Annotated in this window: 51 protein-coding genes and 1 pseudogene (1 of these 52 running past the window's edge); 25 read left to right on the top strand and 27 right to left on the bottom strand. The window is 71.3% G+C overall.

The annotated features are described in order from the left end of the window. Positions 1–1042, bottom strand: partial view of a M1 family metallopeptidase gene (locus ACIPK3_RS25840; RefSeq protein ID WP_402573279.1) — the 5' portion only. The gene continues 386 nt to the left of window position 1, outside the view; 1042 of the gene's 1428 nt are visible here — the first part of the coding sequence; the start codon lies at positions 1040–1042; the stop codon falls past the left edge of the window. A 174-nt stretch (positions 1043–1216) separates the two neighbouring features. On the opposite strand from ACIPK3_RS25840, the gene ACIPK3_RS25835 reads away from it, so the two are divergent. Then, positions 1217–1567 carry a DUF488 domain-containing protein gene (locus ACIPK3_RS25835; protein ID WP_402573277.1) on the top strand — a complete coding sequence of 117 codons (351 nt, stop codon included), beginning with the start codon at positions 1217–1219 and terminating at the stop codon, positions 1565–1567. Between the two features lies 1 nt (position 1568). Here the strand turns inward: ACIPK3_RS25835 and ACIPK3_RS25830 are convergent, their stop codons facing one another. Together ACIPK3_RS25830 and ACIPK3_RS25825 are read right to left on the bottom strand one after the other, a co-directional pair. Next, positions 1569–3242: an FAD-binding dehydrogenase gene (locus tag ACIPK3_RS25830; protein WP_402573275.1), complete on the bottom strand. Its 1674-nt coding sequence runs from the start codon at positions 3240–3242 to the stop codon at positions 1569–1571. 30 nt (positions 3243–3272) lie between these two features. After that, on the bottom strand, positions 3273–3887 hold the full coding sequence (locus ACIPK3_RS25825) for a TetR/AcrR family transcriptional regulator (RefSeq protein ID WP_402573273.1): 615 nt from the start codon (positions 3885–3887) through the stop codon (positions 3273–3275). A gap of 124 nt (positions 3888–4011) precedes the next feature. On the opposite strand from ACIPK3_RS25825, the gene ACIPK3_RS25820 reads away from it, so the two are divergent. Next, positions 4012–4641, top strand: coding sequence for an alpha-ketoglutarate-dependent dioxygenase AlkB (locus tag ACIPK3_RS25820; protein WP_402573272.1), 630 nt, complete (start codon positions 4012–4014; stop codon positions 4639–4641). A 29-nt stretch (positions 4642–4670) separates the two neighbouring features. Here the strand turns inward: ACIPK3_RS25820 and ACIPK3_RS25815 are convergent, their stop codons facing one another. Beyond that, complete coding sequence (locus ACIPK3_RS25815; RefSeq protein ID WP_402573270.1) at positions 4671–5543, bottom strand: universal stress protein; 873 nt, start codon at positions 5541–5543, stop codon at positions 4671–4673. 112 nt (positions 5544–5655) lie between these two features. Here ACIPK3_RS25815 and ACIPK3_RS25810 point away from each other — a divergent pair, with 112 nt between their 5' ends. Genes ACIPK3_RS25810 through ACIPK3_RS25800 form a run of 3 tightly spaced genes read left to right on the top strand, consistent with a single transcriptional unit; the run spans position 5656 to position 9142 of the window. Next, complete coding sequence (locus ACIPK3_RS25810) at positions 5656–7332, top strand: FAD-dependent oxidoreductase (protein WP_402573268.1); 1677 nt, start codon at positions 5656–5658, stop codon at positions 7330–7332. Next, the gene (locus tag ACIPK3_RS25805; protein WP_402573266.1) at positions 7329–8795 is read left to right on the top strand and encodes an ATP-binding protein; all 1467 of its coding nucleotides are present in this window, start codon (positions 7329–7331) and stop codon (positions 8793–8795) included. Before ACIPK3_RS25810 ends, ACIPK3_RS25805 begins: the two co-directional genes overlap by 4 nt. Next, positions 8792–9142, top strand: coding sequence for a UBP-type zinc finger domain-containing protein (locus ACIPK3_RS25800; RefSeq protein WP_402573264.1), 351 nt, complete (start codon positions 8792–8794; stop codon positions 9140–9142). Before ACIPK3_RS25805 ends, ACIPK3_RS25800 begins: the two co-directional genes overlap by 4 nt. A gap of 103 nt (positions 9143–9245) precedes the next feature. Here ACIPK3_RS25800 and ACIPK3_RS25795 read toward each other — a convergent pair whose 3' ends face one another. Continuing rightward, positions 9246–11048 (bottom strand): M4 family metallopeptidase, encoded by a 1803-nt coding sequence (locus tag ACIPK3_RS25795; protein WP_402573263.1) that lies wholly within the window; start codon positions 11046–11048, stop codon positions 9246–9248. A gap of 316 nt (positions 11049–11364) precedes the next feature. Between ACIPK3_RS25795 and ACIPK3_RS25790 the strand changes: the two genes are divergently transcribed. The 7 genes from ACIPK3_RS25790 (at position 11365) to ACIPK3_RS25760 (ending at position 18861) form a co-directional block, all read left to right on the top strand. Further along, a complete protein-coding gene (locus ACIPK3_RS25790; RefSeq protein ID WP_402573261.1) occupies positions 11365–12549 on the top strand; it encodes a serine hydrolase domain-containing protein in 1185 nt (394 codons plus the stop codon). A gap of 92 nt (positions 12550–12641) precedes the next feature. Continuing rightward, positions 12642–14000, top strand: a complete 1359-nt coding sequence (locus ACIPK3_RS25785; protein WP_402573259.1) for a CAP domain-containing protein — start codon at positions 12642–12644, stop codon at positions 13998–14000. A 65-nt stretch (positions 14001–14065) separates the two neighbouring features. Continuing rightward, on the top strand, positions 14066–14743 hold the full coding sequence (locus tag ACIPK3_RS25780) for an AIM24 family protein (protein ID WP_402573257.1): 678 nt from the start codon (positions 14066–14068) through the stop codon (positions 14741–14743). Between the two features lie 102 nt (positions 14744–14845). Further along, a complete protein-coding gene (locus ACIPK3_RS25775; RefSeq protein ID WP_402573256.1) occupies positions 14846–15805 on the top strand; it encodes a pyridoxal-phosphate dependent enzyme in 960 nt (319 codons plus the stop codon). 119 nt (positions 15806–15924) lie between these two features. Beyond that, positions 15925–17580 (top strand): serine/threonine protein kinase, encoded by a 1656-nt coding sequence (locus ACIPK3_RS25770; protein WP_402573254.1) that lies wholly within the window; start codon positions 15925–15927, stop codon positions 17578–17580. Positions 17581–17694: 114 nt separating this feature from the next. Beyond that, a complete protein-coding gene (locus ACIPK3_RS25765) occupies positions 17695–18120 on the top strand; it encodes an SsgA family sporulation/cell division regulator (RefSeq protein WP_402573322.1) in 426 nt (141 codons plus the stop codon). 66 nt (positions 18121–18186) lie between these two features. After that, entirely contained in the window at positions 18187–18861 is a 675-nt protein-coding gene (locus ACIPK3_RS25760) for a DUF2238 domain-containing protein (protein WP_402573252.1), read from the top strand. Here ACIPK3_RS25760 and ACIPK3_RS25755 read toward each other — a convergent pair. From ACIPK3_RS25755 to ACIPK3_RS25740, 4 genes are all read right to left on the bottom strand, one after another. Next, positions 18835–19320, bottom strand: a complete 486-nt coding sequence (locus ACIPK3_RS25755) for a DUF6328 family protein (protein WP_402573251.1) — start codon at positions 19318–19320, stop codon at positions 18835–18837. The genes ACIPK3_RS25760 and ACIPK3_RS25755 overlap by 27 nt on opposite strands. Positions 19321–19403: 83 nt before the next feature. Next, complete coding sequence (locus ACIPK3_RS25750; protein ID WP_402573249.1) at positions 19404–20387, bottom strand: aldo/keto reductase; 984 nt, start codon at positions 20385–20387, stop codon at positions 19404–19406. 55 nt (positions 20388–20442) lie between these two features. Next, positions 20443–21033: a TetR family transcriptional regulator gene (locus ACIPK3_RS25745; protein WP_402573247.1), complete on the bottom strand. Its 591-nt coding sequence runs from the start codon at positions 21031–21033 to the stop codon at positions 20443–20445. Continuing rightward, positions 21030–22499, bottom strand: coding sequence for an MFS transporter (locus ACIPK3_RS25740; RefSeq protein ID WP_402573245.1), 1470 nt, complete (start codon positions 22497–22499; stop codon positions 21030–21032). Before ACIPK3_RS25740 ends, ACIPK3_RS25745 begins: the two co-directional genes overlap by 4 nt. Positions 22500–22882: 383 nt before the next feature. On the opposite strand from ACIPK3_RS25740, the gene ACIPK3_RS25735 reads away from it, so the two are divergent. Both ACIPK3_RS25735 and ACIPK3_RS25730 read left to right on the top strand, forming a co-directional pair. Next, positions 22883–23296, top strand: coding sequence for a tyrosinase cofactor (locus ACIPK3_RS25735; protein ID WP_402573243.1), 414 nt, complete (start codon positions 22883–22885; stop codon positions 23294–23296). A 36-nt stretch (positions 23297–23332) separates the two neighbouring features. Continuing rightward, complete coding sequence (locus ACIPK3_RS25730; protein WP_402573242.1) at positions 23333–24154, top strand: tyrosinase family protein; 822 nt, start codon at positions 23333–23335, stop codon at positions 24152–24154. 19 nt (positions 24155–24173) lie between these two features. Here the strand turns inward: ACIPK3_RS25730 and ACIPK3_RS25725 are convergent, their stop codons facing one another. Then, a complete protein-coding gene (locus ACIPK3_RS25725; RefSeq protein WP_402573240.1) occupies positions 24174–24866 on the bottom strand; it encodes a ribonuclease H in 693 nt (230 codons plus the stop codon). A gap of 33 nt (positions 24867–24899) precedes the next feature. After that, a complete protein-coding gene (locus ACIPK3_RS25720) occupies positions 24900–25697 on the bottom strand; it encodes a VOC family protein (RefSeq protein ID WP_402573238.1) in 798 nt (265 codons plus the stop codon). 236 nt (positions 25698–25933) lie between these two features. Between ACIPK3_RS25720 and ACIPK3_RS25715 the strand changes: the two genes are divergently transcribed. The 4 genes from ACIPK3_RS25715 (at position 25934) to ACIPK3_RS25700 (ending at position 30620) form a co-directional block, all read left to right on the top strand. Continuing rightward, entirely contained in the window at positions 25934–26941 is a 1008-nt protein-coding gene (locus ACIPK3_RS25715) for a zinc-binding alcohol dehydrogenase family protein (RefSeq protein WP_402573320.1), read from the top strand. A gap of 240 nt (positions 26942–27181) precedes the next feature. Beyond that, on the top strand, positions 27182–28621 hold the full coding sequence (locus ACIPK3_RS25710) for a family 2B encapsulin nanocompartment shell protein (protein ID WP_402573237.1): 1440 nt from the start codon (positions 27182–27184) through the stop codon (positions 28619–28621). A 4-nt stretch (positions 28622–28625) separates the two neighbouring features. Further along, complete coding sequence (locus ACIPK3_RS25705; protein ID WP_402573235.1) at positions 28626–29687, top strand: family 2 encapsulin nanocompartment cargo protein terpene cyclase; 1062 nt, start codon at positions 28626–28628, stop codon at positions 29685–29687. Positions 29688–29741: 54 nt separating this feature from the next. Then, the gene (locus tag ACIPK3_RS25700; protein ID WP_402573234.1) at positions 29742–30620 is read left to right on the top strand and encodes a geranyl diphosphate 2-C-methyltransferase; all 879 of its coding nucleotides are present in this window, start codon (positions 29742–29744) and stop codon (positions 30618–30620) included. 66 nt (positions 30621–30686) lie between these two features. Here the strand turns inward: ACIPK3_RS25700 and ACIPK3_RS25695 are convergent, their stop codons facing one another. After that, complete coding sequence (locus ACIPK3_RS25695) at positions 30687–31169, bottom strand: VOC family protein (RefSeq protein WP_402573232.1); 483 nt, start codon at positions 31167–31169, stop codon at positions 30687–30689. A 106-nt stretch (positions 31170–31275) separates the two neighbouring features. Beyond that, positions 31276–31650, bottom strand: coding sequence for a helix-turn-helix domain-containing protein (locus tag ACIPK3_RS25690; protein ID WP_402573231.1), 375 nt, complete (start codon positions 31648–31650; stop codon positions 31276–31278). Positions 31651–31804: 154 nt separating this feature from the next. On the opposite strand from ACIPK3_RS25690, the gene ACIPK3_RS25685 reads away from it, so the two are divergent. Next, on the top strand, positions 31805–32692 hold the full coding sequence (locus tag ACIPK3_RS25685) for an RNA polymerase sigma factor SigF (RefSeq protein WP_402573229.1): 888 nt from the start codon (positions 31805–31807) through the stop codon (positions 32690–32692). Between the two features lie 164 nt (positions 32693–32856). Here ACIPK3_RS25685 and ACIPK3_RS25680 read toward each other — a convergent pair whose 3' ends face one another. Both ACIPK3_RS25680 and ACIPK3_RS25675 read right to left on the bottom strand, forming a co-directional pair. After that, a complete protein-coding gene (locus ACIPK3_RS25680; RefSeq protein ID WP_402573227.1) occupies positions 32857–33309 on the bottom strand; it encodes an ATP-binding protein in 453 nt (150 codons plus the stop codon). 114 nt (positions 33310–33423) lie between these two features. Then, positions 33424–34737 (bottom strand): DUF6777 domain-containing protein, encoded by a 1314-nt coding sequence (locus ACIPK3_RS25675; protein WP_402573225.1) that lies wholly within the window; start codon positions 34735–34737, stop codon positions 33424–33426. Between the two features lie 120 nt (positions 34738–34857). Here ACIPK3_RS25675 and ACIPK3_RS25670 point away from each other — a divergent pair, with 120 nt between their 5' ends. Then, on the top strand, positions 34858–36132 hold the full coding sequence (locus ACIPK3_RS25670; RefSeq protein WP_402573223.1) for a streptophobe family protein: 1275 nt from the start codon (positions 34858–34860) through the stop codon (positions 36130–36132). Here ACIPK3_RS25670 and ACIPK3_RS25665 read toward each other — a convergent pair. From ACIPK3_RS25665 to ACIPK3_RS25650, 4 genes are all read right to left on the bottom strand, one after another. After that, entirely contained in the window at positions 36129–37097 is a 969-nt protein-coding gene (locus ACIPK3_RS25665; protein ID WP_402573221.1) for a serine/threonine-protein kinase, read from the bottom strand. The genes ACIPK3_RS25670 and ACIPK3_RS25665 overlap by 4 nt on opposite strands. After that, a complete protein-coding gene (locus tag ACIPK3_RS25660) occupies positions 37094–37639 on the bottom strand; it encodes a hypothetical protein (protein ID WP_402573220.1) in 546 nt (181 codons plus the stop codon). Before ACIPK3_RS25660 ends, ACIPK3_RS25665 begins: the two co-directional genes overlap by 4 nt. A 12-nt stretch (positions 37640–37651) precedes the next feature. Then, positions 37652–39991, bottom strand: a complete 2340-nt coding sequence (locus tag ACIPK3_RS25655; protein ID WP_402573218.1) for an FHA domain-containing protein — start codon at positions 39989–39991, stop codon at positions 37652–37654. A 68-nt stretch (positions 39992–40059) separates the two neighbouring features. After that, positions 40060–40506 (bottom strand): MarR family winged helix-turn-helix transcriptional regulator, encoded by a 447-nt coding sequence (locus tag ACIPK3_RS25650; RefSeq protein WP_402573216.1) that lies wholly within the window; start codon positions 40504–40506, stop codon positions 40060–40062. Positions 40507–40617: 111 nt separating this feature from the next. Between ACIPK3_RS25650 and ACIPK3_RS25645 the strand changes: the two genes are divergently transcribed. Then, positions 40618–41547 carry an alpha/beta hydrolase gene (locus ACIPK3_RS25645; protein WP_402573214.1) on the top strand — a complete coding sequence of 310 codons (930 nt, stop codon included), beginning with the start codon at positions 40618–40620 and terminating at the stop codon, positions 41545–41547. Between the two features lie 562 nt (positions 41548–42109). Further along, positions 42110–43681, top strand: coding sequence for a serine/threonine-protein kinase (locus ACIPK3_RS25640; RefSeq protein ID WP_402573212.1), 1572 nt, complete (start codon positions 42110–42112; stop codon positions 43679–43681). On the opposite strand, the gene ACIPK3_RS25635 is transcribed toward ACIPK3_RS25640, so the two are convergent. Further along, complete coding sequence (locus ACIPK3_RS25635; protein WP_402573210.1) at positions 43668–43883, bottom strand: hypothetical protein; 216 nt, start codon at positions 43881–43883, stop codon at positions 43668–43670. The two genes, ACIPK3_RS25640 and ACIPK3_RS25635, sit on opposite strands and share 14 nt — an antisense overlap. A 166-nt stretch (positions 43884–44049) precedes the next feature. Between ACIPK3_RS25635 and ACIPK3_RS25630 the strand changes: the two genes are divergently transcribed. Beyond that, positions 44050–45969: an N-acetylmuramoyl-L-alanine amidase gene (locus ACIPK3_RS25630; RefSeq protein WP_402573208.1), complete on the top strand. Its 1920-nt coding sequence runs from the start codon at positions 44050–44052 to the stop codon at positions 45967–45969. Between the two features lie 462 nt (positions 45970–46431). Here ACIPK3_RS25630 and ACIPK3_RS25625 read toward each other — a convergent pair whose 3' ends face one another. Then, entirely contained in the window at positions 46432–47307 is an 876-nt protein-coding gene (locus ACIPK3_RS25625; RefSeq protein WP_402573206.1) for a PhzF family phenazine biosynthesis protein, read from the bottom strand. 646 nt (positions 47308–47953) lie between these two features. Here ACIPK3_RS25625 and ACIPK3_RS25620 point away from each other — a divergent pair. Together ACIPK3_RS25620 and ACIPK3_RS25615 are read left to right on the top strand one after the other, a co-directional pair. After that, entirely contained in the window at positions 47954–48781 is an 828-nt protein-coding gene (locus ACIPK3_RS25620; protein WP_402573204.1) for a hypothetical protein, read from the top strand. Between the two features lie 146 nt (positions 48782–48927). Next, positions 48928–50085 (top strand): phosphatidylserine/phosphatidylglycerophosphate/cardiolipin synthase family protein, encoded by a 1158-nt coding sequence (locus ACIPK3_RS25615; protein ID WP_402573319.1) that lies wholly within the window; start codon positions 48928–48930, stop codon positions 50083–50085. Between the two features lie 5 nt (positions 50086–50090). On the opposite strand, the gene ACIPK3_RS25610 is transcribed toward ACIPK3_RS25615, so the two are convergent. The 6 genes and pseudogenes from ACIPK3_RS25610 to ACIPK3_RS25585 form a co-directional block, all read right to left on the bottom strand. Further along, positions 50091–50750, bottom strand: a complete 660-nt coding sequence (locus tag ACIPK3_RS25610; RefSeq protein ID WP_402573202.1) for a hypothetical protein — start codon at positions 50748–50750, stop codon at positions 50091–50093. A gap of 114 nt (positions 50751–50864) precedes the next feature. Next, positions 50865–52424, bottom strand: a complete 1560-nt coding sequence (locus ACIPK3_RS25605; protein WP_402573200.1) for a carboxylesterase/lipase family protein — start codon at positions 52422–52424, stop codon at positions 50865–50867. A gap of 15 nt (positions 52425–52439) precedes the next feature. Next, positions 52440–53072: a GPP34 family phosphoprotein gene (locus ACIPK3_RS25600; protein ID WP_402573199.1), complete on the bottom strand. Its 633-nt coding sequence runs from the start codon at positions 53070–53072 to the stop codon at positions 52440–52442. A gap of 111 nt (positions 53073–53183) precedes the next feature. Further along, on the bottom strand, positions 53184–53843 hold the full coding sequence (locus tag ACIPK3_RS25595) for a response regulator (protein ID WP_402573197.1): 660 nt from the start codon (positions 53841–53843) through the stop codon (positions 53184–53186). Further along, positions 53840–55021 (bottom strand): sensor histidine kinase, encoded by a 1182-nt coding sequence (locus ACIPK3_RS25590; protein ID WP_402573195.1) that lies wholly within the window; start codon positions 55019–55021, stop codon positions 53840–53842. Before ACIPK3_RS25590 ends, ACIPK3_RS25595 begins: the two co-directional genes overlap by 4 nt. 270 nt (positions 55022–55291) lie before the next feature. After that, positions 55292–55582 (bottom strand): annotated as a pseudogene (locus tag ACIPK3_RS25585) (hypothetical protein); the annotation flags it as partial.

Raw genomic sequence — 55582 nt, 5'->3', positions numbered from 1 at the left:
AGATGTCCTTCCAGGAGGTCAGCGAGACGGAGTCGCCGAACCACTGGTGGGCGCTCTCGTGGACGAGGGTGCTGAGGTCGGGCGCCGAGTCGTAGAGGGGCCGGGTCTGGGTCTCCAGGGCGAACCCGACGTCCGGTGCCCGGTCGACGACCGATCCGGCGGCGCGGAACGGGTAGGGGCCGAAGAGTCGGCTCTCCCATTCCAGTACGGACGGCAGCTTCTTGAGGACGGGCGCGGCGGCGCTCGCCTCGCGCGGGTCGACGGCGTTGTACACCTGGATGCCGTCGCGGGTGGTGTACCGCTCGACCTTGAACTTTCCGACGGTCGCCGTGGCGAGATAGGCGGCCATGGGTTCGCTCTGCCGCCAGCGGAACGTGGTCCGCCCGTGTGCGGTGCGCTCGCCGAGGAAGACACCGTTGGCGATCGCGGTGCGCCCCTTGGGCACCGTGAGGGTGAAGTCGTAGGAGGACTTGTCCCTGGGGTGGTTGTTGGCCGGGAACCAGGTCATCGCGCCCTGCGGCTCGCCGGCGACGAAGGCGCCGTCGTCGGTGGGGATCCAGCCGTCGTGGGAGCCGTCCGGATCGGTGACCGGCTTGGGTGTGCCGTTGTACGTGACGGTGACACGGAAGTTCTGACCCTTGCGCAGGGCGTGGCGCGGGGTGACGACGAGTTCCTGTCCGTCGCGGCTGAAGCGCGCCGCGGCGCCGTCCACGGTGAGCCTGGTGACCTTGAGGCCGTTGAGGTCCAGGTCGAAGCGGGCCAGCCGCTGGGTGGCCCGGGCGCTGAGGACCGCGGTGCCGTCGAGATGGCGGGACGTGGTGTCGTAACGCAGTGTCAGTCCGTAGTGGCGGACGTGGTAGCCGCCGTTGCCCGCCGACGGGAAGTAGGGGTCTCCCACGCCTGACTGGCCGATGGTGCCGGCCGTGGCCGGTCCTGCGGCGGCGAGCAGGGCCGCGACCGCGACGGGAACGGTGGCGAGGACCGCCTCGCGGCGGAGGACTGCGGCGCGTCGTCCGGTGGCCGGCCGGCGGGTTGACGTCACGTGCGCTCCTTGGGATGGCGAATGATCAAACGCCCCACAGATTAGGCGGCCAGGTCGACCAAAATCCCCCTCGTTCAGGTCAAGTTATGCCGCTCCGCTGATCAGGAGGGGTCGACCGCCGATCCGGACGCCGTACGCTGGCCTGCTCCACCCACCATCCGACGGAGGTCGTGCATGAACGTCCGCGTGCGCCGCGTCTACGACGCGCCCGAGCCCGAGGACGGCACCCGCGTCCTGGTCGACCGGCTGTGGCCGCGCGGCCTGTCCAAGGACGCGGCCCGGGTGGACGAGTGGCCCAAGGCCCTCACCCCGTCGTACGACCTGCGGCGCTGGTACCACTCGGGTGAGGGCTCGTACGACGAGTTCCGGCGCCGCTACGAGGCGGAGCTCGCCGCTCCGGAGGCCGCCGTGCTGCTCGACGGCCTCCGGGAGACCGCGGGCGCGGGCCCGGTGACGCTGCTGACCGCCTCCAAGTCCCCGGAGCGGAGCCACGCCTCGGTGCTGGCGGAGCTGCTGGCGCGGTGACTCAGCCGGTCTGCGCCGCGGCGGCCCGCCCCGCCGCACGCCCCGAGAAGAGGCAGCCACCGAGGAAGCTGCCCTCCAGCGCGTTGTAGCCGTGGACGCCGCCGCCACCGAAGCCGGCGACCTCCCCCGCCGCGTACAGCCCGCCGATGGGCTCTCCGTCGGCGCCGAGTGCCCGTGAGTCCAGGTCGGTCTGGATGCCGCCGAGGGTCTTGCGGGTCAGCACGTGCAGCCGGACGCCGATCAGCGGCCCGGCCGCCGGGTCCAGGAGGCGGTGCGGGGCGGCGACCCGGCCGAGGCGGTCGCCGATGTAGCGGCGGGCGTTGTGGATGCCCTGCACCTGGGAGTCCTTGCTGTACGGGTTGGTGATCTGGAGGTCGCGTGCCTCGATCTGGCGGCGCACCTCGGCCGCGTCGAGCAGCGGCTTCTCGGTGAGGCCGTTCATCTTCCCGACGAGCCTCTCCAGACTGTCGGCGGTCACGAAGTCCTCGCCGTGGCGCAGGAACGCCCTGACCGGTGCGGGCGCGCCCTTGCCGAGCAGCCGGTCGCGCAGCACGGCCTTCCGGTCGTGGGCGGTGATGTCCGGGTTCTGCTCGGAGCCCGACAGCGCGAACTCCTTCTCGATGATCTTCCGGGTGAGCACGAACCAGGAGTGGTCGTACTCGGCGATGTCCTCGGTGGTGCGCAGATGGCGCAGCGTGCCGAGGGTGTCGTAGCCGGGCAGGCAGGGGTCGGGCAGACGGCGGCCGAGTGCGTCGAGCCAGATGGAGGACGGGCCGGGCAGGATGCGGATGCCGTGGCCGGGCCAGACGGGATCCCAGTTGTGCAGGCCCTCGGTGTAGTGCCACATCCGGTCCCGGTTGACGAGGCGTACGCCCGCCGCGGCGCTGATGTCGAGCATCCGTCCGTCGACGTAGGAGGGGACGCCGGTGACCATCCGCGCGGGGGGTGTGCCGAGCCGTTCGGGCCAGTAGCGGCGGACGATGTCGTGGTCGGCGCCGATGCCTCCGCTGGTGACGATCACGGCCTGGGCGGTGAGTTCGAACTCGCCGGCGCGGTCACGGTTGGAGGTCACCCCGCGCGGGGAGTCGTCGGGGGCGAGGAGCGTGCCGCGCACTCCGCGTGCCGTGCCGTCCTCGACGACCAGTTCGTCGACCCGGTGACGGTGGTGGAAGGTGAGCAGCCCGTCGCGCTCGGCCTGCTGGGCGTGCCGCGCGAACGGCGCGACGACCCCGGTGCCGGTGCCCCAGGCGATGTGGAAGCGGGGTACGGAGTTGCCGTGGCCGTCCGCCCGGAGGTCGCCGCGCTCGGCCCAGCCGACCGTGGGCAGCAGCGAGATGCCGTGGCTCGCCAGCCAGGACCGCTTCTCCCCCGTCGCGAACTCGACGTAGGCGCGGGCCCAGCGCACCGCCCAGGAGTCCTCGTCCTCGACGCGGTCGAACCCGGCGCTGCCCCGCCAGTCGGTCCAGGCGAGGTCGAAGGAGTCCCTGATGCGCAGACGGCGCTGTTCCGGGGAGTCGACGAGGAACAGCCCGCCGAAGGACCAGAACGCCTGTCCGCCGAGGTTGGCGGCGTTCTCCTGGTCGACCAGGGCGACTCGCCTGCCCCGGCTGGTGAGTTCGTGCGCCGCGACCAGGCCCGCGAGGCCGGCTCCGACGACGATGACATCCGCGTCCATGGCGACTGTTTCCCTTCGCTGTACGACTCGTTACACGACTCGTTCGGGGGCGCCGCCGCCGTCGGTCAGCAGCGCGGTGAGCAGTTGTGCCAGCCAGGTGCGGGCGGCCGTCACGTCCCGGTCCAGCAGCAGTTGGACGGTGACTCCGTCGTAGGCGGCGACCACGGCGTGGGCGGCCGTGCCCACGTCCCGGACTCCCGCCCGCGCGAGCCGCTCCGCGATGGCGTCCCTGAGGCGGGCGCGGTGGTCCAGCAGGGTCCGGGCCACCTCCGGGTCGCGGGCGGCGTGCACCAGGAAGTCGGTCTTCACCAGGAGCCAGTCCACGTCGAGCAGCAGCACCTCGGTGACGCGGTCCACGGAGGCGGGGACGTCGAGGCCGGAGCCGTCGGCGTCGAGGGCCTCGGCGACCTGTTCCGCGATCAGGTCGGCGCGCTCCTGGTACAGGGCGAAGAACAGCTCGTCGAGCGTGGCGAAGTTCGAGTAGAAGGCACCCCTGCTGAACCCTGCGGCCTCGCAGACCTCCTCGATGGAGACCCGCCCGAAGCCCTTCGCGGCGAACACGGTGAACGCGGCGTCCAGCAGGCGGGCCCTGGTGTTCGCCCGGCGCCTGGTCACGCGCCTGACCGTGTTGTCCGCCGCCGTCATGTACCGCCTCCGTTCGATACGCGAATGTATCGGATACAAGAACGTATCGAAAGGCCGGTGAGAAGAAACCCGCGACCGGATTCTCAATCAAACAGATTTTCGATTAACGGAGTATGCTGAGGCCATGTCCACGCACCTCCAGGGCTCCCTCTTCGACCAGACCGACGAACTGCGGCTCCGCTCCCTCGACGGGACACGCCGTACCGCGCTGGACTCCGGGGCCTGGATCGACGTACTGCCCGGCTGGCTGAGCGGGGCCGACGCCCTGTTCGAACGGCTCGTGGCGGAGGTGCCCTGGCGCGCGGAGCGCCGGAAGATGTACGACAACGTGGTGGACGTGCCACGGCTGCTCGCCTTCTACGGCGGGGACGACGCGCTGCCGCACCCCGTGCTCGCAGAGGCCCGCGCCGAGCTCTCCCGCCACTACGCCGGCGAGTTGGGCGAATCCTTCACGACCGCCGGTCTGTGCTACTACCGCGACGGCCGGGACAGCGTCGCCTGGCACGGCGACCGGATCGGCCGGGGTGCCCGCGAGGACACCCTCGTCGCGATCCTCTCCGTCGGCGCCCCCCGCGACCTGCTGCTCCGCCCGGCCCGCGGCCACGGCCGCACGCTTCGCCGCCCACTCGGCCACGGCGACCTGATCGTCATGGGCGGCTCCTGCCAGCGGACCTGGGAACACTGCGTACCGAAGACCACCCGCGCGACGGGACCCCGGATCAGCGTGCAGTTCCGCCCGCACGGGGTCCGCTGACCCGGCCCGGCGGACAGCGGCACCGCGGATCAGTCGTGCGGAACCACCGCCACCGGGCACGACGCGTGGTGCAGCACCCCGTGTGCCACCGAACCGATCCGGGCGCCGACCGCTGTGCGGCGGGAACGGCGGCCGACCACCATGAGCTGGGCCGTCCCCGTGGCCGACAGGAGGACCTGGCCGGCGCTGCCCAGTTCGACGTGCTCGGCGACGGGAACCTCGGGGAAGCGTTCCCGCCACGGTTCGAGGGCCGCGGACAGTGCCTGCCTCTCGTAGGGCTCCAGACCGCCCGCGTCGTCCAGGAGCTTGAGCGAACCGGGGCTGTAGGCGAAGACGGGCGGCAGTGTCCAGGCCCGTACCGCGCGGACGGTGGCACCCCGGGCCGCCGCCGTCTCGAACGCGAACCGCAGGGCTGCCGCACTGTCCTCCGGGTCGCCCTGCTGGCCGACGACCACCTCGCGGCCGGCCGCCTCGGCCGTTGAGGCTTCCCCGGCGCGCACCAGGACGACGGGCCGGGCGGCCTCGGCGATGACCTGCCGGCCGACGGAGCCGAGCAGGAAACCGACCACGGCCCCGTGCCCGCGCGACCCGAGCACCAGCAGTTCCGCGTCGGCCGCCGCGGCGGTGAGCGACTCGACGGCGTGCCCCTCTACCAGGTCGACGCTCACCGCGAGTTCCGGATGCCGCTCGCCGACCGACCGCACCGCCTCGGCGACGCCGTCCGTCACCCAACGGCGCTGTGTGTCCCGGTCCGGGGCGCCTTCCGCGTCGTAGGCGTGGAACCGCCAGGCGTGCACCACGCGCAGCGGCAGCCCCCGGCGTACGGCCTCCCGCCCCGCCCACGCGAGCGCGGCGAGGCTCTCCTCCGTACCGTCGACCCCAGCCGTGATCGGGCGTGTCATGTTCAGGCCTCCTGGTGATCAGCGTTGCCGAGGGACAGTCTTCCCCACGCGAACCGCGGCGATCGAACATACGATGGGCTCGAAACGGTTGACCTCACGGGGTGGGAGACGAATGGCACAGGCTGTCGAAGGAACTCGGACCGTCATCCTGACCGTGGACGACGATCCGGGCGTCTCCCGAGCCGTCGCCCGGGACCTGAGACGGCGCTACGGCCAGTCGTACCGGATCGTGCGCGCGGAGTCGGGCGACTCGGCGCTCGACGCGCTGCGCGAGCTCAAACTGCGTGGTGACCTGGTGGCCGTGATCCTCGCCGACTACCGCATGCCGCAGATGAACGGCATCGAGTTCCTCGAACAGGCCCTGGACGTGTACCCGGGGGCGCGCAGGGTGCTGCTGACCGCGTACGCCGACACGAACGCGGCGATCGACGCGATCAACGTCGTGGACCTGGACCACTACCTCCTCAAGCCGTGGGACCCGCCGGAGGAGAAGCTCTACCCGGTGCTGGACGACCTGCTCGAGGCCTGGCGGCACAGCGACTTCCGGCCGGTGCCCAGCATCAAGGTGGTCGGGCACCGCTGGTCGGCGCGTTCGTCGGAGGTACGCGAGTTCCTGGCCCGCAACCAGGTGCCGTACCGGTGGTACTCGGTGGAGGAGCCGGAGGGGCAGCGGCTGCTGGCCGCCGCCGGGGCGGACGAGCACCGGCTGCCGCTGGTGATCACGCCGGACGGCAGCCCGCTGGTGGAACCCGAAGCCCCCGAACTGGCCGCGCGGGTGGGCCTGGCGACCACGCCGACGGCCGACTTCTACGACCTCGTGGTGATCGGCGGCGGTCCCGCCGGACTCGGCGCGGCGGTGTACGGAGCCTCCGAGGGGCTGCGGACGGTCCTGGTGGAGCGGTCGGCGACCGGCGGTCAGGCCGGGCAGAGCTCCCGGATCGAGAACTACCTCGGCTTCCCGGACGGCGTCTCGGGCGGCCAGCTCACCGAGCGGGCCCGGCGGCAGGCAGCGAAGTTCGGCGCCGAGATCCTCACCGCACGCGAGGTGACGGCACTTGAGGTCAACGGAGCCGCGCGGGTGGTGCGGTTCGCGGACGGGTCGGCGATCGCGGCGCACAGCGTGATCCTGGCGACGGGCGTGCAGTACCGGCAGTTGGCGGCGGCGGGCTGCGCCGACCTGACCGGCTGCGGGGTGTTCTACGGCTCGGCGCTGACCGAGGCCGCCTCCTGCCAGGGCCAGGACGTGTACGTCGTCGGCGGCGCCAACTCGGCGGGCCAGGCGGCGATGTACCTGTCCCGGGGAGCCAAGTCGGTGACCCTGCTGGTGCGCGGGCCGGACCTGTCGGTGTCCATGTCGCACTATCTGGTCCAGCAGATCGGCGAGGCGCCGAACATCTCGGTCCGCTGTCACACCGTCGTCGAGACAGCGCACGGGTCCGACCACCTGGAGAACCTGACACTGCGCCACATGGTGACCGGGGAGACCGAACGGGTCGACGCCCAGTGGATGTTCGTGTTCATCGGCGCGGCCCCGCTCACCGACTGGCTCGACGACACGGTGCTGCGCGACGAGCGCGGGTTCATCCTCGCCGGACCCGATCTGACGTCCGACGGGCGGCCGCCGCAGAGCTGGGAGCTCGACCGGCCGCCGTACCACCTGGAGACCAGCATCCCCGGCGTGTTCGTGGCGGGCGACGCGCGCGCCGAGTCCGCCAAGCGTGTCGCGTCCGCCGTCGGAGAGGGAGCCATGGCCGTGATGCTCGTCCACCGTTATCTGGAGCAGTCATGAGCGGGCAGGTGATGCCGTGCAGCCCGCAGGAGATCAGCTCACTGTTCCTGTTCGAGAAGCTGGCGCCGGAACAGCTCGGGCGGTTGTGCAGCCAGGGACGGGTGGAGCTGTTCGAGCCCGGCCCTGTCTACGCCGAGGGTGAGCCGGCCACCTGCTTCTTCGCGATGATCGAGGGCACGGTCGTGCTCTCCCGGCGGGTGGGCACCGACGACGTGGAGGTCACCAGGACCTCGCAGGCCGGGGTGTACGCGGGCGCCATGCAGGCCTATCTCGGCGACCGGGTGCGGCAGGTCTACAACAACTCGATGCGGGTGACACGGCCGACGCGGTTCTTCGTACTGCCGTCGGACACCTTCGCGGAGATCATGAGCGAGTGGTTCCCGATGGCCGTGCACCTGCTGGAGGGCCTGTTCTTCGGCTCGAAGAGCATGCAGGCGGCCATCGGGCAGCGGGAGCGCCTGCTGGCGCTCGGCTCGCTGTCGGCCGGGCTCACCCACGAGCTCAACAACCCCGCGGCGGCGGCCGTGCGGGCCACGTCGACGCTGCGCGAGCGGGTCGCAAAGATGCGGCACAAGCTCGGCGTGATCGCCGAGGGGCCCTTCTCCCGCGATGTGCTGGCGCGTCTGGTCGAGATCCAGGAGCGGACCGCGGAGCGGGTCGCCAAGGCGCCCTCGCTCAGCCCGCTGGAGGCCTCCGACCGGGAGGACGCGCTCGGCGACTGGCTGGAGGACCACGGCGTCGACCACGGCTGGCAGATCGCGCCCACCTTCGTGCAGGCCGGGCTCGACGTCGACTGGCTGGAGCAGGTCGCCGCGGCGGTGGGCGAGGAGATCCTGCCCGGGGCCGTCGGCTGGCTCAACTACACGGTCGAGACCGAGCTGTTGATGACCGAGATCGAGGACTCCACCACCCGCATCTCGAACCTGGTCGACGCGGCCAAGCAGTACTCGCAGCTGGACCGGGCGCCCTACCGGGTGGCGGACGTGCACGAACTCCTCGACAGCACCCTGCTGATGCTCTCCGGCAAGATCGGACGGCGTGTCAAGGTCGTCAAGGAGTACGACCGTACGCTCCCGCCGGTCCCGGCGTACCCGGCCGAGCTCAACCAGGTGTGGACCAACCTCATCGACAACGCGGTGTGCGCCATGACCGCCGACGACGGCGCGGGAACGCTGACCGTGCGGACCGCGCTCGACCACGAGCGGGTCCTGGTGGAGTTCCGTGACACCGGTCCGGGGATCGCCCCGGAGATCAAGGACCGCATCTTCGATCCGTTCTTCACCACCAAGCCGGTGGGGCAGGGCACCGGGCTGGGCCTGGACATCTCCTGGCGGATCGTGGTCAACAAGCACCACGGCACCATCGAGGTCGAGTCGGCGCCCGGCGACACCCGCTTCAGGGTCCTGCTGCCCCTGACCCCCGAGACACCCGAGTCCCCCGAGAGTTCCGAGGAGGCGGCATGAGCAGCGACGCCGGTATCGACACCAGCGTTCCGCCGAGCGGCACGGGCTGCGGTGATTGCGACGCGGCCGGCGGCTGGTGGTTCCATCTGCGGCGCTGCGCCCAGTGCGGGCACATCGGCTGCTGCGACGACTCGCCCGCCAAGCACGCCACGGCACACTACGAGAGCACCGGGCACCCGGTGATCCGCAGCTTCGAACCGGGCGAGGAGTGGTTCTGGAACTTCGCCAGCGGCGAGCTGTACGCCTCGGGCCCCGAACTCGCCCCGCCGGCCTCCCATCCGGCCGACCAGCCCACACCGGGACCGGCAGGCCGGGTACCGGCGAACTGGGCCGAGACGCTGCGCTGAACGCGGCCGGCACGACGCCGGCGCCCTGCGGCGTCCGACGACGAACCGAGGGCGCCCCGCACACGGCGGGGCGCCCTCGGCCGGTCGTCCGGCGGTGTCCGCGTCAGTGGCGGGCGGCCGGGGTGTTGGCCGCGGTGACGTTGACCGCGGCCCAGGCCCGGTCCACCGCCTTGTACTCGGCGCTGGTGGCGCCGTACAGGTCCTTGGCCGCCTTCAGTGTCGCGACGCGCGCGCCGTGGAAGTCGGTCGTGGAGACCATGTAGCGGGTCAGGGCACGGTAGAAGATCGCCGAGGCCTTGGCCCGGCCGATGCCCGCGACCGCCGCGTTGTCGTAGGTGGGCGAGTCGTAGGCGACGCCGCCGATCGTCTTCTTGCCGCTGCCCTCCGCGAGGAGGTAGTAGGCGTGCGAGGAGACACCGGAGCCGGCGTGCACCTCGGCGTCGTACACCGCGGGCGCCCAGTAGTCGATCGTGCCTTCGAGCTTGTCCAGCGACGGGTGGTCGAGACGGCGCAGGAACTTCTGGGACAGCCCGAGCTTCTCGCCGATGAGGTAGTCCGGCGCGTCCTTCGGGTTGTTGGCGTAGAACTCGACGTTGGAGCCGAAGATGTCGGCGAGCGACTCGTTCAGCGCGCCGGGCTCCCCGAACTGGTTGTCGTGCTCGTCGACGAAGGTGGGCTCCAGCTTGGCGGTCGCGTCCACCACGCCGTGCGTCAGCTCGTGGCCGGTGACGTCGAGGACGACCAGCGGCTTCTTGATGTCGCGGCCGTCGCCGTCGCCGTACAGCATGCAGTCGCAGGTCGGGTCCCAGAAGGCGTTGCCGACGTTCTTGCCCCAGTGGACCATGCCCTTGGCGGGCTTGCTGTTGTCCGCGATGCCCTTGCGCCCGAAGGTGCTCTTGTAGAAGTCCAGGGTGCGGGTGATGCCGTACTGGGCGTCGACCGCCGCGCTGTTGCGGCTGGAGGTCGCGCCGTTGCCGAAGGCCCAGTTGGTGCTGGTGACCTTCGCGCCGGTGTTGAAGTTCTCGGACTCCGTGCCCTTGGCGTCCCGGGTCTCGGTGCCGTAGCGGCTCGGGTCCTTCAGCAGGAAGCTGGTGCGGCCGGTCTGCTGCACGGTCAGGGCGACCGGACCGACGTACAGCGACTTGCCGATGCCGGAGACGGTCCGCGGGTAGCGGGTCGCGGCAGCGGCCGCCGGGGAGGAAGCAGCCGGGGCGGCGGCCTGGGCGCCGGTGCCGGTGGCCGGGTTGACCGTCTCGCCCCGCTTGCGCAGGGTGTCGCGCAGCTTGGGTGACACGAACTCGTCGCTCAGGAGCGCGTTGCTGCGCACCTTGCCGGTGACGGCGTCGACGACGACCGTCCGGGCGCCGCTGCCCTCGGCGGTGTCGCCGCCGGTCACGGTCACCTGGTAGGCGAGGGCCGAGCCGCCCTGCCGGGCGTCCACCACGAGTTCGGCGCCGCCGGCGTCGCCGCCGGCGGCCGCCGCGGCCTTGCGCACCGCCTGGTCGGCGGTCAGCTCGGCGCGTGCGGTGACGGGCTTGACGGTGTGGCCGGCCGCGCGGGTGACGCCGGAGTACGCCAGCTGCCGGGTGAGGTGCACGACGAGGTCGCCGCCGAGCACCGGCATGCCGTTGTGGGTACGGACGAACCGGACGTGCCGGGCGCCCTCGGGGTCGATCATCACGTCCTGGGCGTGCAGCTGGTCGCCCTGGGAGACGCCGGTCGCCGACGCGTGGGCGAAGGCGGCGGTCCGGGCCGCCGACACCACCGAGGCAGCCGTCGTACCGGCCGAGGCGACGCCGTGTTCCACCCCCGTGGAGGGACCCGCGAACGCCGTACCGGCGAGGCCCGTGGCAGCGGTCGTCACGGCGACGGCCACCGCCACGTTACGTATGTGCGGTCTGCGCACTGGTCAGGGTTCCTTCGTTCGAAGCGGCCGGAATCACCAACCGCCTTGTCGCATAGCGCGGTTGACCGCGCCACGGGGCTGGTCGGGCCCCAGTCGAACCCTTACCGATGAGACATGTCCACGTAAAGCGGAATTGATCGCTCTCGCCGACTTTTGCGGCAATCCTTCACAAAGGGGTGCCACAGGGTGATCGCCGACTGACCAACTGTGTGTCACCTGCGGAGATGTGACCAGACGCGAGAAGGTTCCCTCGCCGGAATGTGACCGATCTCGCACCGGAGTCGGCGCGACGGCAGGCGAAGGAAGAGGGAGCCGGATGGTCTCAGCGACGATGGGCAGGAGCACGGTGCTCGCGGCGGTCACGCTGTCGCTCCTCGCGGTACCGGCACGGGCGGCGACCGGGACGGCGCACCCGCCCACGGCACACCCGCGGACGGCGGCCGCGCTCCCCGCGCCCGACACCACGGGCCTGCGCGACGTACTGCGCACACTGGTCGCACAGGGCGCGCCCGGCGCGATCGCCCGGATCGACGAGCACGGCGGCTTCCACACGGTGGCCCGGGGTTTCGCCGACCGGAGCACCCGGCGGGCCATCGACGCCGCCGACCGCTTCCGCGTCGGGAGCGTCACCAAGACCTTCTCCGCGGTCGTGCTGCTGCAACTCGCCGACGAGCACCGGATCGGCCTGGACACCTCCGTCGACCACTATCTGCCCGGACTGCTGCCGGACACCCGGATCACCGTGCGGCACCTGCTGAGCCACCGCAGCGGTCTGTACGACTACACGAACGACATGTTCGCCCGGTCCGTCCCCGGCTTCGAAGCGGTCCGCGACAAGGTCTTCGGATACCGCGAGCTGGTGAACCTGTCCCTCGCCAAGCCGCGCACCAACGCGCCCGGCGCCGCCTACTCCTACTCCAACACCAACTTCGTCGTCGCCGGGATGCTGATCGAGAAGATCACCGGCCACTCGGTGCGGACCGAGTACGAGAACCGCGTCTTCAAACCGCTGAAGCTGCGCGACACCTCCTACGTCCATCCCGACAGGAAGCTGCCCGGCCGCTCCGCCCGCGGCTACCTCACCCCCGACGAGCCCGGTGCCGCCCTGGTCGACGCCACCGAGCAGACCGCGTCCTGGGCACAGAGCGCGGGCGCCGTCATCTCCAGCACCCGGGACCTGAACACCTTCTTCTCCGCCCTGCTCGGCGGCCGGCTGACCTCGGCCGCACGCCTCGCGGAGATGGAACGCTGGACACCGGTCGACGGCACGACGGCGTACGGCCTCGGGCTGCGCCGCCGCGACCTGTCCTGCGGAATCTCGGTGTACGGCCACACCGGCGCCGTACAGGGCTACTACACCTACGCGTTCACCACCAAGGACGGCGGCCGCAGCCTCACCGCCCTCGCCAACACCTCCAACAACGCCACCGTGCTCGGCACCATGGCGGGCGCACTGGAGTCGGCGTTCTGCGGCAGACCGGCGAAGGCGCGGCGCGAGTAGCCATCGGGAACCGGAGTGCCCGGTCCGCGCGTTGCAGGGATGGCGACTCGGTCGGTACGACCTTCTCGGTACGACTTCTCCTGGACGGCGCGATGAGCGAACTGGTACCCGGTGGGAACCTGCCCCTGCCCGGCGGTGCCCTGACCCTGCGGGTGCCGGGGCCCTTCGACGTCTGCGCGCTCGTCACCGGTGCCACCGGCCGGGTGGGGGGCGACGCCGACTTCGTGTTCTACAACCAGCCGTCCGCGCCCGGCGTCCGGTTGCGGGGCGACACGCTCACCCTCGAACCGGCGGCGCTGCGCCCGGGCGCCGTGCGGGTCACGGTGGCCGTCGGCCCGGAGCGGCCCGGCACTCCCATGCCCATGGCCGTACTGCACATAGCCGACGAGCGGGGGCGCACGGTGGCCCGCTTCGCCCCCGCCCGCCCGCAGCGGGAGACCGTAGTGCTGCTCGCGGAGATATACCGGCGCGACGCCGGCTGGAAGCTGCGCGCGATCGGACAGGGATACGCCGACGGTCTGGCGGGCCTGGCCCGGGACTTCGGGGTGGACATCGCCGAGGACCCGCCCGCGGCACCGGCGGCCGCGGGCCGTGCGGGAATCCCTGGGCAGCGGTCGGCGCCGCCCGCGCCGGGGCATTCGGCCGGCCGGGCATCGGGCACCGTCCCGGCGCCCGACCCCGAGGGCGTGCTCGGCCTCGTCAACTCCGCCCGCGCGCGGACCGGTGCCCCGCCCGTGGTGTTCGACGCCCGTCTCGTCGCGGCCGCGCGGGCCCACGCCACGGCGATGGCCGACGCCGGGCGGCTGTCGGGCGAGAGCCGGGACGGCGTCTCGGTGCACCAGCGGATCACGGCCACCGGGTTCACCTATGTCACCGTCGGCGAGCACCTGGTCTCCGGCCCGCGCACGCCCGCCGAGTTCGTCGACTACTGTCTGCGCACCGAGCAGGCCCGGCGCACGCTCCAGGACCCGGCGTTCACCCACGCCGGTCTGGCACACGTCAGCGCCGCCCGCACCGGAGACACCTTCTGGACCGCCCTGTGGGCCCGGCCGCTCGGCCCCGACGATTTGGACAGGACGCGCGCCGAGGTCGTCCGGCTGACCAACGCCGAGCGCCGTGCGGCCGGGCTGCCCCCGCTGGCCGCCGATCCGCTGCTCGCGGCCGCCGCTCAGGGGCACAGCGCGGACATGGCGGCACGGGACTTCTATTCGCACACCTCGCCCGAGGGGTCCGAGCCCTGGGACCGGGCGGCCGCCGCGGGCGCGGCCCGGCGCTCGATCGGCGAGAACATCGCCTGCGGCCAGCGTTCCGCCGCCGAGGTGGTGGACGGCTGGATGAACAGCCCCGGGCATCGCGCCAACATCCTGAAGCCCTCCTTCACCCACATCGGCGTGGGCTTCGCCGGGGGTGGCCGGGCGGGCACGTACTGGACCCAGTTGTTCGGTGCCTGAGCGGTAGTACTGCCGAATTACTCCCGATCTTGGCGGAATGGACCCCTCCGGGACATCATGCGCTCATGAAGGGTGATCTTTTCTCCAGCACGCACCTGGTCCAGCCGGCCGTCGAGCCCGGCATGACCGTCGAGAACGCCAAGTGCCTCAGGTACGCCGTCGGCGGTGAGATGTTCGCCCGCCAGGGTTCGATGGTCGCCTGGCGCGGCAACCTGGTGTTCGAGCGCAAGGGACAGGGCGTGGGCGGCATGCTCAAGCGTGCCGTCACCGGCGAGGGCCTGCCGCTGATGACCGTCCGCGGGCAGGGCGAGGCGTGGTTCGCGCACGAGGCGCAGAACTGTTTCATCGTCGAGGTCGAACCGGGCGACCGGTTCACCGTCAACGGCCGCAACGTCCTGTGCTTCGACGCCTCGTTGTCGTACGAGATCAAGACGGTCAAGGGCTCGGGCATCGCCGGGGGCGGCCTGTTCAACAGCGTCTTCACGGGGCACGGCCGTCTCGGCCTGGTCTGCGAGGGCAACCCGCTGTTGATACCGGTTTCCGCGCAGTACCCGGTCTATGTCGACACGGACGCGGTGGTGGGCTGGACCGCGCACCTGGAGACCTCGCTGCACCGCTCGCAGTCCATGGGGTCGATGCTGCGCGGCGGTTCCGGGGAGGCCGTGCAGCTGAAGCTCCAGGGTGACGGCCATGTCGTGGTACGCCCGAGCGAGGTGACCCCGCAGAAGAACCAGCAGCACTGACGCGAGCAGCGTGACCTGCGCATTCGACTTGACCGCGGCACTGCCGGCGGGACAGGGTCGAAGGGGCGCGTCCCCACCCGCGCGCCGGAAGGGTGAACCACCGTGATCGGCATCTCGGACATCGAATCCGCGGCCCGGCGCATCGCCGGACACGTCGTACGCACCCCCACCGTGCCGAGCCCCGGCCTGTCCGGGCTGCTCGGAGTCCCGGTCACCGCGAAGCTGGAACTCCTGCAACGCACGGGCTCGTTCAAGGCGCGTGGGGCGGCGGCGAAGCTGCTGTCGCTCACCGGGGCCGAGCGCGCGGCGGGCGTGGTCGCGGTCAGCGGCGGCAACCACGGTGTCGCCCTCGCGGTCATGGCCGCGGCGCTCGATGTGAAGGCCACGGTGGTGATGCCGCGCTCGGCGCCCGCGCGTTCCGTGGCGATCGCCGAGGAGGCGGGGGCGTCGGTGCGGCTGACCGACGGGATGGACAGCGCGTTCGAGCTGGTGGGGCGGCTGCGGGACGAGGGGCTGACCCTCGTCCACCCCTTCGACGACCCGGTCGTGGCCGCCGCCCAGGGCACGGTCGGGCTGGAGCTCGCCGAGGATGCCGGTGAGCTCACTGACGTGATCGTCAGCATCGGCGGTGGCGGACTGATCTCCGGGGTGGCCGCCGCACTGCACGCCCGCCGCCCGGGTGTGCGGGTGTGGGGCGTGGAGACGGTGGGCGCCGAGGCGATGTCCCGGGCGCTCGCGGCGGGCGGGCCCGTGTCGGTCGAACTGTCGTCGATGGTCACCACGCTGAGCGCCCCGACCGTGTCCCAGCTGACCTACGAGCATGTGTCCGCCCTGGTCACGGATGTGCTGGTGGTGCCGGACCGGGAGGCCGTGCAAGGCGTCCTCGAACTCGCCGAGCACGCCAAGGTGTGGGCGGAGCCCGCCGCCGGGTGTCTGCTGCCGGCCGCCCGGCAGGTGCTGGACCGGGTGGGCGACGGCGCCCGTCTCGGGCTGGTGGTGTGCGGGGGCAACGCGACGCCCCGGGACGTCATGGAGTGGGCCGAGCGCTTCGGACTGCGCTGAAACGGCGCGCACCGACACGGTGTTCGCCGAAACGGCACGTACTGACTCGGCATTCGTTGAACGCACCCCGTCACGCCCCGCGTACCTCTGTGGGGAAAGTCGAGGGGTTTCAGCGAGGGATGACCATGGTCAAGGCGAACGTCTCCGCACACGAGTGGGCCGCCGGGAGGTACCGGCTCGTGGAGGCGGTCCACCGGGAGGAGAACCGGGTCTGCTGGTCCGCGGAGGACCTCCGGACGCAGGAGCCACGGCTGGTGACCCAGACCGTGCTGCCCCGGGAGTCCACCGAGGACGACGTGCGCCGGGCCATGTCCCGGATTCTGCGCACCACCGAACTCATGGGCGCGCTCCGGCCCGGCCGGGTTGCCACGGTGCTGGACGTCATCGAGGATTCCGGCACGCTCTGGACGGTCATGGAGTGGATCGACGGTGTGCCGCTCGGCGAGTTCCTCGCCCGGCAGGGCACACCGGACCCGGCGCGGGCGGCCCGGATCGGTCTTGATGTGCTCGACGTCCTGGAGGCCGCGCACGGCGAGGGGTTCACCCACGGTGAGCTCAGCCCCGGCCAGTTGTTCGTACCGGACCGGGGTCCCGTCGTGCTGACGGGCTTCGGGCTGGCGGGGGCGACCCTGGCGCCCAGGGTCGCCGCACCGTCGTACGCCTCGCCCGAACAGGCCCGCGACGAGCGCATCGGACCGGCCGCGGACCTGTGGGCACTGGGCGCGATCCTCTACACCATGGTCGAGGGACGGCCGCCGTTCCGGGACCGGGGCCGCCCCGAGGCCACCCTGCGGGCGGTGGACCGGCTTCCGCTGCGCACCCCGCTGCGCGCCGGGCCGCTGGCCCAGGTCGTGACGGGGTTGCTGCGCAAGAACTCCCTGGAACGGCTGACCCGGTCCGTGGCCCGGGAGGCGCTCACCCGCGTCCTCACCGAGGACACCGGCGCCGACCACTGGCCGGACGGGGCGCCCCGGTCGCGCTCGGGCCGGGGCACCGCTCGGTGGGCCGGCCGGCGCGGGCAGGCCGTGGTCACCGGTGTCGCGCTGGCCGTCGTCGCCGTGTCCGCCACGGTGTTCGCCGTGGCCCACGGGCTGCCGGGCGGCGGCGACTCCGACGACTCGGCGGGAGCGGCCCCGCGGCCGACCGCGGCATCCCCCGGCGGCGCCCCGCCCGACGAAGCCGTCCCCTCCCCTCCCGCCGCCGCCGCGACGCCCGGCACGACCGCCCCCACCCGGAAGGCGCCGCCGTCGCCCACGCGGAAGGCGTCACCCTCGCCGTCGCCCTCGGTGTCGTCCACCGCCACCGCCCTGCCGGCCGGGTTCCGCCTGCTCACCGCCCCGGAAGGCTTCTCCGTCGCCCTCCCCACCGGCTGGAAGCGGCTGGAGACCACGCGTGCGGATCCCGCCTACCGTGTCATCTTCGGGCCCGGCGGCGACGATCCGCGCACCCTCGCGGTGACCTACAGCGAGGACGCGGGCCCGGACCCGGTCGCCGTCTGGCGGGACGACGTCCAGCCCGCTCTGGAGCGGACCGACGGTTTCCAGCGGATCGGCGCCATCGAGGCGACGACCTACCAGGGCTACAAGGCCGCCGACATGGAGTGGCTGACGGGGTCCGGGACCGCCCGGGTGCGCACCTTCGGACGCGGCTTCCTCATCGGCGGCGGGCGCAGCTTCTCGCTGCGTTTCACCGCCCCGGCCGCCGCCTGGGACAGCGCCGCGGACCGGCAGTCGCTCTCGACCTTCCTGCGGACGTTCCGGATACCGGCACTGTGACCGCGGGGGCGGCCGTGGGCACGAATCCGCCGGGCGGAATGAGCACATCCGGCGCGGGCGGGGTACTAGAGGGCCCTACTACGTAGATTCGATCTCGTGTTCTCGGAGGCTCGGGTGAATTCCTTCGTGCGCAAGACCCTGGTGGTGCAGCTCCAGACGCGCGGCACCGGCCGCTGCTCCGTCCTGGCTCATCTGACGTACGACGCCGACGACCCGTTCGCCGTCACGGCGGTGTTCGCCCATGACGGCCGGGTGCTGGCCCGGTGGCGGCTGGACCGGCAGCTGCTCGCCGACGGTCTGGACGGGCCGGCCGGCGTCGGAGACGTGCGGCTGGAACCGGTGACCACCGGCATGTGGCGGGAACTGCGCCTGGAGTTCCTCGGTGACGTGAGGCCCGACGGCGGCCGGCACCGCGCGGCGGTGTACGCGTGGGCGCCCGCGGTGGCCGCGTTCCTGCGGGAGACCCGGAAGGTCGTGGCGCCGGGGCGCGAGGAGGTCCGGATGGACGACGTACTCGCGGAGATCCTCGCCGCCGGCTGAGTACCCGTACTCATGCCCGTGCGCTCCCGCCGTTCCACGATGGCCACCGACGACAAGGAGGCCGACATGACCGCAGTACGCCCCGCCTCGCGCCCCACCGCCCGCCCGGGCGTCCGCCGGACCCCGCCGCTGGCGGCCGCGGTGGTGGTGGTCGTGGGAATGGCCCTGTCGGCCTGGGGAGCGCGCGACCGCGCCACCTGGTTCCTGGAGACGATGTGGGTGCTGATCGGGCTGCCGCTGGTGGTCCTCGCCTGGCGGCGCTTCCCGCTCACCGGTCTGCTGTGCGGTCTGCTCGCGGCGCACGCGCTGGTCCTCGCGGTGGGCGGTCACTACACCTACGCCGAGGTTCCGGCCGGTGACTGGGTGCGTGACACGTTCGGTCTGTCCCGCAATCCGTACGACCGCTTCGGCCACCTGATGCAGGGATTCGTCCCGGCCGTCCTGGTGCGGGAGTTGCTGAGCCGCACCTCGCCGCTGCGCGGCAGCCGCTGGCTCGCCCCGCTGACCGTGTGCGCCTGCCTGGCCTTCAGCGCCTGCTTCGAGCTGCTGGAATGGGCGGCGGCCGAGATCGGCGGCCACGGCGCGGACGCCTTCCTGGCCACGCAGGGGGACGTCTGGGACACCCAGTGGGACATGTTGTGCGCGCTGATCGGCGCCACTCTCTCGCTGCTGCTGCTCAGCCGGGCGCACGACCGGCAGCTGGCGGCGCTGGAGTCAGCTCGAGGTGTGCCGGCCGCGTGACCACAGCGGGAGCGCGTACCAGCACACCAGGTACCAGACGACCACCGCCCCGACGAGCCAGGGCACGAACGCGTTGTGCGTGGCCACCCGCAGGACGAGCAGCAGGGCGGAGGCCATGGTGGCGAGCAGCAGGAGCAGGCCGATGAAGGTCAGGCGCGACGCGAGGCGTACGGCCTGGGGTTTGACGCGCCGTCCGGCGACCAGGCGGTGCAGGGAGACCGGTCCGATGAGTGCGCCGGTGGCGCTCGCGCCGAGGAGCACGGTGACGATGTAGATGATCTGCTCGGCGTGGGCCAGCTGGTCGTACCGGGGGGTGAACACCACGGTCAGCAGGAAACCGAACAGGATCTGCACCCCGGTCTGGGCGACGCGGACCTCCTGAATGAGTTCGCCCCACATCCGGTCGGCGCGTTCCTCCTCGGACTCGTCGCGCCCGGTCCGTCGGCCCTCAACCGTCATGGAATGCGGGTAACCGTCCGGCCGATCGTTCAAACGGTACGGGCCGCCGGGTGCGGCGAACGGGGCACCCGGCGGTCACGGCGCTACCAGCGGTTCTCCACCTGGTCCTTGAGGCGGCGCTCGTACAGGTCGCGGATCCTGTCGTACGTCTCCTCGGGCGGTGCGGGCAGCTTGGCGGCGGCCGCGTTGGCGCGGGCCTGTTCCGGAGAGCGGGCGCCGGGGATGACGGTGGTCACCCCGGGCTGGTCGATGATCCAGCGCAGGGCCAGCTGGGCCGGGGTGTATCCCTCGGGGGCGAGTGCGGCGAACTCGGCGGCCGCCTCGACGCCGGTGGCGAAGTCGACGCCGGAGAACGTCTCGCCCTGGTCGAAGGCCTCACCGTGCCGGTTGTAGGTGCGGTGGTCGTCGGCGGCGAAGACCGTGTCCTTGGTGTACTTGCCCGAGAGCAGTCCGGAGGCCAGCGGCACCCGGGCGATGATGGCGACGCCCGCCTCCCGGGCGGCCGGGAGCACCTCGCGCAGCGGCTTCGTCCGGAACGGGTTGAGGATGATCTGCACGCTCGCCACGCCCGGCCGGCCGATCGCGGTGAGCGCCTCCCGGCAGGTCTCCACGCTGACGCCGTACGCCCCGATCCGCTCCTCCTCGACGAGGGTGTCCAGGGCGTCGTACACCTCGTCCGAGGAGTAGACGGGGGTGGGCGGGCAGTGCAGCTGCACCAGGTCGATGCGGTCGACGCCGAGGTTGCGGCGCGAGCGGTCGTTCCAGGCGCGGAAGTTCTCGAGGACGTAGTTCTCGGGGATCTGGTCCGCCCGGCGGCCCATCTTGGTGGCCACCAGCACGTGCAGGTCGGGCCTGCCGCCGATGAAGGCGGCGATGGTCTGCTCGCTGCGCCCGTCGCCGTACACGTCGGCGGTGTCGAAGAAGGTCACCCCCGACTCGGCCGCCGTCTCCAGCACGGCGAGGGCTTCCTTGTCGTCCACCGCGCCCCAGTCGGCGCCGAGCTGCCAGGTGCCGAGGCCGACGACCGATGCCCGCTGTCCCAGCCTGCCCATTGTGCGTTCGTCCATACCGCCAGTCTGTCATCCGCGCCCGGCGGAACCGGAGCGGGCCGCTCCGTACCGTTCAGGGCGTCAGCTGGGCCTGGACGAGGGGGCCGTAGCGGCCGGCGATGTCGTCGACGGAGCTCGCGCGCAGCCGGGGTCCCCGTGCGATGCCGTACATGACGCCGAGGCCGATGAGGGTGGCGACGGCGAGTTCGGCGCGCAGGGCCGCGTCGGGGCCGGTGAGGCGCTCGGCGAGGCGGTCGGTGACCTGGGTGCGGAAGTTGGCGCGCAGCACGTCGCCGTGGTCGCCGTGCAGGGGTGCGAAGGCGATGCGCAGCAGGGGGTCGGCGCCCCGGTCCCGTTGGCTGTCCAGCACGTGCCGGACCATGTGCCGGCCGAGTTCGCCGAGTGGCGCGTCCAGCAGGGCGTCGGCGTCGGCCTCGAAGGACATGACGCGGGCGAACAGGGTGTCCTTGTTGCCGAAGTACTTGAGGATCAGCGGCGGGCTGACGCCGGCGCGGTCGGCGACGGCCTTGAGGGTGATGTCGGCGTGGGCGTGCCGGGCGAGGAGGTGGCGGGCGGCCTTGAGGATGGCCGCCTTGGTCGTCTCGGCGTCGCGGCGGGCGGGGGGCGCCTCGGGGGTGCCGGGTTCGGTGGTCACGGTGCTCATGCTCCCTCCATCGCCTGGTCCCGGGCGCCCCGGGCGCGGTCGTGGGCCTCCTGCGTCCCGTCGGTACCGCGGTCGCCCGGTATGGACAGCGCGGCCGCGCTCGCGACGAGGGCGACCACCCCGGCCATGGCGAAGGCCAGGAGGTAGCCGTGCAGGGTGGGTACCGGAGCTCCGTCGACCGTGCTGGTGTGGTGGACGAGTACGGCGGCGACGGCGGCGCTCGAGGTGGCCTGGCCGATGGTGCGCATCAGCACGTTGACGCCGTTGGCGGAGGCGGTCTGGCCGGCCGGGACGGCGCGCAGGATCAGGGTGGGCAGGGCGGAGTAGGCGAGTGTCGTGCCGGTGGCCACCACCGTGGCGCCCAGGATGATCATCCACAGGTCGCGGCTGTCGGCGATGCGTACGGCGTAGCCGCAGGCGATGACGGCGGCGCCCAGGGCGAGGGTGATCCGCGGACCACGGGCGGCGGAGATACGGGCGGACAGGGGTGAGAAGAGCAGCATGGTGACGCCGCCGGGCAGCAGGCACAGGCCGGTGGCGACGATGGACAGCCCCAGCCCGTATCCGGTGGCCTCGGGCGCCTGCACCAGCTGGGCGGTGACCAGCGAGTTGGCGTAGAAGGCGAATCCGGTGAGCAGGGCCGCCACATGGGACAGGCCGACCCGGGGCAGGAAGACGAGCCGCAGGTCGACCAGGGGTCGCGCGGTGCGCAGCTGCTGCCACCACCACAGGGCCAGCACGACGGCCGCGCCGAGGAAGAGGCCGAGGACCCGGGGGCTGTCCCAGCCCCACTGGCCGCCCTGGGAGACCCCCAGGAGCAGGCTGGTCAGCCCGAGGGCAAGACCGAGGGCGCCGAGGACGTCGAACCGGCCGGGTTCACGCACGGGCGACTCGTCGACCGCCCACCACACCCCGGCCACGCCGATCGCACCCAGGGCGCTGGTCAGCCAGAACATGGTGTGCCAGTCGGCGTACTGGACGACCAGCGCGGCGAGCGGCAGGCCGAGAGCGGCGCCGACGCCGACGGTGGAGCTCATCAGCGCGACCGCCGAACCCCGGCGCTCGGGCGGCAGTTCGTCGCGCAGGATGCTGATGGACAGCGGGACCACGGAGGCGGCGGCGCCCTGGAGGGCGCGGGCGAGGATGAGTACGCCGATGTCCGAGGTGAGTGCGCACATGACCGAGCCGGCCGTCATCAGGCCGAGGGCGGCCAGCAGGACCCGCCGTTTGCCGTACATGTCACCGGCCCGGCCGAGCACGGGGGTGAGGACGGCGCCGGACAGCAGGGTCGCCGTGACCGTCCAGGAGACGGCTCCGGCGGATGCTCCGGTGAGCCGGGGCAGGTCCGGCAGCAGCGGGACGACGACGGTCTGCATGACGGCCATGAGGATCCCGCCGAACGCGAGGACCGCGATGGTGGGCCGGCCCCGGGTGGGGGCGTCGGGTATGGGGGCGGGCTGGTCCATCGGCACTCCGGGGCGACACGTCGCTATGGTGAATGACAATTCACCATAGCGAGTGAATCACCATTCACCCAACGGTCCGCTCCGGCGGGCCCGCGAACGACGCGCGAACGACCCTCGGGATCAGGTCAGATTGACGGGGTGAGCCATGCCACTCTCACGGCGGTCGCACGCCAAAGATCACCGGGAACTGACAGGCAGCCCAAAGGAATTACCCATTCCGGTAATGGACACGTCATCCACCAGCAAGATCGTCTTGCTTGAATTCCGTACGGCATGTGGCTAATTGTCCTGTTCTCGGCCAACCGACAGGGGACGATTTCACCCGCTCTCGGTCGGTCCGATAGGCATGCGGGGTCATCACCCGATCGCACCAGGAGACCCGTATGCCGGAACTCACCCGCCGCCGCGCTCTCACGGCGGCAGCCGCGTTCACCGCGGCCGCCGCGGTCCCGCCGCTCGCCGCACACAGCGCCTCGGCCGACACGGCGCCCGCCACGCCCTCGGCCCCTTCGTCCGCCGCGCACCAGCACGGCTCCTCCCCCGCGCCCTTCGACGAGGTCTACAAGGGCCGCCGGATACAGGGCCGCCAGACGACCGGTGGCGGTCACCACCACGAACACGGCGGCGGGTACTCCGTGTTCGTCGACGGGGTGGAGCTGCACATGATGCAGAACGCCGACAGCACCTGGATCAGCGTCGTCACCCACTACGAGCCGGTGGCCACACCGCGAGCCGCGGCCCGTGCCGCGGTCGACGAGCTGCAGGGCGCGCCCCTGGTCCCGCTCCCCGTCAACTGACCACCACCCCCGCAAGGACTTCCGGAGTACCCGCAGATGACCGTACGCAAGAACCAGGCCAGCCTGTCCGCCGACGAGAAGCGGCGGTTCGTGGCCGCCGTCATCGAGCTGAAGCGCAACGGGCGTTACGACCAGTTCGTCACCACGCACAACGCCTTCATCATGTCCGACACCGACAACTCCGAGCGGACCGGCCACCGTTCGCCCTCGTTCCTGCCCTGGCACCGCAGGTTCCTGCTCGACTTCGAGCAGGCCCTTCAGGCGGTGGACGCGTCGGTGGCGCTGCCGTACTGGGACTGGACCGCCGACCGCACGGTGCGCTCCTCGCTGTGGGCGCCCGACTTCCTCGGCGGCACGGGCCGCAGCTCCGACGGCCGGGTGACGGACGGCCCGTTCGCCGCCGCCGCGGGCAACTGGCCGGTCAGCGTACGCGTGGACAGCCGTACGTTCCTGCGCAGGTCGCTCGGGGCCGGGGTGAGCGAGCTACCGACCCGAGCCGAGGTCGACTCCGTGCTGGCGATGACGACGTACGACGCGGCGCCCTGGAACAGCGCCTCGGACGGTTTCCGCAACCACCTGGAGGGCTGGCGCGGGGCGAACCTGCACAACCGCGTCCACGTGTGGGTCGGCGGGCAGATGGCCACCGGCGTCTCCCCCAACGACCCGGTCTTCTGGCTGCACCACGCCTTCATAGACAAGCTGTGGGCCGACTGGCAGCGCAGGCACCCGGGCGTGGGCTACGCGCCGACCGGCGGGACGCCGAACGTGGTCGACCTGAGCGACACCATGAAGCCGTGGAACAACGTCCGTCCCTCGGACATGCTGGACCACACGAAGTTCTACACGTTCGACGTGTGATCCGGCCCGGAGCGGCCGCTCACGCCTCGGCGGTACGGCACTCCGGGTGGCCCCACCCCTGCGTGTGCTTCGCGATGGACTCGCCGGCCGCGTAGGAGCGGCCGCAGCCGCAGCGCCCCGGGAACTTGGCCTTGATGGTCCGGGGCGAGGCGGATCCGCCGCCCTGCCCACGGGGCGCCGCCTTGCGACGCGGGGCGGCGGACACCGCGGGCGCGGCGGGCGGCTCGGGCGAGCCGAGACCGCTGCCCGCGGGCTCCTGCGCCGAGGCCGCCTGACTCGCCGCCCGGTCGGCGAAGTCGTTCAGCGGGTCGCCGTCGACCTGGTGGGCGGCGACATAACGGAACTCGACGGAGCGGCCGTCGAGCAACTCGTCGATGCGGACCACGAGTTCCTGGTTGGCCACCGGCTTGCCCGCGGACGTCTTCCAGCCGTTGCGCTTCCAGCCCGGCAGCCAGGTGGTGACCGCCTTCATCGCATACTGCGAGTCCATCCGGATCTCCAGCGGCAGGGCGGGGTCGATCGCCGACAGCAGCCGCTCCAGCGCGGTCAGTTCGGCCACGTTGTTGGTCGCCCGGCCGAGCGGTCCCGCCTCCCAGCGGGCCGGAGTCTCCGCGTCGTCGGACACCACCCAGGCCCAGCCCGCAGGTCCCGGGTTTCCCTTAGAAGCCCCGTCGCACGCGGCCACCACACGTTCACGCATGCGCACGATCATGCCACGGCCCGTGGGACGGCCCGTGCGGGCCGGTCAGACGTCCGTGGTCGCCGGCATCTCACCCTCGGTCGTGGTGACGTCGATCACCGAGAAGTTGGCGCCCTGCGGGTCGCTCAGGGCGGCGAACCGCCCGAACGGGCTGCTCATGGGGCCGAACCGGAGGACGGCACCCCGCTCGGTCGCCCTGGCCACGGCCGCGTCGCAGTCGGTGACGGTGAAGTACACGTTGACGTACGACGGCACCTCGGGCGGGAACTCGTCGGTCATCCGCATCCGGCCCAGGACCGGGTCCTGCCCCACGTCGAACAGCCGGAAGTCGACCGCGGCGTCGTCGATCTGCTTGGCCGTGTACGGGAACACCGCCGTGAGGAACGGGTCCGTCCGCTCGGGATCACGGGTGAAGACCTCGGCCCAGCAGTAGGCGCCGGGCTCACCGGGTGCCGCCTCGAAACCCTCGTGCACCCCGGCCTGCCACACCCCGAACACGGCTCCGCCGGGCTCGCGGGCCAGGCACATCGTGCCGAAGTCGCCGACCCGCATCGGCTCCATCAGCACCTCGCCGCCATGGGCCCGGATCCGGTCGGCGGTGGCGGCGGCGTCCGGCGAGGCGAAGTAGAGGCACCACTGCGACTGGCCCTCCTGCCCCGGCATGGGCGGCACGACGGCCGCGACCGCCTTGCCGTCCACATGGGCCTGGGTGTAGTTGCCGTACTCCGACGACGACTCACCGAAGGTCCAGCCGAGGACGTCACCGTAGAAGCTCTTGGCCCCCTCGACATCGCTGAACATCGCGTCGGCCCAGCAGGGGGTTCCCTCGGTTCGTACGGGCATGGCGCGGGACCTCCCCGGTAGAGACGGACCGCCTGGAGCGGCACGGTCCCACGCTAGCCATCCGTCCCGCCGCCCGCGCGCCGAAAGCGCACGGCGGCCGGACACTGGAAACCACGGACAGCGGCCTCGGGACGCCCGTCGGACGCCCCTCGGACGCCCCTCGGACGGAGTGGGGACGGCCTTTCGGCGGCGGGACAGGACGGCGCGGTATGACGGACCCTGTTGCTCCAGGAACGATGCGGGCGTGGTCGGTGGCGCGGCCCGGACCGGCCGAGGCGGACCCGCTGCGGCTCGTCGAACGGGCGGTGCCCGTGCCCGGGGACGACGAGCTGCTGGTCCGGGTGCGCGCCTGCGGGGTCTGCCGCACCGATCTGCATGTCACGGAGGGTGATCTGCCGGTCCGGCGGCCCGGGGTGACTCCCGGGCACGAGGTGGTGGGCGTGGTCGCCGGGGCCGGGACGGCGGTGCGCGGGTTCGCGGTGGGCGACCGGGTGGGGGTGGCCTGGCTGCGGTGGACCGACGGCACCTGCGCGTACTGCCTGCGGGGCGCGGAGAACCTCTGCCCGCAGTCGCGGTACACCGGCTGGGACGCCGACGGCGGATACGCCGAGTACACGACCGTCCCGGCGGGCTTCGCCCACCGGCTCCCCGACGGCGTGGACGACGTGGCCCTCGCGCCGCTGCTGTGCGCCGGGATCATCGGCTACCGCGCGCTGCTGCGCACCTCGCTGCCGCCGGGCGGCCGACTGGGGCTGTACGGGTTCGGCGGCAGCGCCCATCTGTGCGCGCAGCTGGCGCTCGCCGAGGGAGCCACGGTCCATGTCCTGACGCGTGGCACAGCCGCCCGGCGGCTGGCGCTCGGGCTGGGCGCCGCCTCGGCGCGCGACGCCCACGAGGCGCCGCCCGAACCGCTGGACGGCGCGATCCTGTTCGCCCCGGTCGGCGACCTGGTCCCGGTCGCGCTGCGGGCCCTGGACCGGGGCGGGATCCTGGCGGTCGCCGGTATCCATCTGAGCGATGTGCCGTCGCTGTGCTACGAGTCCGACCTGTTCTACGAGAAGGAACTGCGCAGCGTCACCTCCAACACCCGTGCGGACGCCCGCGAGTTCCTGGCGAAGGCCGCGCTGCACGGGGTGCGCGCCACGACCCATGTGTATCCGCTGTCGCAGGCCCCGCGGGCACTGCGGGACCTGAAGGCCGGCCGCTTCGACGGGGCCGCGGTGCTGGTGAACGACCTTTCCTGAGTGCAAACACCGAGTGATCCGGTACGCCCGGGCGCGGGAGCGAAGGCCGGGCGCGTGATCATCCGCGCCCATGCCGTACGCCTCGAATGGAAGGTTTGCACCACCACGGAACAAAACCGCCCCTTTCGCGCCGTACCGGAAGATCACCCCAGCTGTTTGGCTTGTCGCAGCGCACCGCCACCACCTCGCTCACCACCGACCGATCCGGTCACCCCTGTTCACGCGTCTGCTGGAGGGAATGTGTCCACACCGGACAGCGCCACCGGTTCCCCCGTCGACGATCCCTCCCCCGGGCCCCCCGACGGGCGGCCGACCAGCCTCGGCACCCGGGCCGCGCGCCAACTGGCCACGACCACCAAGTCCGCGCCGCAGATGCAGGGCATCTCCTCGCGCTGGCTGCTGAGGTCGCTGCCCCGGGTGGACGTGAAGGGCGGCGCCTACCGGGTGAACCGGCGGCTCCAGCTGAGCACGCGGCGTGGCCGGGTGCACTTCGAGCACAACGGCGCCGACGACATCCGGGTCGTCCCCGGCACGCTGACCGAACTTCCGGTGCTGCGCGGCTACACCGACCCGGACGTGCTGGGCGAGCTGGCGGCCCGGTTCCAGGTGCGCGAAGTGCGCGCCGGGCAGGTGCTGTTCGAGGCCGGACAGCCGGTGACCGAGACCTACCTCGTCGTGCACGGCAGGTTCACCCGCTACAGCGCGGGCAAGTACGGCGAGGAGGAGGTCCTCGGAGTCGTCACCGACGGGGACCAGATGGGCGACGAGGCGGTCGGCCAGTCGGACCCGCTGTGGCTCGGTTCGGTACGGGCCGAGACCGCGGGCGTGGTGCTTGCGCTGCCACGGACGGTGGTCGAGGAGATCACCGCACGGGCGCCGTCGCTCGCCGCGCACCTCGCGGCGTATGTCGAGCGGCAGCGCAGGCCCATGAACCGCAAGGGCGAGGCGGAGGTCCCGGTCCAGGCCGGCCATGTGGGCGAACCGACCCTGCCCGGCGGCTTCGTCGACTACGAACTCACCCCGCGCGAGTACGAGCTGTCCCTGACCCAGACCGTGCTGCGGGTGCACACCAGGGTCGCCGACCTCTACAACGACCCGATGAACCAGACCGAGCAGCAGATCCGGCTGACCGTGGAGGAGATCCGCGAGCGCCAGGAGTGGGAGCTGGTCAACAACCGGGAGTTCGGTCTGCTGCACACCATCGACCACGGGCAGCGCATCAGCACCTTCACCGGACCGCCGACACCGGACGACCTGGACGAGCTGCTCTCGATGCGCCGCGGGACGAAGATGCTGCTCGCCCGTCCGAAGGCGATCGCGGCGTTCTTCCGGCAGTGCAACCGGCGTGGCCTGATGCCCGGCAGCGCGGACGTCGACGGCCACGCGATCCCTGCCTGGCGCGGTGTCCCGATCTTTCCGTGCGGCAAGATCCCGGTCGGCGACGACCACACCAGCAGCATCATCGCGCTGCGTACCGGCGAGGCCGACCAGGGTGTCATCGGCCTCCACCAGACCGGTATCCCGGAGGAGTACCAGCCCGGGCTGAACGTCCGCTTCATGGGCATCGACACCGCCGCGATCACCCGCTATCTCGTGACCGCCTACTACTCGCTGGCCATCCTGGTCCCCGACGCGGCGGGGATCCTCGAGAACGTCCAGATCGGCCGGACGGCCGAATGACGGCGTGGAGCACCGAATGAACGCATCACCCACCTCCTTCACGCTGCCCGGGCCGCCGAACGCGGCGCGCTCGCTGCGGGCCCGGCGCACCGGGGCGGTCCCCGGGCTGAAGTACCGGCCGGTCGCGCCCGCCGACCCGGAGAAGGCCGCGGAGATCGACCGCAGGCTGGAGGCCTGGGCACACGGCCTCGACCTGTTCCCCGCGGCATGGCACGGCGACTTCGCCGGCTTCCAGTTCGGCCGGGCCGTGGTGCTTCAGCATCCGGGCGCGGCCGATCTGGAACGGCTCACGGTCGCGGGGAAACTGCTGCTCGCCGAGAACGTGGTCGACTCCTGCTACTGCGAGGAGGACGAGGGACGGGGCGCCGCGCGCCGGGGACTCGGCGGGCGGCTGATCATGGCCCAGTCGGCGGTCGACCCGTACCACGGCATTCCCGAGCTGGAGGAGGAGTGGCGGCAGGGCATGCGGGCCGACGGGCCGCTGCGCTCGTACCACTTCGCGCTCGCGGACTACGCCGCGTTCGCCACCCCCAGCCAGACCGACCGGTTCGTGCACGACCTCGCCCGGCTGCACCTCGGCTATCTGGCGGAGGCGGCCTGGGCGGAGACCCGGTATGTGCCGCGGGTCTGGGAGTACCTGGTGATGCGGCAGTTCAACAACTTCCGGCCCTGTCTGTCGATCGTGGACGCCGTGGACGGTTACGAACTGCCCGAGCAGCTCTACGCGCGGCCCGAGATCCAGCGGGTCACCGCGCTGGCCTGCAACGCGACCACGATCGTCAACGACCTCTACTCGTTCACCAAGGAGCTGGCCGGCGACCCGACACACCTCAATCTGCCCCAGGTCGTCGCCGCGAACGAGCGGTGCGGGCTGAAGACGGCGTATCTGAGGTCCGTCGAGATCCACAACCGGATCATGGACGCCTTCGAGGAGGAGTCCGCCGTCCTGTCCGCCACCTCGCCGCTCGTGGAGCGCTACACCGAGGGGCTCGCCGGCTGGGTGGCAGGCAACCACGAGTGGCACGCCACCAACACCCACCGCTACCACCTGCCCGACTACTGGTGATCCCACCGGCAGCCGCGCTCTCCGAAACACCGTCAGATGCAATGAGGAGTCTCTTTGACCACCGCCCCCGTAGCCCGGACCACGACCGTACCGGTGCCGACCCAGTCCACGTACCAGAACCGCGTCGCGGACTACTGGAACGCCGAGGAGAACCCGGTCAATCTGGAACTCGGGAAGATCGACGACCTCTACCACCACCACTACGGAGTCGGGAACGTCGACTGGACCGTGCTGGACGAGGCCGACCCGGAGGTGCGCCGGGAGCGGGTGACCGCCGAACTCCACCGGCTGGAGCACTCCCAGGCCGAACTCCTCGCCTCCCATCTCGGTCCGCTGACCCCGACCGACCGCGTGTTCGACGCCGGGTGCGGGCGCGGCGGCGGCAGCGTGGTGGCGAACCTCCGGTACGGCTGTCACGCGGACGGCGTCACGATCTCCGCCAAGCAGGCGGAGTTCGCGAACGAGATGGCCATGAAGCGGGACGTCACCGACAAGGTGCGCTACCACCACCGGAACATGCTGGACACCGGTTTCGAGTCCGGCGCCTACTCGGCGTCGTGGAACAACGAGTCCACCATGTACGTCGAGCTGGACCTGCTGTTCGCCGAGCACGCGCGGCTGCTGAGGCGCGGCGGGCGCTATGTGGTGATCACCGGCTGCTACAACGACACCTACGGCCGGGCGTCGCGTGAGGTGTCACTCATCAACGCCCACTACATCTGCGACATCCACCCCCGGTCGGAGTACTTCCGGGCGATGGCCCGCAACCGCCTGGTGCCGGTGCATGTCGAGGACCTCACGCAGGCCACGATTCCCTACTGGGAACTGCGCAAGGAGGCGGACCATCTGGTGACGGGCATCGAGGACGCGTTCCTGTCGGCGTACCGCAACGGCAGCTTCCAGTATCTGCTGATCGCGGCCGACCGGGTCTGAGCCCGGCGTCGGCGCGCGGGCTCGCGGGGCGCGGACCGGCGGGTCCGCGCCCCGGCGCCGCTCGTCTCACTCGCCCGCGTGTGCCTTCGTCAGGGCGGCGATGTCGAGTTTGCCCATCGACAGCATCGCCCGGGTGGTGCGTGCCGCCCTGATCGGGTCGGGGTCACCGATCATGTCGATCATCCCCTCGGGGATGATCTGCCAGGACACCCCGAACCTGTCCTTGAGCCAGCCGCACGGACCAGGCTCGCCGCCGTTCGCGGTGAGCCTGGTCCAGTAGTGGTCGACCTCGTCCTGGTCCGCGCAGAACACCTGGAAGGAGATCGCTTCGTCGAACGTGAACTCCGGCCCCCCGTTCAGCGCGACGAACTTCTGGCCGTTGGCCGTGAACTCGACGGTCAGCACGGTGCCCTCGGGACGAGGGGCACCCTCGGGGTAGCGGGTGACACGGCCGACGGCCGAGTTCTTGAAGACCGAGACGTAGAAGTGGGCGGCTTCCTCGGCCTGGTCGTCGAACCAGAGACACGTGGTGAATCCGTCGGTGGCCATGGGCTTCCTCCTGGAGCGTGGAACACGGTCATCTGTATCGACTGTCCGTCGCCGCGAAACTCATCGGCCGGCCCGAGGATTCGTCCGGGCCAGCGGCCGCGGCAGGTCAGGCGGCCAGGCAGAGCCCGTTGTACCGCGTACCGGACGCCCCACTCGTCCCGGCCCGCCGAGTCAGTTCCCCCTGGGCCAGGGACAGCAGACCGCCGAGGCCCAGTCCGAGGGCGTCGGCCGCCGCCGCGAGAACCTCCGAGGAGGCCTCCTTGCGGCCGCGCTCGATCTCCGAGAGATACGGCAGGGAGATCCGGGCCGCGTCGGCCACGTCCTGGAGTGTGCGCCCCTGTTCACGGCGCTCCCGGCGCAGCACGCCGCCGACGAGATCACGCCACAGCGGCTGCGTCGGCGCGGGTGACGGGGTGTCCGGGCGGGCGGTCCCCGGGCGCAGGGGGATCACGCGGGTTTGGTTCGGCACTTGGCTGGTCATCCGTTCAGCCTAGGGTCTGTCGTTCGGATCAGGTCGCAGGATGCCGGCGGCCCGAGTTTCCGCCACGTGCGAGGAAGTCGGGCATGCGTCGGGGGACTTCGGGTACCCGCACCGTGAGAGCACGCCTTAATCGTGACTTGCGTGGGGAGAGGTAATGGAAACCGCCGGGATCCGGTCGGATGCAGTGGTCGTGAAGAACGCCGTCGGCTGCAGGACGGACGAGGTACCGCTGCCGGAAATCGAGGACCCGAGGAAGGTCGCACCGCGTGACGCGCGGGAGCTCTCCCGCCAGTTCTTCCAGCGTCTTGCCGAACTGGAGGAAGGTACGCACGAGTACCAGTACGCGCGCAACACCCTCATCGAGATGAACATGTCGCTGGTGCGGTTCGCGGCCGGGCGGTTCCGCAACCGCGGCGACGACATGGAGGACATCGTCCAGACCGGGATGATCGGTCTGATCAAGGCGATCGACCGGTTCGAGCTGGCGCGGGAGGTGGAGTTCACGTCGTTCGCGCTGCCGTACATCGTCGGTGAGATCAAGCGGTTCTTCCGCGACACCACGTGGGCGGTGCACGTGCCGCGGCGGCTCCAGGAGCTTCGGGTGGAGCTGGCGAAGGCCCGCGAGGAGTTGTCCAGCCGACTGGACCGCGATCCGACGGTGGCGGAGCTGGCGACCCTGATGAACATCACCGGACCCGAGGTGGTGGAGGCACAGCTCGCCTCGAACGGATACAACTCCGCTTCACTGGACGCCGCGCTGACCGGCGACGGCCCCGAGGACGGGGAGGCCGTGCTGGCCGACTTCATCGGGGTGGAGGAGCACGGGCTGCGGCTCGTCGAGGACTTCCAGTCGCTCGCCCCGCTCATGGCCGAGCTCAGCGACCGCGATCGCGAGATCATCCATCTGCGGTTCGTCGAGGAGGCCACCCAGGCGGAGATCGGCGAGCGGCTCGGTTGCTCGCAGATGCATGTGTCGCGACTGATCAAGCGCATCATCACCCGGCTGCGCCAGGGCATGCTGGGCGAACTCGGCTGCGCCTGACGGCACGGTCCCGGGCGCTGTCCCCGTTCGTTACGGAGCGTGGGGCGGCGCCCGTGTTCGGGCTTGGCATCAGGCGTCTGATCGGGCCTGGCGTCAGGCGTCGGTTCACGCGTCGGGAACGGCACGCGGGCGGGTCGGTGTCAGCGGTTGATCAACAGAGCTGATCAACCGCCGAGGCTTACCAGCGCCCGGACCCGCTTGCCGACCGGTACGCGTTCGGCGGACACCTCCGCGGCCAGGGCGTGCACGATCTCCAGACCGTGCCGTCCGATCCGCTGGGGGTCTCGCGGGAAGCGCCGGGGCAGAGCGCCGCTGCTGTCGTAGACGCACACCGCGACCGCGGCGTCCGTGCCCTCCAGTTCCAGGATGTACGGGCCGTTGCTGTGCCGGTCCGCGTTGGTGACCAGTTCGCTGACCACCAGCAGGAGCTCTCCGTCGGCACGGTCGTCGATGGCGGCACACCACTCCGTCCTCAACTGCTCCAGGAAGTGCGCGGCGAAGCTTCTCGCCGCGGCGATGCATCCCTGTTCGCCGGTGAAGTGCGCGGACCGCCGGAGCGGCTCCACGGGCACGTCGAAACCAGTAGGTATCACTGCCCCGTCCAGGTGCTCGATCATGTGTTTCTCTCTGGGAACCCGGTCTGGCCGGTCTCTGCTGCACCAGTGCTCGTACCCCGAGCGAGCCATCACAGTCCCGGACGCTGTTCGCCGACCGCGCACATCGGACATTCGCTAGTCGGACTCCCCTGGAGTGTACGAGTCGGCAGCGGGAGCCGACGGGGCGGAGGAGGGAATGCTGGACGGCGGTGACGGGGCGGGTTCCTCGGGCCGGGAGGGTCGCCCGGACGGCGCAGGCGCCGACGCGGTGGGGCCGGACGACGGCTCGGACGTCGTCTTGTCGGTGGGCGGCTCGGTGGCCGGTGACCCCGACGGCGGCGTGTTCGGGCCCGCGGAGGACGGAGGGGACGAAGACGGGGACGACTCCTCGGAGGGCGTCGAGGACGAGGACTGTGACGAAGACGACGCCGGTGGGGACGACGCGGGGGTGGCCCAGGGGTCCACCGGATGCGCCGGCGGGCTGGTGGGCCGGTCCTCGTGGGCCGTGTGGTCGCCGCCCCGGCGCTTGAACCAGTCGTCGTGGCGGCTGTCGAACATCGTGAAGTCCTTCACGACCTGCTCGGCCGGCTGCACGACGACCACGGCGGAGGGCCGGTACGAGGGCCAGGGGGCCCCGACCGTCTTGGGCGCCGTCCGCTGCGCGACCGGAGGGGTGAGCGGGTTGCCGGAGGCGCAGCGAACCCGGGGCATGCCGCGGTCGTCGACCAGGACGGCCGTACCGGCCTGGAGGACGGCCTGGTAGCTGGTGGCTGCGCCGTCGCGGTAGCCGTGGTCGGTGACACGGGTGTCCACGCGGAGCTGTACGGGGGTGAGGGAACGCAGATGGGCGGGTACGGCCGAGGGGCCGACGCCCGCGACCGAGGCGAACGCCTTGTCCTTGGCCGGGTCCGCCTGGAGGTCCTTGATCTGTTGCTCGACGTCGCAGCTGGGCGTGGACGGTGTGCCGGCGTAGAGGCCCGGTTCCCCACCGCGCACGCTGTGCAGTTCACCCGGGGGCGCCGAGGCGGCCCCGCTGGGCGTGAGCGGCGCGACCGAGGCGTCTCGCGCCGTGGAACGGGTGAACGGGTCCGGTCCGGCCTTGTCCGCGGCTTGCAGAAATACCTCGCTCGTCCTGACGGTGCCTCCGCCGCCCGGTCGGGAGAGGACGACGGCGACGATCACGGCGGCCACAACGGCGGTGGTGAGCAGCGCGACGCGCGGGGCGGACCGCCACCACGGCCGGTGCGGCTGCGGCGCGCCGGGGCCACCACCCGCACTGCCGGGGCCGCCGGGGTCACCAGGACCGATGGGACCACCACGACCGCCGGGGCCACTCGGACCGGAGGGACCGCCAGCACCGCCGCCCGAGGGCGGCCGTGGCGGGGGGCCCGACAGCGGGCCGGAGGGCGGTCCCGTCGGACGGCCGGATGACGGAGGGTCGACGCTCAAGAGTCTGCTCCAAACGCCATAATTACCTCAATTGTGTGCTCCGTCCTCTGTCAGCCCGCAAGCCGACGCGGACGGCCCACCCGGCGCGCGTCGCAGGCGGCCGCTGCTTAGCGTGGCAGCGTGCTTCCGCGAACAGCGTCCGGCCGGACCGCCGCCCCCGCGCCGCACGGCTGGGTTCAGGCCGTGACGGTCGCGCTGGCCGGTTTTGCCGCGATGCTCGTGGTGGCCGCCCTCGGACTGTGGGCAGCGGGTGCGACCGATCTGCCGGCCGGCGCGTTCCCCCGGGTGGTGGCGGCGACCGTGGTGAGCGCGGTCGGCGGATCCGTGCACGTCTCGGGAAACGCGGGATCGCTCGCGAGGACACGCGCGGAACTGACGGCGATCCCCCTGTCCGTCACGCTGACCGGCGCCCTGGTGACCGCCGCGGGATTCCTGCGGCCGTTGCGGCACCGGGCGGTCGCGGGCGGCACGGAGCTGGCCGGGTGGGCCGCCCGGATCGCGGTGCCGTGGCTGCTCGCGCTGCTCGGGCTGGCCCTGGCGGCCCGGCGGACCATCGATCTCGAGGTCGGGGGCGTACTCGGGGACCTCGGGGACCTGCTGGACACGAAGCCCCGGATCGTCTTCGGCGCGGACGTGCCGCCGACTCTGCTGTTCGGCCTGCTGTGGCTGGCGGGCGTACTCCTGCTGGCGCTGCTGGTCTCGCGCGGGGCGCCGCTGCCGGGGCGGCTGCTGCGCCACCGGGAGTCGGTGCGGCCGGCCGCACACGCGGTGGTCGTGCTGCTGCTGGTGTACGTCGCCCTGGCCGCCGTCGTCACCCTGGTCGCCGCGGCCCGCGGCGGGCACCCCGGACGGATGTTCGCGGTGCTCCTGCTCGGCCTGCCGAACCTGGCCTGGCCCGCGCTCACCCTCGGCCTGGGCGCGACCTGGCACGGCAGGGTGGACGGCCCCTTCGGTCTGCCGCTGCCGGGTGTCGTGAGCGAACTGCTGCGCACTCCGGACGTCACCACCCTGGACCTGGGCACTCTCGCCGAGCACGACGGCAGGGCGTGGTGGCTGCTGGTGGCGGCCGTGGTGCTGGTCCCGGCCACCGGGTTCCTGATGGCGGTGCGCTCCCCGGCCCGGGTGCCGCTGTGGCGGCACGCCGTGCACCTCGCCGTCGCCCTGGCGCTGGCGGTACTCGCTGTGTGCCTGCTCTGTCGCGTCTTCGCGCGCTACGACCTGTCCCTGCTCGGCCTGGGGGACCTGGGTGGCGGACTGTCGGGCGAGCTCCATCTGTGGCCGGACCTGTGGTCGGCGGTCGGGCTCGCGGCACTGTGGGGGCTGGTCTGCGGGTTCCTGGGCGGGCTGCTGGCCCGGCCGGTGCGACGCCGCGAGGACCGACGGGAGGCCTCCTAACCGTGCCGGAAGACCGGCTCCGCCCAGCTCGGCGGGCCGGGCGCCGCGTGCCGTGGTGCTTGCGGCGGGGGCGGGGGCGTGGTTTCGCCCGTCATGGCGGCACGCAGTGCGGCGACGAAGGCGCGGCAGGAGTCGTACCGGTCCCCGGGGCTCTTGGCCAGAGCCCTGGCGAACACCGCGTCGACGGCCGCGGGCAGGTCGGGGCGGGCGCCGGTCGGCGGGGGCGCCGCGTCGTACTGGTGGGCCCACAGGAGGGCGAGGTCCTCGTCTCGGCGGAAGGGCGGGTGGCCGGTCAGGGTCTCGTGTACGACGCAGGCGAGGCCGTACACGTCGCAGCGGCCGTCGACCGGGCGGCCGGAGATCTGTTCCGGCGCGACGTAGTCCAGTGTTCCGACGAACTGTCCCGCCGTGGTGAAGCCGGTCAGGGAGAGGGACTTCTTCGTCAGCCCGAAGTCGGTGAGGTAGACGTGTTCGGGGTGGTCGCTGTCGGTGCCCTGCCCGACCAGGATGTTGCCGGGCTTGACGTCCCGGTGGACCAGGCCGTGCTCGTGGGCGGCGTCGAGCGCCGACGCCACCTGGGCGGCGATCCGCACGGCGACTGCGAGGGACAGCGGGCCCTGCCGGTCCAGCAGATGTCGCAGATCGCTGCCGGAGACGAACCGCATGGCTATGTAGAGGACGCCGTCGGTCTCGCCCGCCTCGAAGACCGGCACGATGTTCGGGTGGTCGATCGCGGCGGCCACCCGCGACTCGTGCGTGAAGCGCTGCCGGAACGTGTCGTTGCGGGCGAGTTCCGGTGCCAGCAGCTTGAGCGCGACCGTGCGGTCGAGGCGCAGGTCGTGGGCCCGGTAGACGACGGCCATGCCGCCCCGGCCGATCTCGCCCTCGATACGGTAGCCCGCGATCAGCTGCCCGACCGGTTCGGCGGGCCGCCCGGAGAACACGCCGGCGTGGTGCGTGGTCATGGCTCGCCCTCAGGGGTCACGACGCGGGTCGGGGGGTGGTTCGCGGTCCCGGTTCCGGGTGTCTCCCGGTCGGTGGCGTAGGTGGTGAGCCGCCGCCCGTCGCCGTACACCCAACAGCCCTCGTCCCTGTCGTAGAGCCACATGGCCTCGCCGTCGACCACCACGCCGATCCGTAGCCCCCGGGTGCGGCCGCGGAAGGACTCCCCGTCGAGTTCACCGCCGGCCAGGGCCTCCACCGCCGTCCGGTAGGCGGCCAGGGCCTGTTCGGCGCGGGCGAGCAGCGGGCGCGGGTCGGCGGCGTCGGTGGGCGGGCCGCCGGTGGCGGGCGGGTCCTCGGGCACCGCGACCAGATAGCGGCCGTCGACCCAGGCGGACCAGCCGTTGGCGCACCGGATCCGCCCCCAGTCGCCCTGCCGCTCGACGAGTTGCACGGGCAGCAGCGGGTCGAGCGGCACGGTGGGGCGCGCGGGGTCGGGTGTGTCCCAGGCGGGCATGCCGTACGACGGTACGACGTGGGTGGGCCGGAAGGCTGCGGTCGTCATGGCGGCGCCCCGCTACTTCCGCATGACGGCGGGCTCGTACCGGCGCAGCAGCCGGGCGACGAGGAAGCCGAAGACCGTGGCCAGCACCACCAGCATGGCCATGTTGAGCAGCCATGCCCCGGCCGTGTGCCGGAACAGCGGGTCGGCGGCCGGACCGCCGGACATGATCCGGGACACCTCGATGGTGCCCGCCATGGCGCCGAGCGCCCAGCGGGCGGGCACCAGCCAGGCCAGCTGCTCCAGACCGGGCACGCTGTCCAGCTTGAGCAGGGCGCCGCAGAAGACGACCTGGATGATGGAGATCAGTACCAGCAGCGGCATGGTGACCTCCTCCTTGCGCACCACCGCCGAAACGACCAGGCCCAGCATCATCGCCGTGAAGGACAGCAGGGCGACCGTCAGGGCGATTTCGAGCAGGGGTGGCATCAGCACGCCCTTGCCGCCGGGCGCGTTGAGATCGACACCGAGCAGGGCGACGAGGGTGAGGACCACGGCCTGGAGCACGGTGATGGTGCCCAGCACCACGATCTTGGAGGCCAGGTAGGCCGATCTGGACAGGCCTACGGCCCGTTCTCGCTGGTAGATGACGCGTTCCTTGATGAGTTCGCGCACGGCGTTGGCCGCGCCGGTCAGCACTCCGCCGACGCAGAGGATGAGCAGTGTGTTCATCGCGGTCTCGCCGGTCAGCCCGCCGCCGGCCAACGCGCGGGCCATCGCACCCATCACGAAAGGCAGCGCGATCATCGTGATGACGAAGGCACGGTCGGCGAGCAGAGCGGCGGTGTAGCGGCGGACCAGCGTGCCGAGCTGGGCACCCCAACTGCGGGGCCGGGGCGGTGGGGCCACGTCGAGGGGGCCGGGGTCGGGGCGGCGGGGCTGCGCGGTGGACTCGGCGACGTAGTGCCGGTGGAAGGGCGAACCCCGGTACTCCCCCGCCCAGTCCCGTTCCCGGTCGTGTTCGAAGGCTTCGAAGGCCTCCGGCCAGTGCTGGAACCCGAAGAAGGCGAGGGCTTCCTCCGGCGGCCCGTAGTAGGCCACTCGGCCGCCCGGCGCGAGCACCAGGAGCCGGTCGCAGACGTCGAGGCTGAGGACGCTGTGCGTGACGACGATGACGGTCCGTCCGTCGTCGGCGAGACCGCGCAGCATGTGCATCACGGACCGGTCCATGCCGGGGTCGAGTCCGGAGGTCGGCTCGTCCAGGAAGAGCAGCGACGGCTTGGTCAGCAGTTCCAGGGCCACGCTGACGCGTTTGCGCTGGCCGCCGGAGAGGCTGTGCACGGGTTGTTCGGTGCGCTGTTCGAGACCGAGTTCCCGGATCACCTCGTCGACGCGGTCGCGCCGCTCCTCGGGGGCGGTGTCCTGCGGGAAGCGCAGCTCGGCGGAGTAGCCGAGGGCGGCGCGCACGGTCAGCTGGGCGTGCAGGATGTCGTCCTGCGGGACCAGACCGATGCGCTGACGCAGCTCCGCGTAGTCGCGGTAGAGGTCACGGCCGTCGTACAGGACGGTGCCGTGGTCGGCGGGCCGCTGGCCGGTGAGGGCGTTCAGGAGGGTCGATTTTCCGGCGCCGCTCGGGCCGACGACCGCGAGCAGGCACTTCTCGCCCACCGGGAAGGAGACGTCGTCCAGGAGGAGCTTGTGTTCGTGGCCGACGGTGACGGAGAGTCCCTGCACGTCGAGGGAGACCTCGCCGGTGTCGACGTACTCCTGGAGGCTGTCGCCGACGAGGCAGTAGGAGACATGGCCGATGCCGACGATGTCTCCGGGCTGGACGGCGGCGCTGGTGACGGGGCGGCCGTTGAGGTAGGTGCCGTTGTGGCTGCCGAGGTCGGCGATCTCGTAGGTGCCGTCGGCGAGGGCACGCAGCTCGGCGTGGCGGCGCGAGACGACCAGGTCGTCCACGACGAGGTCGTTGTCGGCCGCGCGGCCGATGCGGACGGTGCGCTCGGGCAGCGGCCGTACCGCGGTGGGCTGCCGGAAGCCGCCGGTCCGTGCGGGCATCGAGACGGCAGAGGGGCGGTCGGGGGTGGGTTCGGGGCGGCCGACCAGGACCGCGCGGGGGCCGTCGGAGGGGCTGCCGAAGCGGATCACGCTGCCGGGTCCGACGGCGGACTCGCGGACACGGTGGCCGTCGGCGTAGGTGCCGTTGGTGCTGTGCTCGTCCTTGAGCGTCCAGTGGTCTTCCTCGGGCCGGAGCACCGCGTGGTGCCATGAGACCCGCGCGTCGTCGATGACGATGTCGCACAACGGGTCGCGTCCCATGTGGTAGTCGCGCCCCGGGGTCATCACCGTGGAACCCGAGTCGGTCTCCAGCACCAGCTCGGGCGCGGTCGGGGCGAACGGCCGCTCCGCCATGGAGAAATTGTACCGATTTATCGATATAGAGGCTTGAGATGCCCGAGCCGCCCGCCCCGGTCGTCCGCTCATCCCGGTTGGCCGCGGGAGCCTGCCTCGAGGGCCGCGCGAAGGACGGCCAGGGTCGAGGCGATGCGGGCCAGGTCGCCGGGGGGAACCGCCGCGGTCAGTGAGGCGAGCTCGCTCTCGACAATGGGACGGGAAGCGGTCAACTGCTCCTCACCCGCGGATGTGAGGCGCAGGACGGACGAGCGGCGGTCCTGGGGGTGCGCGACCCGCAGGCACCAGCCCGCAGCCACCAGCCGGTCGACCGCCTTGCTGACGGCTCCCACGGTGATCGCCAGCTCGCCGACGATGTCGAGCACGCGGCACCCCGGAACGCGGTCGATGATCTCCAGCATCTCGAACTGCCCCAGCCCCAGCCCCTGTTCGGCGCGCAACCGGGCGCTCGCCGCGTTGTAGAGCCGGGTCTCGACACGGACCAGATCGGTGAAGATCGGGGTGATGTGGCTCACATTACTCTCCAGTGGATTCCAGGGAATCATCTTCCTTGGAAACCGGTTGGGGTGTCATACATATGGATTCCAAGGAATCCATCCTCGCATCCCGCCCCATGGAGGCCCCGCATGTCCCGACAGCAGCGCGACGCCCTGGACGCCATACTGCGTTCCGCCCCTCGCAGCGACATCCCGCCCACCCCCGAGGAGCAGCGCAGCGGTTTCGCCGCAGCTCTCACCCGTCCCGCGCCGGAGGGTGTGGCCACCCGCAGGAGCGTCCTGGGCGGGCGGCCGACACTGGAGCTGGAGCCGACCGAGGCCTCCGGCCGCGGCCGACTGCTCTACCTGCACGGCGGCGGCTACGTCATCGGCTCAACGGACACCCACGCAGGGCTGGTCGGTGAACTGGCTCGCCGCGCCGGTCTGCGCGCGACGTCGGTGGACTACCGGCTGGCGCCCGAGCACCCTTTCCCCGCGGCTGTCGACGACGGACTCACCGTCTACCGCGAACTGCTCGCGTCCGGCACGGATCCGCGGGACCTCGTCATGGCCGGTGACTCCGCCGGTGGCGGCTTGAGTATCGCCACGCTGCTCGCCGCCCGGGAGGCCGGGCTGCCGCAACCAGCCGCCGTGGTCATCTTCTCCCCCTGGGCCGACCTCACCCTCGCCGGAGGAAGCATCCGCACCAAGGCGAGCGCCGACCCCATTTTCACGCAGGCCGACGTGCGCGCCTACGCCGATCTCTACATCGGCGCAGGCGACAGGGCACACCCCCTCGCCAGCCCGGTGTTCGCCGACCTCACCGGACTGCCCCCGCTCCTCGTACAGGTCGGGGCGAACGAGGTGCTCCTGGACGACGCGGTCCGGCTGGCCGGGCGCGCGGGCGCCGACGGCGTCGAGGTCACGCTCGAAATCGGCCCCGGCCTCCCCCACGTCTTCCAACACCACTACGGCCGCCTCGACGAGGCGGACGCCGCCCTCGACCGCGCCGCCCGCTTCCTCACCACCCACCTGAGCATCGGGCACCCGGACGCCGCCCCTCTCGAACCGGCCCACTGACCGAGAGGAACCCGCACCACCCCGGGCAGCCACGCGGCTGACCACATTGGAGATCCGCTGCCGGGCCGCCGGGTCCGCTCCGAGGTGTTCCGTCGTCCTGCCGGTGCCGGCCGACAACGCGATCAGTGCGAAAAAGGGCGTCGGCGGAGTCCGTTTCGGCGTGCGGCTGCAAGGCGGCGGAGCCGAGAACTCAGGGAAGTCGGCGACCGACGACAACGCTGCAGCCGTGCGTGCCGGACCTCGCGTGTGCGGCCTGCCAAACGACAGACCCGGCGCATCACCGGCCAACCGGACGGACCTTCAAGTCCGCCGATATCCAGTCTGCCAATATCCAGGTGCTGAGGGTCCGCGACAGCCTGATCGTCCACAGCCGAGACTTCCACGACCACCTTTAATCCTCATCATCGCAGCAAGTGGCGCCCTGCCGAGTCCGTGGTCGAGTGATCATAATCCGAGGAAGATCGGACCTTACGACCACTGACACGTTCCCTTACGCTGTCTGCGGACCGTTCAATCAGGGCGGGGGTTATGAACGGGGCGCGACGCGTTGAACTCGAGTGGGGTGCTGTTGGCCGATCGGTACCGCCTGGGTGCCATGATCGGCCGCGGTGGTATGGGGAGGGTCTGGCAGGCCCAGGATGAGCTGCTGGGTCGCCGTGTCGCGGTAAAGGAATTGACCGCGGTGCTGAATGTACTCGAAGAGGACCGGGCTGTTCTGCAGGACCGGATGCAACAGGAGGCACGGGCCGCTGCCCGTATCAACCATCCCTGTGTGGTCACCGTCTATGACGTCGTCGTGCAGGATGACCGCCCGTGGATCGTGATGGAGCTGGTTGACGGCCGTTCGCTGGCCGACGCGATCAAGGAGAATGGTTCACTCTCCCCGCGTGAAGCCGCCTCCATCGGTGCGCACGTACTGGATGCGTTGCGCGCCGCGCACAGCTCGAACGTCATCCACCGCGACGTCAAGCCGGACAACATTCTGCTGGCCCGCGACGGTCGTGTGCTGCTCACCGACTTCGGGATCGCGCTGATAGAAGGCGATCCCGCGCTCACACGCACCGGCGAACTGGTGGGATCCCTGGACTACCTGGCACCCGAGCGGACTGGAGGAGGCCGCCCCGGACCGGAGTCAGACCTTTGGTCGCTGGGAGCAGCGCTCTACGCGGCTGTAGAGGGCGTCTCACCGTTTCGCCGCACGTCGGTGCTCAGCACCATGCACGCCGTAGTGATGGAGGAGCCTCCCGAACCGCACAATGCGGGACCGCTCGCGCCGGTGATCACGGCACTGCTGCGCAAGGAGCCGGGAGAACGACCCTCAGCCGGCGAGGCTGCGCGACTGCTGCGCAGGGTGGCAGACGGACAGAGTGATGTTGTCGACCATGTCCCGGCAGGGCAGGGCGCGGCGGTCGCCCAGTCGACATCGCGGGCGTCCGCCTCCACGGCGGCTGCGAGGACACGCTTCACCGCCCCGGCCACGAGGGAAATCCCTCAGCCAGAGGAGCACCAACCCGGTCAGGCAGCTCCGGTGCGTCGGCGTCGACGCACCATCCTGATGATCGCGCTGACTCTTGTCGTGCTCGGCACGGGTGGCACCATCACCTATCTGAAAAGCCTTGACGGTTCTCGTCAGGCGAGCACGACGCTGCGGCCGGAATCAACCAGCCCACCCGAGGCGAGCCCGCCCAAGTCGGGAAGCCTCAACGGATCCCACCGGTTGAGCGACCCATGGGGGTTCTCACTTGTCGTTCCCGATGGTTTCACACGCTCAGTGGAGTCACCCCGGGTCTTCTACTATTCGGCGGGCAAGGAGTTCAGGCTGGGCATCCGTAACCAGGAGCCCGATCCAAACGGACCTCTGGCCGTCATGCGCAAGCTCGATGCCGCCGGCCCCGGAGCCTACAAGGGCTACCGGGACGGGATAGTCAGCCGCACCACACAAAACGGGCGGCCGGCCGCGCTGTGGGAATTCACATGGAATGGATTCACGGGGAAAGACCCACGCCGCACATACGACCTGTGCTGGACCGAGGGTGGCCGGCAGTACGACATATGGATCTCGTCACCGATCCAGAAAACCGAGCAGGGCCGTAGCTACTTCGAAACAGCCAGAGCCACATTCAAGCTTCGGTGACGACCGACGCCGTGACCGTGAACAGTCCGCCGTGCGGGTCCCGGTCCCGCAGCATGACCCGCACGGCGCCGCCGGTGATCCGTGCGATGGCCTGCCAGCCGTGGCGCAACACGCCCCGGTCGTCTTCGTAGGCCACCTGGCAGGAGCCCTGGAAGGGGGCTTCCAGCGGAGCCGGGAAGTGGTCGTCTCGCACAGCCCTCATGGCGCCCACCGTCCCGATGGAACCCGGAGTTTCAGATCATCATCACCTTATGTGCGACATCACCGCCTGCTCAACCGGGCGGCTCCGGGCCGCATGACGGTCCCGTCACGCCCTGGCGGTGGGTCACGAAGTCATGATTCAGCGCAGGGAAAGCCAGGTATCACACGTGCAACAGCGCAGGCCGTACAGACGGCTGCCACTGACCATCGCGGCGAGCGTGCTCGCCACCGTGGGGGTCTCGGCCATCCCGCAGTCCGCCCAAGCGGCGGCCCCGCAGCCGGCGGACCATCAGACGGTGGCCGATGGCCGCCAGAAGACCTTCGAGCAGGCTGCGGCGGAGTACGACGTCCCGTTGCCCGTTCTGCTCGCCGTGGCCTATCACGAGTCCGCCTGGGATGCCCACGCGGGCGAGCGCAGTAGCGCCGGCGGCTACGGCCCCATGCATCTCACGGATGTGACGCCCGGGATGCTGGCCGGAAGTGATGCGGGGGCAGCCGGACGCGCGGACCTCGCCACGATGGCCGCCAATCCGTCCCTGCACACCGTCCAGACCGCCGCCGCGCTGACGGGACTGCCCGCGCAACGACTGCGTGCGGACGAGACGGCCAACATACGCGCGGGGGCGGCGCTGCTCGCCTCCTACGCGAAGAGCACGGTCGGCGGCACCCCGAAGGATCCGGGCCAGTGGTACGCCGCCGTCGCCCGGTACAGCGGTTCCTCCGAGCAGCGCGCGGCAGGATCCTTCGCCGACAGGGTGTTCACGACCATCAAGAGCGGAGCGCGGGAGACCACTCGGGACGGACAGCACGTCGAGCTGGCCGCCACCCCGAGTGTCGCGCCCGCCACCGCCCAACTGTCCGAGCTGGGTCTGAAGGCGTCGGCCACGGACTCCGCGAGTGACACCGAGTGCCCCACCACCGTCAACTGCGCCTTCCTCCCGGCCGCGACAGCCAACGGCCAGGTGTCCAACCGTCCCGCCAACGGGATCAGGATCGACTCCATCGTCATCCACGACACCGAAGGGTCCTACGATGCGACCCTCAAGAGCTTCCAGAAGGCCGGCGGCGGCTCGGCGCACTACGTCATCCGCTCCTCGGACGGCGCGGTGACACAGATGGTGCCGACCAAGGACATCTCCTTCCAGGCGGGCAACTACTCGTCGAACCTGCACTCGATCGGCATCGAGCACGAGGGCTACGCCGCCGCCGGTGGCACCTGGTACACCCAGAACGAGTACGAGACCAGCGCAGAACTCGTCCGGTACCTGGCCAGGCGTTTCGACATTCCGCTGGACCGGCAGCACATCCTCGGACACGACAACGTGCCCGGCCCCAACTCGGGTTTGGTCTCGGGCATGCACTGGGACCCGGGCCCGTCCTGGGACTGGGAGCGCTTCATGCGGCTGCTCGACGCTCCGGTAAACGGTCGGCACGGCGTGGGCCCCGTCGGCTCGCCCGTGACCATCACCCCCGGGTACGACCGCAACCAGCAGACGGTACAGGTCTGCCCGTCCGACGACCCCACCGGCGCCACGACCGCGTGCACCGAGCGGACCCAGTCCTCGAACTTCGTCTATCTGCGCACCGCGCCCAGCGCCACCGCGCCCCTCTTCGGTGACCAGGCCGTCCATCCCGACGGCGTCGGCACCAATCGCGTCAACGACTGGGGCAGCACCGCGACGGCCGGGCAGCAGTTCGTCGTCGCCGACCGCCAGGACGACTGGACGGCCATCTGGTACAGCGGCACGAAGGTCTGGTTCTTCAACCCGCACGGCTGCAACACCACCCCCGCCCAGGGCGTGAAGGTGGTCAGCATCTCCGGCACCTCCCCCGTGTCCGTGTACGGATCGAGCTACCCGGACGCGAGCGAGTACCCCTCCGGGCTCTCTCCCTCCGCCCAGGCCCCGCTGAGTTTCTACACCATCCCCTCCGGCCAGGCGTACGTCGCGACAGCCGCACCCGCGCCCACCGACGACTACTTCCCCTCCAGCGGCAAGGTCGTCCTGGGCGGGAAGTCCATGTACACCGTCCAGTACAACCACCGCACGGCCCTCGTGTACTCCTCCGACGTCACCGCGCGCCCGTAGGCCGCTCCTTCAGATCGCCGGAGCGTTGGTCGACGTATGTGGTTGACGGTGCCCGGTGGGCAAGACGTCCCCACCGCGCCGCACTGTCGACCGGCGGCCTGGTCCGCTCCCGCCGGCTGATCGCCGCCGCCCGAGGCCGCAACGCCATCGCCTCGGGCGGCGGCTCCGGGCCCAGCGACGGCATCCACTCCTGGTTCACGCCGGGCGCCTCCGTCAAGGGCAGCTTTGCCGACCACCTGAGCCAGGCCGGCTTCCATGTCCTGTTCGAGGCCCAGTGGATCCACCGCCCGGCGACCACGTCCGCTGCGGGCCTGGCTGCACGGGCAGACCCGCTTCACAAGCAGTCCGAGCCCGCCGTTTCGCGACCTCCGTGCCCACAAGCGCGCATGAACGCGAGAGTGGGGAACCACCTCGGAATCGACGCGAGGACTGCGCAAGGGGCAAATGCCTTGGGGAGATGAATTACCTGATACGAACTCCCGTGCCGCTGACACGGACGCGGGAGTCACCCTCGCGCAGCGTCACCGTGAGCTCGCCAGGGCGCCCCAGGTCCTCTCCTTGATGCAGGGTGAGAACGGCGTCGTTGGGTACCAGTCCGAGGTCACGGGCGTACGCGCCGAACGCGGCGGCTGCGGCGCCGGTTGCCGGGTCCTCGACCACTCCACCGACGGGGAACGGGTCACGGACGTGGAAGACGGTGGCCGACTCCCGCCACACCAATTGAACCGTGGTCAGGTCCAAACGGTGCATCAGGGCTTCGAGGCGCGCGAAGTCGTACGCCAGATCCGCGAGCCGCTCCCGAGTCGCCGCCGCGAGGACGAGATGGCGGGCACCCGCGAACGCGATACGGGGCGGGAAGGCCTGGTCGAGATCGGCGCCCGGCCAGCCGAGCGCGGAGAGCGCCTCCGTGCGGTCCGCGTCGGTGATCTCCTCGATGCGCGGCTCGACGCTGGTGAGCGTGGCCCTGACCGTCCCGCCCTCGTCGGCCACCTCTACGGGCACGGTGCCGGCGCGCGTCGCGAATACCAGTTTCCCGGGGCCTGTCCTCTCGGCGAGCGCCACGGCGGTTGCGATGGTGGCGTGCCCGCAGAACGGCACCTCGGCCTTGGGGCTGAAGTAGCGGATGCTGTAGGCGCGTTCTCCCGCGCCGCCGAGGTCTTCCGGAGGCGCGGTCAGGAACGCGGATTCCGAGTACCCGAGCTCGGCGGCGATGGCGATCATGTCGCTGTCACTCAGGTGGGTGGCGTCCAGAACGACGCCGGCAGGGTTTCCGCCGTCGGGGGCACTGGAGAAGGCGGTGTATCGCAGAATCTCGGGCCGCGGCGCGTTCATCGTCATGCCACGGCAACACAGGACGGACTCACGGCTATTCCTGGATGCGCTGCCGTCGGCCTGGAACCACACGCCGAGTACTACCGGCTCATGCGCGGGGACCGAGATTCGCATGCGTACCGGCCGGACGGGCAATAAAACAGAGGCGCTTCCGGGCGGACGCTCGTAGTATCCATGAGCAGGCGAGCGCCGGAAGTGCCGCATCACGCGGATGCTCGAAGGCTCGCCAATCCAGGGGGACACGACACCATGCTGCACGAACTCGATACCCAAGCACGCGTGAACGAGCGTCTGCGTGAGGCAGAGCGAGAACGTCTCGCCCATGCGCTCCGCCTACAGCGCCGCGCCGAACGCGTCGCTCAGCGCGCCCGCCGGGCACTGAGCGCCGTCTCATGACTGACATCTTCTTGCCGCTTCGCGGGCTGTTGCCGGATTCCCGGTGACAGCCCGCCTGCATTTCCACGGGCGGGCAGCCAGGTCGGAAACTGCCCGGACGGGCGATCGTGGCGGTCGGCGCGAAGGGCGAATCGGGCAGGGCGGGTGATCGACCCAATCGGCATACAGATTACGATTGGTGTTATTCGATCGCGTGTACGCCCCGACCTCCGGACGTTGTGCTGCACCGACAACGGAAAGAAAACCGAGAGAACAAGTGCGTGCAGTAAGACGGGACGTCATCACGGTTGCCCTGGCGGCGGCCCTTGCGTCCGGCGTGGTGGGGTGCCAGGACTCGAAGAGTTCGGAGGGCAAGGCGGACGACGACACGTCCGGAGGGACGGAGGTGCGGCGGACCGACCCGGCGGGCGTGCTGCGGACGGCGGTGAAGAAGACCGGGACGCAGGCCTCGTACAAGACGATACAGACCGGCGAGAACGGTACCGGCCGGTCCGACATGCTGTACCAGCGGAACCCTGCCGCCACTTCCATGACGTCGGTCACCGAGAAGTCGGCCGATGCGCCTGACGGCATGATCCGTCTCCTGACGGTGGGCGGCACGATGTACATCGCGTCCGCGAAGGTGCCCGGCAAGTCCTGGTACTCGATACAGGGCATGGAGGGTGGGGGAGCTCCGCGCGCGGCCGGGTACATCGACGAGTACGGGGGCGCGCTCGCCGCGACAGAGAACACCCGGTGGGTGGCCGAGGAGACGGTGGGGGACCGCAAGTCCGACCACTACCGGGGCACCGTCGACTTCGCGGCCCTGGCCGCCTACAAGGGCACCGCGTTCCCCAAGGAGGCCCGCGAGCGGTACACCCTGCTCGCCAAGCGCAACCACTTGAAGTCCGCCGTCATCGACATCTGGGTCGGCAAGGACGACCTGGTCCTCAAGGCCCGCGAGACGAGCACGGACACGAAGGGCAAGAAGGACGTCCTCAACGAGGAGTACTCGCACTTCGGCACGGTCCCCAGGATCACGGCGCCGCCCGCGAACCAGGTACTGACCTCCGACCAGTGGCTCGACGCTCAGGCCCACGGCTGAGAACTAGAGCTTAAGGCGGCGCCGACCGGGCATCCGCCTGTACGGGCTCGTCAGGCGGCCTGCGCACTGCTTCATGGCCCAGCGGAGGAACCGACGTGATAATCGACGACAGACCGGCGCACCCGGCCCCCGACACGGCGCCCGACATGGCAGCGCGCAAGCAGCGGCTGCGCCGCCGTCTGGAGCGACTGATAGGCGTGGCCGCCACCGAAGGCAACGACCTGGTGCCCCTGCGAAACGGTGACCAGATCTTCCCCGCGATGCTCGGGGCGATCCGTTCGGCGCGCCACACCATCGACTTGATGACGTTCGTGTACTGGCGGGGCCAGATCGCCCACGACCTCGCCGCCGCGCTGGCCGACCGCGCCCGCGAGGGGGTGCGCGTACGACTGCTGCTTGACGGTTTCGGCGCCAAGGAGATCGAGGGCAGCCTGCTCGACCTCATGAGCGGTGCGGGCGTGCAGGTGGCCTGGTTCCGCAAGCCCGTGTGGCTGTCGCCGTTCAAGCAGAACCACCGCTGCCACCGCAAGGCTCTCATCGTCGACGAGCAGACCGCCTTCACCGGGGGCGTCGGCATCGCGGAGGAGTGGTGCGGCAACGCCCGCAACCCCGCCGAGTGGCGTGACACGCACGTCCAGGTGCGCGGTCCGGCCGTGGACGGCATCGCGGCGGCGTTCGCCCAGAACTGGGCGGAGTGCCACGACGAACTCTTCGACGACCGCGACCGCTTCACGGAGCACAAGCAGGCCGGGGCCTCGGTGGTGCAGGTCGTCCGCGGCTCGGCGAGCATCGGCTGGCAGGACATGCAGACCCTCATCCGCGTCATGCTCACCTCCGCAGAGGAACGCTTCCGGCTGGCCACCGCCTACTTCGCCCCCGACACCTACTTCATCGACCTGCTGTGCGAGACCGCCCAGCGCGGCGTACGGGTGGAGATCCTGCTGCCGGGCCCCTACACCGACCAGCGCGCCTGCCAGCTGGCCGGCCAGCATCACTACACACGTCTGCTGCGGGCTGGCGTGCACATCCGCCAGTACCAGCCGACCATGATGCACGCCAAGATCATCACCGTGGACTCCGTCGCCTCCCTCATCGGATCCACCAACTTCAACCGCCGCTCCATGGACCACGACGAGGAGGTCATGCTCACCGTCCTGGACGAGACGTTCACCGCGGCACTGGACCGCGACTACGAAGCGGACCTGGAACAAAGCGTGGACATCGACCTCACCCGGTGGAGGCGCCGAGCACTGCTCCAACGCGCCAAGGAGGCCGCGGTGGTACCCATCCGCCGCTTCCTGTGAGGCATTCAGACGCCTGGTGAGCCGACGGCCGTGCGCCGGGAGGCGCTGCGGTAGGTGGAGATGCTCAGGGCCAGCATCCAGTAGCTGAACAAGGCACCCATCAGGGCGGTGGTGCCCCAGCCGTTCGCCGCGTAGAAGTGCGCGGGCTCGTTGCCGAAGAACAGGGACGGGACGAAGGCGAGGTTGACCCCGGCCAGGACGAGGGCCGAACGGCCCGTCCAGCGTGGCAGCAGGTCTGTACGGGCGATTCCGTAACCCACAGCGGTCAGGAAGAGCGCGAGTACGAGCCGGCCGATCGCGCCGTAGAGGATGTAGGTACCGCTGACCGAGATGGTCGGGTCGATCGGATGGTCGGCGGCGATGACCGCGCCCGCTTCCAGCCCACTGGAGACCAGGGTGATCGTCACGTAGACCAGGCCGGTGGCGAAGGCCGTCGTGCCGACCCATTCGTGGGCGGGGTCCGCCGCCTTGACCAGCTCTCGGAACGCGGTCACAAACACGATCAGGAAGGACAGCGCGAGGATTCCGACCAGCAGTCTGGCCAGGACGTTGGAATCCGGCGGCGGGCCGGAGTAGATGAAGTAGAGGGGCACTTCGACGATGAAGGCGACTGCGGTGGTGATGCCCGCGAGGCCCGTCAGGCGCCTGGCGATGGTTTCGTTCATGGTTGTCCCCCTGAAATCCGGGTGAGTGTGAAATCCGGGTGAGTGTGGGTTCCGTGGTGGTTCGTGTCGTGTGGGGGCGGCCGACGGATCCCTCGAGGCGGGCCGTCTCCGTGCTCACCCGAGCGTGTCCCAGAACGCGCAGTGGTGGCGTGACCGCGCCGTGCGGGTGGGGACGATGCGGTCCGGTGCCAGGGACAGAACCGTGTGCCGGGGCCAGTGCGGCGTGGAAGGCCTGTCGGGGTCGGCGTCGCGGGCGAAGTGCGTCCAGTAGTCGATCATGGCGTCTGCCAGCCGGAGCTGTGCCGCGGTCAGGTCTCGGGGGCGGCCGCCCAGGTCGAACAGATAGGGGAGTTCACTCGCGTGCGGAGCCCCGAGCGGGAAGGGCGGTGTGTTCGGGGTGAGCGGAGGGGCGTGCTCGTCGGCGAACTCGTACCGCCACACGGGTGTATGCGCGGCCAGCAGGCTTCCGGCGCGCGCCGTCGGGCAGGCGAAGTCGGCATCGCCGATCACGGCGCCGAACACCGGGCCCCCGTCCGTACGGTGCACGGGGTATTCGCGGACGACGGCCTTCGCCCGCGCCGAGGAGGGGAAGAAGGCGGCCACGACGTCAGGCCAGGTCTCAGGCGTGACGGGATGGCCGGCCAGCATGATCCCCGCGGCCCATCCGTTGCCCTCGTCGTGGTTGTTGCCGATGATCACCGGGACGCGATGGAAACGGCCGGCGATGATAGCCGCCGCGGGGTCGCCGGGCAGCAAGGGGGTGGAGAACGAAGGCTGTTGGTCCACGCCCTGGGCGGCGAGCAACCGAGTGACATCCACGCGGCGCAAGCAGGCCAGGGCGTCGTGCGCGGATCCGCAGCCGACCCTTGTCGCGAAGTCCGTCCCTTCGGCGCGCGCTCTGGCCAGGGGGATGGCGGCCGGGGCGAACGGCCGGTCGGGGCGGCCGGTGCACGGGCCGCTGTCGATGATCGCCCGGTCGAAGAGCCCCGCGGCGGCGGGTGAGGCGAGCTGCGCGCAGACGCTGAATCCGCCGGCCGACTCACCGGCCAGCGTCACGTTGTGCGCGTCGCCGCCGAAGGCGCCGATTCCGACGCGTACCCAGCGCAGTGCCGCCTGCTGGTCGGCCAGGCCGAAGGTGCCGGAGCCGGGCAGCCCGCTGTGCGCGAGGAAGCCGAGGGCTCCGAGGCGGTAGTTGACGGTGACGACCACGACGCCGCCGCGAGTGGCCATGCGGTGGGCGTCGTACGAGCTGCCCGCTCCGGTGGTGAAGCCGCCGCCGTGCAGCCACACGATCACCGGACGGAGGCGCGCCCGTGCCCCGCCGTCGGGCGTGGTGACGTTCAGGGAGAGACAGTCCTCGTCGGTACCACCGACCACCTCGCCGGTCGGCTGCGGACAGGCGCTCCCGGGGCGGGTCGCGTCCCGGATCCCGGGCCAGGGGGCCGGGCGGTGAGGCTCTGTCCAGCGCCGCCTGCCAACCGGAGGCGCCGCGTAGGGAATTCCCTCGAAGGTGCGGTAGCCGTCGTGGGCGGCGCCCCGTACCAGCCCGTCGTGAGTTCGGACAGTTGTGTCGGCGGGCCCGGTGGACCGGGCCGGCGGCGCTGTGGACCACGCCGCCGTGAGTACGGCGGACAGGGCCAGGGCCAGGGTGGCAAAGACGCGGTGCGTACTCATCGACTCCCCCTTCGGTCAGGCGCCGCCCATGCCACCGCGCGCGGCGACCATGGTCATCGGCAGAGTGCGCACGGCCTGCTCCAGGCCGGGTCCGAGAGCGGCGAGACGCCCTGTACATGCGTCGATGCGGGCCCAGGAGATCCGTCTGTCCCGGCGTGACACGGCTGAGTGGACACCGCCCGCCGCGGCCAGCGCGACCAGCGCGGCGTCAGCGGTGGGAAGCTCCGCCACGGTGCCGTCTCCGTGCAGCGCGTCGGAAACGCGGGCGCGGAGGGCGACGGGTACGGAGCGGTCCGCCATGGTCGGTCCCCTGGTGCGAAACCCGGATCGTGGTTTCACGGTAAGGAGCCCGGCCGCCACGAGCCGGCCCTCCACCTGCCTCAAGGTCTGCTTGCGGCGGCGGCGAATGAGCCGCTTCCAGCTGCGCCCGGCCGCGTCGCCCAGAATGGCGTCCAAGGCTGCGATGCCGGTCGGTTCCGCGTCGAGCACGGTGACCGTGCCGCGATCCTCACCGAGCCGACCGCGCGACGCGAGGTCGACCAGGGCGGCGGCACGCACCAGCAGTTCCGTCCGGGAACGGTCGTAAGGACCTTCGGCGGTGTCGTCGTAGGCGAGTAGGTACATGAGGCAGGCCAAGTCGTCGATCACATCTCGAAGCTACGGCCGACAACCCGGGCCACGGATCGGCCACGGGAACTGTCTGACACTGGGAACCCAGGAGGATCGCGGCCCGGCCTCCTCCTGGAGGAGGAGGCGGAGTCACGGGCGTCGCGGCCTCACCAGGCCGTGGTCGTAGGCGGCGACGACGGCCTGGACGCGGTCGCGCAGCCGCAACTTGCGCAGCACCGCGGTGACGTGGTTCTTGACGGTGGCCTCCGACAGACGCAGCCGCTCGGCGATCTCCGCGTTCGACAGTGCCTGCCCGATCAGAGTGAGCACTTCCCGCTCACGGCCGGACAGGTCCCGCAGGGAGGGCGGCGGCGCGGACTCGTGCGTGGTGCGCAGGAACTGATCGAGGACGCGGCTCATCACGGCCGGTGCCAGCAGCGCGTCGCCGCGCGCGGTGAGACGGATCGCGTCGACGAGTTCGGCGGGACGCATGTCCTTGAGCAGGAAGCCGCTCGCTCCGGCCCGCAGCGCGGCGACGACGTGTGCGTCCAGGTCCCAGGTGGTCAGCACGAGCACCCGAGCCCGACTTCCCGACTGCGAGATCTGCCGAGTCGCCTCGATGCCGTCCAGGACCGGCATGCGTAGATCCATCAGGACCACGTCGGGCGCCAGGTCCCGCGTCAGCCCCACCGCGGCCCGGCCGTCGGATGCCTCACCGACCACTTCGAGGTCGTCCCGGGCGTCGATGATCATGCGGAATCCGGTACGGACCAGGGTCTGGTCGTCGGCCACCACCACACGCAGTGTCATGACCGGCGCGCCGTCGGCAGCCAGGCGGTCACTTCGAACCCGCCTTGAGGCAGCGGGCCCGCGTTCAGACTGCCGCCCACGAGCCGTGCTCGGTCCGTCATCCCAGCGAGGCCACGCCGCTCCCCCACCGTCGCCGAACGTGCTTGCGCTGTACGCCCGTTGTCGATCACCGTGATCTTCACACCCTCCCCCTGGGACGTCACGTACACGTTCGCCTCGTCGGCTCCGAGCGCGTGGCGCAAGGTATTGGTAAGGGCCTCCTGGACGATCCGGTACGCCGCCGAGTCCACCGTGGCCGGCAGCTCATCGGTGGCGGTCTCGCGGTGCACACGCACGGTCATCCCGGTTGCGCTGACCGCGTCGGCCAACTCGTCCAGGCGTCCGAGCGAGGGCCGCGGTTCCAGCGGCCGGCTCTCCGGTTCCAGCGACCGGCTCTCCGGGTTCTCCTCGTCGGGCCGAAACGCCAGCAGCATGCGCAGTTCGCCGAGCGCCGAGCGAGCACTTGAGTCGATCGCCCGCAGCGCCTGCCGGGCCTGTTCGGGTCGCTGGGTGAACACGTCGTCGGCTGCGCCCGCCTGAATGATCATCACTGACAGGGTGTGCGCCACGACGTCGTGCACCTCACGCGTGATACGCGCGCGCTCCTCCACCACGGCGCGACGCGTCTCCGCCCTCGTCCGTGCCTGCTGCGCCCGGCGCAGTCGCCCCGCGGTCCACGCCAGGACCACCGCCGGCAGATAGGCCGCCAGCCCCGTGCCGCCTCCCGCAGCGAAAGCCAGCGGCGCCGGAAGGCACATCACCGCGAGCGCTCGCACCGCCACCCGCCGCGGCCTGGTGGCGGACAGCACGCACAACGTGACTTGGGCCGCGAACAGCGCCCCCGTCAAGGTCACTTCGGGCAGCATCACCCAGACCGCAAGCCCTGTCGCCGCGTTCACGGCCAGGACAAAGCCCGGGGCGCGTGCCTGCCACCTCAGGACGCAGGTCTGCGCGAGGACCAACACCACGGCCGCGGGAAGCCGTCGGCCGTGCTCCGCACCGGTGACGAGCACCGAGGTGCCGAGGACGGCAAGCACCGCACCGGCCGACCCTGACCACAGCGCCCGCGCCACTCGGGGCGACAGCTCGACCGGCCCTTCCTCGGCGAACGCGTCGTGCGGCTGGCTGCTGCGGTCCACGCCCCGATCCTATCGGGGCGAGCAAGGGGGCTGACGGTTCGCCGCAACATGCGGCGTCACCGGAACGCGCGGCATCCACAAGCAAGATCGTGACGCTCTTCGCCAGGGGCCTTCGACTCCAGTCCGGCGCGGTTGCAGCGAGTCCCGGGATTCACTCCCGTCCGGCCCCATGGCCATGAACTGCCAAGCCGCCAATAAGGGCGACGAGCCCGGCTGCGCCCTTGGTAGGGGGACGCAGCCGGGTACCTGCTTGCGGAGGGGTGTCCCGGGTCAGCGTGCGGAGCCGGCGCGACGCATCCGCGCGGCGAGCAGGAGGCCCGCGCCGGCGACGAGCCCGGTCGCCGCGCCGCCCGCGATCAGGGCGGTGTCTCCCGTGCCGGTGGCGGCGAGGCAGGAGCCGCTGCTGCCCTGCGGGGTCACGGCGGTGTTGCCCCCGCCCTCACCCGCGCCGGTGCCGGTGCCGGTGTCGGTGTCGGTGTCGGTGTCGGTGGGGCTGCTGTCGGTGCCGGAGTCGTGCCGGCCCTGGTGGCTCTCGCCCTTGCCGTTCTCCTGCCGGGCCTT

Source organism: Streptomyces sp. NPDC086787 (genome assembly GCF_044745865.1).
Lineage (GTDB): Bacteria > Actinomycetota > Actinomycetes > Streptomycetales > Streptomycetaceae > Streptomyces.
Note: the sequence above shows the minus strand (reverse complement) of the source record. Positions and strands in the feature narration are given on the sequence as shown.

What these genes read in the sequence shown, in the direction of transcription:
- ACIPK3_RS25835 (WP_402573277.1), top strand. Translation starts at nt 1,217, where the DNA reads ATGAACGTCCGCGTGCGCCGCGTCTACGACGCGCCCGAGCCCGAGGAC.
- ACIPK3_RS25830 (WP_402573275.1), bottom strand. Translation starts at nt 3,242, where the DNA reads ATGGACGCGGATGTCATCGTCGTCGGAGCCGGCCTCGCGGGCCTGGTC.
- ACIPK3_RS25825 (WP_402573273.1), bottom strand. Translation starts at nt 3,887, where the DNA reads ATGACGGCGGCGGACAACACGGTCAGGCGCGTGACCAGGCGCCGGGCG.
- ACIPK3_RS25820 (WP_402573272.1), top strand. Translation starts at nt 4,012, where the DNA reads ATGTCCACGCACCTCCAGGGCTCCCTCTTCGACCAGACCGACGAACTG.
- ACIPK3_RS25815 (WP_402573270.1), bottom strand. Translation starts at nt 5,543, where the DNA reads ATGACACGCCCGATCACGGCTGGGGTCGACGGTACGGAGGAGAGCCTC.
- ACIPK3_RS25810 (WP_402573268.1), top strand. Translation starts at nt 5,656, where the DNA reads ATGGCACAGGCTGTCGAAGGAACTCGGACCGTCATCCTGACCGTGGAC.
- ACIPK3_RS25805 (WP_402573266.1), top strand. Translation starts at nt 7,329, where the DNA reads ATGAGCGGGCAGGTGATGCCGTGCAGCCCGCAGGAGATCAGCTCACTG.
- ACIPK3_RS25800 (WP_402573264.1), top strand. Translation starts at nt 8,792, where the DNA reads ATGAGCAGCGACGCCGGTATCGACACCAGCGTTCCGCCGAGCGGCACG.
- ACIPK3_RS25790 (WP_402573261.1), top strand. Translation starts at nt 11,365, where the DNA reads ATGGTCTCAGCGACGATGGGCAGGAGCACGGTGCTCGCGGCGGTCACG.
- ACIPK3_RS25785 (WP_402573259.1), top strand. Translation starts at nt 12,642, where the DNA reads ATGAGCGAACTGGTACCCGGTGGGAACCTGCCCCTGCCCGGCGGTGCC.
- ACIPK3_RS25780 (WP_402573257.1), top strand. Translation starts at nt 14,066, where the DNA reads ATGAAGGGTGATCTTTTCTCCAGCACGCACCTGGTCCAGCCGGCCGTC.
- ACIPK3_RS25770 (WP_402573254.1), top strand. Translation starts at nt 15,925, where the DNA reads ATGACCATGGTCAAGGCGAACGTCTCCGCACACGAGTGGGCCGCCGGG.
- ACIPK3_RS25760 (WP_402573252.1), top strand. Translation starts at nt 18,187, where the DNA reads ATGACCGCAGTACGCCCCGCCTCGCGCCCCACCGCCCGCCCGGGCGTC.
- ACIPK3_RS25755 (WP_402573251.1), bottom strand. Translation starts at nt 19,320, where the DNA reads ATGACGGTTGAGGGCCGACGGACCGGGCGCGACGAGTCCGAGGAGGAA.
- ACIPK3_RS25750 (WP_402573249.1), bottom strand. Translation starts at nt 20,387, where the DNA reads ATGGACGAACGCACAATGGGCAGGCTGGGACAGCGGGCATCGGTCGTC.
- ACIPK3_RS25745 (WP_402573247.1), bottom strand. Translation starts at nt 21,033, where the DNA reads ATGAGCACCGTGACCACCGAACCCGGCACCCCCGAGGCGCCCCCCGCC.
- ACIPK3_RS25740 (WP_402573245.1), bottom strand. Translation starts at nt 22,499, where the DNA reads ATGGACCAGCCCGCCCCCATACCCGACGCCCCCACCCGGGGCCGGCCC.
- ACIPK3_RS25735 (WP_402573243.1), top strand. Translation starts at nt 22,883, where the DNA reads ATGCCGGAACTCACCCGCCGCCGCGCTCTCACGGCGGCAGCCGCGTTC.
- ACIPK3_RS25730 (WP_402573242.1), top strand. Translation starts at nt 23,333, where the DNA reads ATGACCGTACGCAAGAACCAGGCCAGCCTGTCCGCCGACGAGAAGCGG.
- ACIPK3_RS25725 (WP_402573240.1), bottom strand. Translation starts at nt 24,866, where the DNA reads ATGATCGTGCGCATGCGTGAACGTGTGGTGGCCGCGTGCGACGGGGCT.
- ACIPK3_RS25720 (WP_402573238.1), bottom strand. Translation starts at nt 25,697, where the DNA reads ATGCCCGTACGAACCGAGGGAACCCCCTGCTGGGCCGACGCGATGTTC.
- ACIPK3_RS25715 (WP_402573320.1), top strand. Translation starts at nt 25,934, where the DNA reads ATGCGGGCGTGGTCGGTGGCGCGGCCCGGACCGGCCGAGGCGGACCCG.
- ACIPK3_RS25695 (WP_402573232.1), bottom strand. Translation starts at nt 31,169, where the DNA reads ATGGCCACCGACGGATTCACCACGTGTCTCTGGTTCGACGACCAGGCC.
- ACIPK3_RS25690 (WP_402573231.1), bottom strand. Translation starts at nt 31,650, where the DNA reads ATGACCAGCCAAGTGCCGAACCAAACCCGCGTGATCCCCCTGCGCCCG.
- ACIPK3_RS25685 (WP_402573229.1), top strand. Translation starts at nt 31,805, where the DNA reads ATGGAAACCGCCGGGATCCGGTCGGATGCAGTGGTCGTGAAGAACGCC.
- ACIPK3_RS25680 (WP_402573227.1), bottom strand. Translation starts at nt 33,309, where the DNA reads ATGATCGAGCACCTGGACGGGGCAGTGATACCTACTGGTTTCGACGTG.
- ACIPK3_RS25665 (WP_402573221.1), bottom strand. Translation starts at nt 37,097, where the DNA reads ATGACCACGCACCACGCCGGCGTGTTCTCCGGGCGGCCCGCCGAACCG.
- ACIPK3_RS25660 (WP_402573220.1), bottom strand. Translation starts at nt 37,639, where the DNA reads ATGACGACCGCAGCCTTCCGGCCCACCCACGTCGTACCGTCGTACGGC.
- ACIPK3_RS25655 (WP_402573218.1), bottom strand. Translation starts at nt 39,991, where the DNA reads ATGGCGGAGCGGCCGTTCGCCCCGACCGCGCCCGAGCTGGTGCTGGAG.
- ACIPK3_RS25645 (WP_402573214.1), top strand. Translation starts at nt 40,618, where the DNA reads ATGTCCCGACAGCAGCGCGACGCCCTGGACGCCATACTGCGTTCCGCC.
- ACIPK3_RS25635 (WP_402573210.1), bottom strand. Translation starts at nt 43,883, where the DNA reads ATGAGGGCTGTGCGAGACGACCACTTCCCGGCTCCGCTGGAAGCCCCC.
- ACIPK3_RS25625 (WP_402573206.1), bottom strand. Translation starts at nt 47,307, where the DNA reads ATGACGATGAACGCGCCGCGGCCCGAGATTCTGCGATACACCGCCTTC.
- ACIPK3_RS25615 (WP_402573319.1), top strand. Translation starts at nt 48,928, where the DNA reads ATGGCAGCGCGCAAGCAGCGGCTGCGCCGCCGTCTGGAGCGACTGATA.
- ACIPK3_RS25610 (WP_402573202.1), bottom strand. Translation starts at nt 50,750, where the DNA reads ATGAACGAAACCATCGCCAGGCGCCTGACGGGCCTCGCGGGCATCACC.
- ACIPK3_RS25605 (WP_402573200.1), bottom strand. Translation starts at nt 52,424, where the DNA reads ATGAGTACGCACCGCGTCTTTGCCACCCTGGCCCTGGCCCTGTCCGCC.
- ACIPK3_RS25595 (WP_402573197.1), bottom strand. Translation starts at nt 53,843, where the DNA reads ATGACACTGCGTGTGGTGGTGGCCGACGACCAGACCCTGGTCCGTACC.